This is a genomic window from Arthrobacter sp. zg-Y1171 (assembly GCF_025244845.1).
In the GTDB taxonomy this organism is placed as follows: Bacteria; Actinomycetota; Actinomycetes; order Actinomycetales; family Micrococcaceae; genus Arthrobacter_B.
Genome location: NZ_CP104264.1, coordinates 962498 through 1020168, shown reverse-complemented (window position 1 = coordinate 1020168; position 57671 = coordinate 962498). Strand labels below are relative to the sequence as shown.

The 57671-nt window shown below is 65.1% G+C and carries 52 protein-coding genes (2 of these 52 running past the window's edge); 28 read left to right on the top strand and 24 right to left on the bottom strand.

What is annotated here, in order from left to right; genetic code table 11:
• From N2L00_RS04785 to N2L00_RS04765, 5 genes are all read left to right on the top strand, one after another.
• On the top strand, positions 1–1289 hold the 3' portion of the coding sequence (locus N2L00_RS04785; RefSeq protein ID WP_255863569.1) for an acyl-CoA carboxylase subunit beta. 301 nt of this gene lie to the left of the window's left edge; the window shows 1289 of its 1590 coding nt (coding positions 302–1590); its start codon lies off the left edge, out of view; it ends in the stop codon at positions 1287–1289.
• Positions 1286–1519, top strand: coding sequence for an acyl-CoA carboxylase subunit epsilon (locus tag N2L00_RS04780; RefSeq protein WP_255863428.1), 234 nt, complete (start codon positions 1286–1288; stop codon positions 1517–1519). The genes N2L00_RS04785 and N2L00_RS04780 overlap by 4 nt, the downstream gene beginning before the upstream one ends.
• Before the next feature lie 44 nt (positions 1520–1563).
• A complete protein-coding gene (locus N2L00_RS04775) occupies positions 1564–3294 on the top strand; it encodes a DUF885 domain-containing protein (protein ID WP_374676617.1) in 1731 nt (576 codons plus the stop codon).
• Positions 3295–3466: 172 nt separating this feature from the next.
• Positions 3467–4861 carry a dicarboxylate/amino acid:cation symporter gene (locus N2L00_RS04770; RefSeq protein ID WP_255767073.1) on the top strand — a complete coding sequence of 465 codons (1395 nt, stop codon included), beginning with the start codon at positions 3467–3469 and terminating at the stop codon, positions 4859–4861.
• Positions 4862–4953: 92 nt separating this feature from the next.
• Positions 4954–5589, top strand: coding sequence for a nucleoside triphosphate pyrophosphatase (locus N2L00_RS04765; RefSeq protein WP_255863429.1), 636 nt, complete (start codon positions 4954–4956; stop codon positions 5587–5589).
• A gap of 256 nt (positions 5590–5845) precedes the next feature.
• Here N2L00_RS04765 and N2L00_RS04760 read toward each other — a convergent pair whose 3' ends face one another.
• Positions 5846–6448 carry a hypothetical protein gene (locus N2L00_RS04760; protein WP_255863430.1) on the bottom strand — a complete coding sequence of 201 codons (603 nt, stop codon included), beginning with the start codon at positions 6446–6448 and terminating at the stop codon, positions 5846–5848.
• Between the two features lie 592 nt (positions 6449–7040).
• Here N2L00_RS04760 and N2L00_RS04755 point away from each other — a divergent pair.
• Positions 7041–8846 (top strand): biotin carboxylase N-terminal domain-containing protein, encoded by a 1806-nt coding sequence (locus tag N2L00_RS04755; RefSeq protein WP_255863431.1) that lies wholly within the window; start codon positions 7041–7043, stop codon positions 8844–8846.
• A gap of 99 nt (positions 8847–8945) precedes the next feature.
• On the opposite strand, the gene N2L00_RS04750 is transcribed toward N2L00_RS04755, so the two are convergent.
• Both N2L00_RS04750 and N2L00_RS04745 read right to left on the bottom strand, forming a co-directional pair.
• Positions 8946–10373: an MFS transporter gene (locus tag N2L00_RS04750; protein ID WP_255863432.1), complete on the bottom strand. Its 1428-nt coding sequence runs from the start codon at positions 10371–10373 to the stop codon at positions 8946–8948.
• A gap of 178 nt (positions 10374–10551) precedes the next feature.
• On the bottom strand, positions 10552–11958 hold the full coding sequence (locus tag N2L00_RS04745; protein ID WP_255767068.1) for an NAD(P)H-quinone dehydrogenase: 1407 nt from the start codon (positions 11956–11958) through the stop codon (positions 10552–10554).
• Positions 11959–12048: 90 nt separating this feature from the next.
• Here N2L00_RS04745 and N2L00_RS04740 point away from each other — a divergent pair, with 90 nt between their 5' ends.
• From N2L00_RS04740 to N2L00_RS04730, 3 genes are read left to right on the top strand one after another with little or no spacing between them, the layout of a single operon-like run.
• Positions 12049–12849 (top strand): purine-nucleoside phosphorylase, encoded by an 801-nt coding sequence (locus N2L00_RS04740; RefSeq protein ID WP_230024962.1) that lies wholly within the window; start codon positions 12049–12051, stop codon positions 12847–12849.
• A 48-nt stretch (positions 12850–12897) separates the two neighbouring features.
• On the top strand, positions 12898–14670 hold the full coding sequence (locus N2L00_RS04735) for a phospho-sugar mutase (protein ID WP_255863433.1): 1773 nt from the start codon (positions 12898–12900) through the stop codon (positions 14668–14670).
• A gap of 18 nt (positions 14671–14688) precedes the next feature.
• The gene (locus N2L00_RS04730; protein WP_255863434.1) at positions 14689–15246 is read left to right on the top strand and encodes a dihydrofolate reductase family protein; all 558 of its coding nucleotides are present in this window, start codon (positions 14689–14691) and stop codon (positions 15244–15246) included.
• Positions 15247–15294: 48 nt separating this feature from the next.
• Here the strand turns inward: N2L00_RS04730 and N2L00_RS04725 are convergent, their stop codons facing one another.
• From N2L00_RS04725 to N2L00_RS04715, 3 genes are all read right to left on the bottom strand, one after another.
• Positions 15295–16878, bottom strand: a complete 1584-nt coding sequence (locus tag N2L00_RS04725; protein WP_255863435.1) for an EAL domain-containing protein — start codon at positions 16876–16878, stop codon at positions 15295–15297.
• On the bottom strand, positions 16875–17336 hold the full coding sequence (locus N2L00_RS04720) for an STAS/SEC14 domain-containing protein (protein ID WP_255863436.1): 462 nt from the start codon (positions 17334–17336) through the stop codon (positions 16875–16877). The genes N2L00_RS04725 and N2L00_RS04720 overlap by 4 nt, the downstream gene beginning before the upstream one ends.
• 137 nt (positions 17337–17473) lie before the next feature.
• Positions 17474–18538, bottom strand: a complete 1065-nt coding sequence (locus N2L00_RS04715) for a hypothetical protein (RefSeq protein WP_255863437.1) — start codon at positions 18536–18538, stop codon at positions 17474–17476.
• Positions 18539–18694: 156 nt separating this feature from the next.
• On the opposite strand from N2L00_RS04715, the gene N2L00_RS04710 reads away from it, so the two are divergent.
• From N2L00_RS04710 to N2L00_RS04695, 4 genes are all read left to right on the top strand, one after another.
• On the top strand, positions 18695–18838 hold the full coding sequence (locus tag N2L00_RS04710; protein ID WP_255863438.1) for a hypothetical protein: 144 nt from the start codon (positions 18695–18697) through the stop codon (positions 18836–18838).
• A gap of 139 nt (positions 18839–18977) precedes the next feature.
• Positions 18978–19652, top strand: coding sequence for a deoxyribose-phosphate aldolase (gene deoC / locus N2L00_RS04705; protein WP_255767061.1), 675 nt, complete (start codon positions 18978–18980; stop codon positions 19650–19652).
• A gap of 39 nt (positions 19653–19691) precedes the next feature.
• Positions 19692–19943 carry a hypothetical protein gene (locus N2L00_RS04700; protein WP_229952409.1) on the top strand — a complete coding sequence of 84 codons (252 nt, stop codon included), beginning with the start codon at positions 19692–19694 and terminating at the stop codon, positions 19941–19943.
• Positions 19944–20075: 132 nt separating this feature from the next.
• The gene (locus N2L00_RS04695) at positions 20076–20213 is read left to right on the top strand and encodes a hypothetical protein (RefSeq protein WP_255767060.1); all 138 of its coding nucleotides are present in this window, start codon (positions 20076–20078) and stop codon (positions 20211–20213) included.
• Positions 20214–20221: 8 nt separating this feature from the next.
• On the opposite strand, the gene mfd is transcribed toward N2L00_RS04695, so the two are convergent.
• The gene (gene mfd / locus N2L00_RS04690) at positions 20222–23821 is read right to left on the bottom strand and encodes a transcription-repair coupling factor (protein ID WP_255767059.1); all 3600 of its coding nucleotides are present in this window, start codon (positions 23819–23821) and stop codon (positions 20222–20224) included.
• Positions 23822–24106: 285 nt separating this feature from the next.
• Between mfd and N2L00_RS04685 the strand changes: the two genes are divergently transcribed.
• The 4 genes from N2L00_RS04685 (at position 24107) to nhaA (ending at position 27159) form a co-directional block, all read left to right on the top strand.
• The gene (locus N2L00_RS04685; RefSeq protein ID WP_255767058.1) at positions 24107–24769 is read left to right on the top strand and encodes a hypothetical protein; all 663 of its coding nucleotides are present in this window, start codon (positions 24107–24109) and stop codon (positions 24767–24769) included.
• 128 nt (positions 24770–24897) lie between these two features.
• Positions 24898–25401: a DUF2505 domain-containing protein gene (locus N2L00_RS04680; RefSeq protein ID WP_255767057.1), complete on the top strand. Its 504-nt coding sequence runs from the start codon at positions 24898–24900 to the stop codon at positions 25399–25401.
• Between the two features lie 3 nt (positions 25402–25404).
• Positions 25405–25626: an SCO4848 family membrane protein gene (locus tag N2L00_RS04675; protein WP_255767056.1), complete on the top strand. Its 222-nt coding sequence runs from the start codon at positions 25405–25407 to the stop codon at positions 25624–25626.
• Between the two features lie 168 nt (positions 25627–25794).
• Entirely contained in the window at positions 25795–27159 is a 1365-nt protein-coding gene (nhaA, locus tag N2L00_RS04670; protein ID WP_255767055.1) for a Na+/H+ antiporter NhaA, read from the top strand.
• Here the strand turns inward: nhaA and N2L00_RS04665 are convergent.
• From N2L00_RS04665 to N2L00_RS04645, 5 genes are all read right to left on the bottom strand, one after another.
• Positions 27156–27752: a hypothetical protein gene (locus tag N2L00_RS04665; RefSeq protein WP_255767054.1), complete on the bottom strand. Its 597-nt coding sequence runs from the start codon at positions 27750–27752 to the stop codon at positions 27156–27158. The two genes, nhaA and N2L00_RS04665, sit on opposite strands and share 4 nt — an antisense overlap.
• Positions 27749–28708 carry a hypothetical protein gene (locus N2L00_RS04660; protein WP_255767052.1) on the bottom strand — a complete coding sequence of 320 codons (960 nt, stop codon included), beginning with the start codon at positions 28706–28708 and terminating at the stop codon, positions 27749–27751. Before N2L00_RS04660 ends, N2L00_RS04665 begins: the two co-directional genes overlap by 4 nt.
• Positions 28708–29451, bottom strand: a complete 744-nt coding sequence (locus N2L00_RS04655; protein ID WP_255767051.1) for a signal peptidase I — start codon at positions 29449–29451, stop codon at positions 28708–28710. The genes N2L00_RS04660 and N2L00_RS04655 overlap by 1 nt, the downstream gene beginning before the upstream one ends.
• An 18-nt stretch (positions 29452–29469) precedes the next feature.
• Positions 29470–30021, bottom strand: coding sequence for a hypothetical protein (locus N2L00_RS04650; protein ID WP_255767050.1), 552 nt, complete (start codon positions 30019–30021; stop codon positions 29470–29472).
• An 84-nt stretch (positions 30022–30105) separates the two neighbouring features.
• Positions 30106–30618: an alternate-type signal peptide domain-containing protein gene (locus N2L00_RS04645; RefSeq protein ID WP_255767269.1), complete on the bottom strand. Its 513-nt coding sequence runs from the start codon at positions 30616–30618 to the stop codon at positions 30106–30108.
• Between the two features lie 221 nt (positions 30619–30839).
• Between N2L00_RS04645 and N2L00_RS04640 the strand changes: the two genes are divergently transcribed.
• From N2L00_RS04640 to N2L00_RS04625, 4 genes are all read left to right on the top strand, one after another.
• Positions 30840–31418, top strand: coding sequence for a low molecular weight phosphatase family protein (locus N2L00_RS04640; RefSeq protein ID WP_255767049.1), 579 nt, complete (start codon positions 30840–30842; stop codon positions 31416–31418).
• The gene (locus N2L00_RS04635) at positions 31415–31849 is read left to right on the top strand and encodes a VanZ family protein (protein WP_255767048.1); all 435 of its coding nucleotides are present in this window, start codon (positions 31415–31417) and stop codon (positions 31847–31849) included. The genes N2L00_RS04640 and N2L00_RS04635 overlap by 4 nt, the downstream gene beginning before the upstream one ends.
• Positions 31850–32116: 267 nt before the next feature.
• The gene (locus tag N2L00_RS04630) at positions 32117–32491 is read left to right on the top strand and encodes an Hpt domain-containing protein (RefSeq protein WP_255767047.1); all 375 of its coding nucleotides are present in this window, start codon (positions 32117–32119) and stop codon (positions 32489–32491) included.
• Between the two features lie 109 nt (positions 32492–32600).
• Positions 32601–34289, top strand: coding sequence for a cell wall metabolism sensor histidine kinase WalK (locus N2L00_RS04625; RefSeq protein WP_255767046.1), 1689 nt, complete (start codon positions 32601–32603; stop codon positions 34287–34289).
• Between the two features lie 79 nt (positions 34290–34368).
• On the opposite strand, the gene N2L00_RS04620 is transcribed toward N2L00_RS04625, so the two are convergent.
• Positions 34369–35184, bottom strand: a complete 816-nt coding sequence (locus N2L00_RS04620; protein ID WP_255767045.1) for a response regulator transcription factor — start codon at positions 35182–35184, stop codon at positions 34369–34371.
• Between the two features lie 181 nt (positions 35185–35365).
• Here N2L00_RS04620 and N2L00_RS04615 point away from each other — a divergent pair, with 181 nt between their 5' ends.
• The gene (locus N2L00_RS04615) at positions 35366–36979 is read left to right on the top strand and encodes a cell wall metabolism sensor histidine kinase WalK (protein WP_255767044.1); all 1614 of its coding nucleotides are present in this window, start codon (positions 35366–35368) and stop codon (positions 36977–36979) included.
• A 73-nt stretch (positions 36980–37052) separates the two neighbouring features.
• On the opposite strand, the gene N2L00_RS04610 is transcribed toward N2L00_RS04615, so the two are convergent.
• From N2L00_RS04610 to N2L00_RS04600, 3 genes are read right to left on the bottom strand one after another with little or no spacing between them, the layout of a single operon-like run.
• Positions 37053–38027 carry a GDP-L-fucose synthase gene (locus N2L00_RS04610; protein WP_255767268.1) on the bottom strand — a complete coding sequence of 325 codons (975 nt, stop codon included), beginning with the start codon at positions 38025–38027 and terminating at the stop codon, positions 37053–37055.
• Positions 38028–38043: 16 nt separating this feature from the next.
• On the bottom strand, positions 38044–39072 hold the full coding sequence (gene gmd / locus N2L00_RS04605; RefSeq protein ID WP_255767043.1) for a GDP-mannose 4,6-dehydratase: 1029 nt from the start codon (positions 39070–39072) through the stop codon (positions 38044–38046).
• Positions 39073–39085: 13 nt separating this feature from the next.
• A complete protein-coding gene (locus N2L00_RS04600) occupies positions 39086–40342 on the bottom strand; it encodes a glycosyltransferase family 4 protein (protein ID WP_255767042.1) in 1257 nt (418 codons plus the stop codon).
• 322 nt (positions 40343–40664) lie between these two features.
• On the opposite strand from N2L00_RS04600, the gene N2L00_RS04595 reads away from it, so the two are divergent.
• A complete protein-coding gene (locus N2L00_RS04595) occupies positions 40665–41978 on the top strand; it encodes a UDP-glucose/GDP-mannose dehydrogenase family protein (protein WP_255767041.1) in 1314 nt (437 codons plus the stop codon).
• Positions 41979–42042: 64 nt separating this feature from the next.
• Here the strand turns inward: N2L00_RS04595 and sufU are convergent, their stop codons facing one another.
• Both sufU and N2L00_RS04585 read right to left on the bottom strand, forming a co-directional pair.
• The gene (gene sufU / locus N2L00_RS04590; RefSeq protein WP_255767040.1) at positions 42043–42492 is read right to left on the bottom strand and encodes a Fe-S cluster assembly sulfur transfer protein SufU; all 450 of its coding nucleotides are present in this window, start codon (positions 42490–42492) and stop codon (positions 42043–42045) included.
• On the bottom strand, positions 42493–43809 hold the full coding sequence (locus N2L00_RS04585; RefSeq protein ID WP_308219744.1) for a cysteine desulfurase: 1317 nt from the start codon (positions 43807–43809) through the stop codon (positions 42493–42495). It lies immediately after the preceding gene.
• A 298-nt stretch (positions 43810–44107) separates the two neighbouring features.
• On the opposite strand from N2L00_RS04585, the gene N2L00_RS04580 reads away from it, so the two are divergent.
• Positions 44108–44581, top strand: coding sequence for a VanZ family protein (locus N2L00_RS04580; RefSeq protein ID WP_255767039.1), 474 nt, complete (start codon positions 44108–44110; stop codon positions 44579–44581).
• Here N2L00_RS04580 and N2L00_RS04575 read toward each other — a convergent pair.
• Together N2L00_RS04575 and N2L00_RS04570 are read right to left on the bottom strand one after the other, a co-directional pair.
• Positions 44574–46061 carry a glycerophosphodiester phosphodiesterase family protein gene (locus tag N2L00_RS04575; RefSeq protein WP_255767038.1) on the bottom strand — a complete coding sequence of 496 codons (1488 nt, stop codon included), beginning with the start codon at positions 46059–46061 and terminating at the stop codon, positions 44574–44576. The genes N2L00_RS04580 and N2L00_RS04575 overlap by 8 nt on opposite strands.
• Positions 46058–46507: an adenylyltransferase/cytidyltransferase family protein gene (locus tag N2L00_RS04570; protein ID WP_227924308.1), complete on the bottom strand. Its 450-nt coding sequence runs from the start codon at positions 46505–46507 to the stop codon at positions 46058–46060. The genes N2L00_RS04575 and N2L00_RS04570 overlap by 4 nt, the downstream gene beginning before the upstream one ends.
• A 268-nt stretch (positions 46508–46775) precedes the next feature.
• Here N2L00_RS04570 and N2L00_RS16145 point away from each other — a divergent pair, with 268 nt between their 5' ends.
• The 3 genes from N2L00_RS16145 to N2L00_RS04555 all read left to right on the top strand — a co-directional run bounded on the left by N2L00_RS16145 (position 46776) and on the right by N2L00_RS04555 (position 52127).
• Positions 46776–49820 (top strand): LamG-like jellyroll fold domain-containing protein, encoded by a 3045-nt coding sequence (locus N2L00_RS16145; RefSeq protein WP_304661232.1) that lies wholly within the window; start codon positions 46776–46778, stop codon positions 49818–49820.
• 49 nt (positions 49821–49869) lie between these two features.
• A complete protein-coding gene (locus N2L00_RS04560; RefSeq protein WP_255767037.1) occupies positions 49870–50592 on the top strand; it encodes a hypothetical protein in 723 nt (240 codons plus the stop codon).
• Between the two features lie 68 nt (positions 50593–50660).
• Positions 50661–52127, top strand: coding sequence for a polysaccharide biosynthesis tyrosine autokinase (locus tag N2L00_RS04555; protein ID WP_255767036.1), 1467 nt, complete (start codon positions 50661–50663; stop codon positions 52125–52127).
• A gap of 171 nt (positions 52128–52298) precedes the next feature.
• Here the strand turns inward: N2L00_RS04555 and N2L00_RS04550 are convergent, their stop codons facing one another.
• The 4 genes from N2L00_RS04550 to N2L00_RS04535 are packed head-to-tail and all read right to left on the bottom strand — an operon-like array spanning position 52299 to position 57059.
• On the bottom strand, positions 52299–53534 hold the full coding sequence (locus N2L00_RS04550) for a hypothetical protein (protein ID WP_255767035.1): 1236 nt from the start codon (positions 53532–53534) through the stop codon (positions 52299–52301).
• A complete protein-coding gene (locus N2L00_RS04545; RefSeq protein ID WP_255767034.1) occupies positions 53534–54334 on the bottom strand; it encodes a CDP-alcohol phosphatidyltransferase family protein in 801 nt (266 codons plus the stop codon). The genes N2L00_RS04550 and N2L00_RS04545 overlap by 1 nt, the downstream gene beginning before the upstream one ends.
• Positions 54331–55767: an O-antigen polymerase gene (locus N2L00_RS04540; protein WP_255767033.1), complete on the bottom strand. Its 1437-nt coding sequence runs from the start codon at positions 55765–55767 to the stop codon at positions 54331–54333. Before N2L00_RS04540 ends, N2L00_RS04545 begins: the two co-directional genes overlap by 4 nt.
• Positions 55764–57059 carry a glycosyltransferase gene (locus N2L00_RS04535; protein ID WP_255863440.1) on the bottom strand — a complete coding sequence of 432 codons (1296 nt, stop codon included), beginning with the start codon at positions 57057–57059 and terminating at the stop codon, positions 55764–55766. Before N2L00_RS04535 ends, N2L00_RS04540 begins: the two co-directional genes overlap by 4 nt.
• A 547-nt stretch (positions 57060–57606) precedes the next feature.
• Between N2L00_RS04535 and N2L00_RS04530 the strand changes: the two genes are divergently transcribed.
• Positions 57607–57671, top strand: the start of a protein-coding gene (locus N2L00_RS04530; protein WP_255767031.1) for an SGNH/GDSL hydrolase family protein. Its footprint extends 736 nt past the window's final position; only the first 65 of its 801 coding nucleotides appear in the window; it begins with the start codon at positions 57607–57609; its stop codon lies off the right edge, out of view.

The following is a 57671-nucleotide window of genomic DNA, read 5'->3' as shown; positions in this document are numbered from 1 at the left end:
ACTTCAGCGTCTACGGCGGCTCCCTGAGCCAGGTCAACGGCGAGAAGATCGTCAAGGTGCAGGAATTCGCCCTGCGCAACGGCTGCCCGGTGATCGGCATCCTGGACGGCGGCGGAGCCCGCATCCAGGAAGGCGTCGCCTCGCTGGCCATGTTCGCCGATATTTTCCGCAACAATGTCCACGCCTCCGGCGTCGTTCCCCAGATCTCACTGATCATGGGCCCCTCCGCCGGCGGAGCGGCCTACTCCCCCGCCCTCACCGACTACGTGGTGATGGTGGACAAGACCTCGCACATGTTCATCACGGGTCCCGACGTCATTAAGACGGTCACCGGTGAAGACGTGGATATGGAAACCCTCGGCGGCGCCCGGCAGCACAATGCGAACACCGGCACCTCCGCCTATCTGGCCTCCGACGAAGAGGACGCCGTCGAGTTCGTCCGCGAGCTGCTCGATTTCCTGCCGTCGAACAACCTGGCCGAAGCACCGCTGACCGCGTTTGACCAGGACCCGGAAACCACCGACGCGGACCTGGCCCTGGATGAGCTGATCCCGGACTCCTCAAACCAGCCCTATGACATCCGCACCGTCATCGAGACCGTCCTGGATGACGGGCACTTCCTGGAAATGCAGGCCCTGTACGCCCCGAACGTGATCATCGGCTACGGCCGCATGGAGGGCCACACGGTAGGCATCGTGGCCAACCAGCCAATGCAGTTTGCCGGCACCCTGGACATCGCCGCCTCCGAAAAAGCGGCCCGGTTTGTCCGCAACTGCGACGCCTTCAACATCCCGATCCTGACCTTCGTGGACGTGCCGGGCTTCCTGCCGGGCAAGGACCAGGAGTTCCAGGGCATCATCCGCCGCGGCGCCAAACTGCTCTACGCCTACGCCGAGGCCACGGTTCCCAAGCTGACGGTCATCACCCGCAAGGCCTACGGCGGCGCGTACATCGTGATGGGTTCCAAGAAGCTCGGCGCCGACATCAACCTCGCCTGGCCCACTGCGCAGATCGGCGTGATGGGTGCCCAGGGCGCGGTGAACATCCTCTACCGCGCGCCGCTCAAGGCAGCGGCCGACGCCGGCGGCGACGTCGAGGACGTCCGGCGCCAATACATTGAGCAATATGAAGATGAGCTGCTCAACCCCTACCAGGCGGCCGAGCTCGGGTACGTGGACGCCGTCATTGCCCCTTCGGACACCCGCCTGCAGCTGATCCGGGGCCTGCGGGCACTGCGGGACAAGCGTGCGTCCCTGCCCGCCAAGAAGCACGGGAACATGCCGCTGTGAGTATTGACGGCAGCACCCCGGAACCGGCTTCGGAGCCGCTGTTTTCCGTGGTTTCCGGCTCCCCGACGGACGAGGAACTCGCAGCCCTGACCGCCGTCGTCGCCGGGCTGGGAGCGCAGGCTGCACCCCTGTCTCCCGCCCGCCCGGCCCACCGCGCGTGGGCACGGCGGCGGAACCTGCGCCTGGACCCGAAGCCCGGGCCGGGGTCCTGGCGGCGGAGTTACCGCTAGCCCCGATAAGTGCCTCGGGGCCGGTGTGCGGTTAGGCTACCTTTGTGACTCAACAGACACCTTCCTCCGCGCCCGTGTCCGCCACTGCCGGCAGTACCCCGGTGCGCCGGCCCACAGCCATCGACGCCGTTGCCGATGCCTTCACCGCCACGTTCCTGCAGCTGGATCCGTCCCTCGCCACGTCCCTGGGCATCCCGGGCCGGGAAACCGAATACGGCGATTACTCGCCGGCCGGCCTGGAGTCCTATGCCGAAGCAGTCCGGGAGACGCTCAGCCGGCTGGACGGACTTGAGCCCGCAGACGACGTCGACCGCGTGACCCTTGACGCCATGCACGAACGCCTCGGCCTGGACCTGGAAATCCACGAGTCCGGCTGGGACCTGGCCGAGCTGAACAACATTGCTTCCCCCGCGCAAAGAATCCGTAGCATCTTCGACCTCATGCCTACGGATACCGAAGAGCAGTGGCACCACATTGCCGGGCGCCTGAACAACGTGGACGACGCCGTCGCCGGCTACATCACCAGCCTGCGCAGCGGCATCGGACACGACCGGGTGGCCGCCCGCCGGCAGGTAAAGATCGTGGTGGAGCAGGCTTCCGCGTATGCAGAGGACGGCGGGTTCTTTGACGCCCTCGCCGCCAATGCCGCCCTGCCCGGAGGCGGAGAGCTGCCCGACGCGCTCCGCGCGGACCTGAAGGCTGGAGCCGAATCCGCCCGCCGGGCCTATGCCAACCTTGCAACCTTCCTGGAGGAGGAACTTCTTCCGGCTGCACCCGCCGCAGATGCCGTAGGCCGGGAGCGTTACGCGCTGATGTCCCGCCAGTTCCTCGGATCCGCCGTGGATCTGGAGGAAACCTACCAGTGGGGCGTGGAGGAACTGGACCGCATCATCGCCGAGCAGGAAGCCGTGGCCGAGCAGATCCGGCCCGGCGCCACCGTGGCGGAAGCCATGCGGATCCTCGATGAGGACCCGGCTCGCCAGCTGCACGGAACGGATGAACTGCAGGCCTGGATGCAGGACCTCGCCGACCGCGCCGTCGAAGACCTCGCCGGATCCCACTTCGAGATCACCGAACCGATGCGCCGGATCGAGTGCATGATTGCACCCACCCAGGAGGGCGGGATCTACTACACCGGTCCCAGCGACGATTTCTCCCGTCCGGGCCGCATGTGGTGGTCCGTGCCGGCCGGCGAGGACACCTTCACCACCTGGCAGGAAACCACCACGGTCTACCACGAGGGCGTTCCTGGCCACCACCTGCAGATTGCGACGGCGACGGCATCGCGCGGACTGCTCAACGACTGGCGACGCAACATCTGCTGGGTTTCCGGCCACGGCGAGGGCTGGGCCCTCTACGCCGAAAGGCTGATGGAGCAGCTGGGCTACCTCAGCGACCCGGGCGACCGGATGGGAATGCTGGATGCGCAGCGGATGCGTGCCGCCCGCGTGGTCTTCGACATCGGCGTCCACCTGGAACTGGAAATCCCGGAACGGTGGGGTGAAGGCACCTGGACGGCCAACAAGGGCTACGCGTTCCTGAAAGAAAACATGTCGATCAGCGAAGGGCAGCTCAACTTCGAGTTCACCCGCTACCTGGGTTGGCCGGGACAGGCCCCGTCCTACAAGCTGGGCCAGCGGCTCTGGGAACAGATCCGCGACGAGGTCCGCAGCCGTGAGGCCGGTGCGTTCGACGAGAAGGCTTTCCACACCCGGGCACTGCAGCTCGGCTCCGTGGGGCTGGACACGCTGCGGCGTGCCCTGCTGGGCGAGTAAACGGAAGCGATCTTAGTCACAGCGGCCCGGGGAATATCCCGGGCCGCTGAGGCGAAGCCCCGTGACAGCGCGGAATTGGCGACCGTCAGGTGAGCACTCCGACTTTTTCCTGCCGTCATATTTCGCAACTTGGAGGCGGTTCTGGTAATGACGCACCGCTAGAGTCTTTCCCGTGACCTCACAGACCTCCTCCCCTGAATCCACCGCCCGGCGGCTGCCCAAGTGGGCAACGTCCTTCGGACCGCAGATCATCGCCGCCCTTATTGCGGGCCTGGCGCTGGGCCTGCTGGCCAAGTCAATGGGCACCGTTGACGATGAGCCGAACTGGCTCACCACCACGCTGGACACCATCGGCACCAGCTACGTATCGCTGCTGAAGGCCGCCGTTGTCCCCCTGATCTTCACCGCCGTGGTCAGCTCCATCGCCAACCTCCGGGCCGTTTCCAACGCCGCCCGGCTGGCCTGGCAGACGCTGCTTTGGTTCGCCATCACGGCACTCATCAGCGTGGTCATCGGCATCCTGCTGGGCTTCTTCCTGCAGCCCGGCAACAACGCCGACGTCAGCCAGGGCGAGGAGTTCAGCGGCAGCCAGGGCAGCTGGGTGGGCTTCCTGACCGGCCTGGTGCCGGCCAACTTCCTGGGACTCGGCGCCAGCTCCAAGGTGGCGGAGTCCGGGGACGTCACCACCAGCGTCAGCTTCAACGTGCTGCAGATCCTCGTGATCGCCATCGCCGTCGGCATTGCCGCCCTCAAGGTCGGCAAGCCCGCCGAAGCGTTCCTGGCCCTGAATGCCTCGGCCCTCGCCGTTATCCAGAAGGTCCTGTGGTGGATCATCCGCCTTGCACCGGTCGGCACGGTCGGCCTCATCGGCACCGCCGTCGCGACCTACGGCTGGGACACCATCGGTTCCCTGGGCATGTTCGCCCTCACCGTTTACCTTGGCCTGTTCCTGGTGCTGTTCGGTGTCTACCCGGCACTGATCAAGGCCCACGGCCTCTCCGTCCGCCAGTGGTTCTCCGGCGCCTGGCCCGCTATCCAGCTGGCCTTCGTTTCGCGCTCCTCGGTGGGTACGCTGCCGCTGACCCAGCGCGTGACCGAGCGTAACCTCGGCGTGCCCCGGGCCTACGCCTCCTTCGCCGTACCCCTGGGTGCAACCACCAAGATGGACGGCTGCGCCTCCATCTACCCGGCCGTCTCCGCGATCTTCGTGGCACAGTTCTTCAACGTGGACCTGGTCTTCACCGACTACCTGCTCATCGCACTGGTTTCGGTCCTGGGTTCCGCCGCAACCGCCGGCACCACCGGCGCCGTCGTGATGCTCACGCTGACCCTGTCCACCCTCGGCCTGCCGCTGGCCGGCGTCGGCCTGCTGCTGGCCATCGATCCGATCCTGGACATGGGCCGCACCGCCGTGAACGTGGCCGGCCAGACCGTGGTCCCCACCCTCGTGGCCCGGCGCAACGGACTGCTGGACAACGGACTGTACAACGCCCGCCGCCAGGGCGATCCCTTTGCGGACGATTCCGAGCAGATCGAGGTTCCCCTGCTCGTTGAGTCCAAGAGCTGATCCCTTCGGGCAGCAGCGCCGGGCCGTCCCTTCGGGGCGGCCCGGCGTTTTTGGTTTCCGGGCCGGTCCGCCGCGGCACTAGGCTTGAACCCGTGACCAACCCGAACCTGAGCCTCATCCTGGCCTCCGCGTCCCCCGCCCGCACCAAGCTGCTGACCGACGCCGGCATCAGCCATACCGTCCTCGTCTCCGACGTCGACGAAGACGCCGTCACCGCCCGCTACGGCCTGACCGACCCGCACGATACGGCCCTGCTGCTGGCCCGCGCCAAGGCCGAAGCCGTAGCGTCCCTGCCCGAGGCTGACGGCGCGCTGGTGATCGGCTGCGATTCAGTCTTCGAATTTGCCGGCGAGGCACACGGCAAGCCGTGGGAAGCCGACGTCGCCCGCGGACGGATCCGCCGCATGAGCGGTTCCTCCGGGGTACTGCATACCGGGCACTGGCTGGTGGACTGCCGCGACACCGACGAGGACGGCTCCGGAGCCACCCTCGGGGCGGTGTCCTCTGCAGAGGTGCACTTCGTGAAGCTTTCCGAGGACGAGATCGAGGCCTACATCGCCACGGGCGAGCCGCTGCAGGTGGCCGGTTCCTTCACTATCGACTCCCTGGGCGGGGCGTTCATCGAGCGGGTCGACGGCGACCCGCACGCCGTCGTCGGGCTTTCCGTTTCGACGCTGCGGGAGCTCCTGGCCAGCGCCGACGTGCGGATCATCGACCTCTGGAAGTAGCGTCTGCTGCGTTCCCGTCGCCGGGGCGGGCTGCTGTACAGCTAACGGGCGTATCCGGGCCTGGTCCGCGGCGGATGTACAGATAACGGGCTTATCCCGGCGCCAATACCCCGTTATCTGTACTAGCACCGCGCCACCGAGGCCGTTGTACAGCTAACGGGCCTATCCCGGTCCGGTCAACGGCCGTTGTACAGCTAACGGGCCTATCCGGGCGCCAATACCCCGTTATCTGTACTAGCACCACAGAACCTCAGCCTTACGAGCCGCTACCCGTGCGCCACCCGGCCAGGGCCAGGCCTCTGAGTACCTTTGCTCTGATACGGTGCTGGCCCTGCGCAAAGTCAGCTTTGCTTATCTTGACCTGAATCCACCCCAACTCCGCCGTCTTGAGATCCCTGTAGTGGTCACGGGCCTGCTGTTCGGGTGTTAGGTGATGCGCGCCGTCGTACTCAAGACAGGTCCGGAATTCCTGGCAGCCGAGATCAGCCCATACCTGCGGCTCTCCCGCGGCATCACAGATGGCAACATTTGGGAGGAATTCGGGCAGCTCCGGGTCAGCAAGCAGCATCAACCGCAGCCGCGTTTCCGGCGGTGAATCCACTCCCACCCGGAGGCGTTCCAGTGCACTCCGGCATTTGCGGACATGAGCGTTGCGCGCCTTCCCCTCGATGAAGCCGCGCAGATCCGCCAGTGGTACGAGTGCTACACGGGGCGTTCCAAAATTCCGATGATGCTCACTGACGATCTGGTCCCCCATAACCACCAGCTCTTCCGGAGACAGCATTCCGGCAAGGTCCAGCCATGTGCGGGCAATGCTGGTGACCGGCAGTCCCTGGACCGTCTCCGTCTCATCCGCCATTAGCTCCAAACGGTGCCCCACCACATTCCTTCTCCTCGGCGTCCCTAGCCCCGGGGGTCGGCTCAGATGGATCACCGGTTCCTCAGCCAGCCGCCAAGGAAGCACCAGTCCGTGCAGCCGCGCCGCCGTCGCATGGCTCAGGACGGCGTCCGGCAATAACTCCATATACGGCCGGCAGCTGTCGGCCAGGGAGAACCGGCCTCCCACGGGCACCCGCACGGACCGGCTGGGAGTCCTTAGGTCAGAAGCACGGAGCCGCTCCGCGCTAACGCCATGCGCTTCGGCTTCTGCCACAGTGAAAGGCCTGCCGTGGAGTGCAGCCGGCAATGGGTTAGGGGATCTCATGTCTCCATCCATCACCTGTCGCGAACCTCCCCGCCATCTCGTTCGGGCTCCAGATCGAACTGGCACCTTCGAGAATCCGGCGGTGGAGGGATACTTACCCGACTTCCACCAGCCGCCGGGAACCTCCGGCCTTTTGTAGAATCCCCACAACGAACGGGCGGTTCCCACGCAGAAACAGCACGCATTATGGCCCGAGACCACAAAACCGCGCTAGGCTCCGAACAGATCAAAAGGAGCCAGTGCACCAATGAGCCAGAACATCCCCGCGCCTGCTGCGACCCCCGCCAAGGCACTCACCAAGATCCTCATTGCCAACCGCGGCGAGATTGCGGTCCGCGTCATCCGCGCCGCCCGCGATGAGGGAATTGCCGCCGTTGCGGTCTATGCCGATCCCGACCGCGACGCCCTGCACGTCCGCCTCGCCGACGAGGCCTTTGCGCTCGGCGGCAGCACCGCGGCCGAGTCCTACCTGGACATGGACAAGATCCTCGACGCCGCCGCACGCGCAGGCGCCGACGCCATCCACCCCGGCTACGGCTTCCTCTCCGAGAACGCCGAATTCGCCCAGCGCGTCATCGACGCCGGCCTGACCTGGATCGGCCCCTCCCCCAGCGCCATCTCCTCGCTCGGGGACAAGGTCCAGGCCCGGCATATTGCCGCCAAGGTCGGCGCCCCGCTGGTTCCGGGCACGGCGGATCCGGTGGAGTCGGCCCAGGATGTCCTGGACTTCGCGGACCGGCACGGGCTGCCGCTGGCCATCAAGGCAGCCTTCGGCGGCGGAGGCCGCGGCATCAAGGTTGCCCGCACCCGCGAAGAGATTCCCGAAATGTTCGACTCGGCGGTCCGCGAGGCCACAGCTGCGTTCGGCCGGGGTGAGTGCTTCATCGAGCGTTTCCTGGACGCCCCGCGCCATGTGGAAACCCAGTGCCTTGCTGATGCCTACGGCAACGTGGTGGTCATTTCCACCCGCGACTGCTCCCTGCAGCGCCGCAACCAGAAGCTTGTCGAGGAAGCCCCGGCCCCGTTCCTCACCGAAGAACAGAACGCGAGCCTGTACTCGGCGTCGAAGGCCATCCTCAAGGAAGCCGGCTACCAGGGCGCCGGGACCTGCGAATTCCTGGTCGGCAAGGACGGCACCATTTCCTTCCTGGAGGTCAACACACGGCTGCAGGTGGAACACCCCGTCTCCGAGGAAGTCACCGGCCTGGACCTGGTCCGCGAGCAGTTCCGCATCGCCCGCGGCGAGGCGCTGGGATACGGCGACCCGGAAGTGCGCGGCCACTCCTTCGAGTTCCGCATCAACGGCGAAGACCCGGGGCGCAACTTCATGCCCGCCCCCGGTACCGTCTCCGAGTTCAAGCTGCCCACCGGCCCCGGCGTCCGCGTTGACTCGGGCATCGAAGCGGGCGAAACCGTGGGCGGGAACTTCGATTCCATGCTCGCCAAGCTGATTGTCACCGGAGCCACCCGCCGCGAAGCGCTGCAGCGTGCGCGGCGCGCCTTGGCGGAGATCGACGTCGCCGGCCTGCCCACCGTGCTGCCGTTCCACCGCGCCGTCGCTGCGGACCCCGCCTTCACCGGCGAGGAGACCTTCGGCGTCCACACGCGCTGGATCGAAACCGAGTTCACGAACACCATCCCGGCCTGGAGCGGCGAACCCGGAACGGGCGACGACGACGACGAGCGCCGGCGCGTCACCGTTGAAGTAGGCGGCAAGCGGCTCGAGGTCGTGCTCCCGGCCGGCCTGGGCGGCCCCGCAGCCGGCGCATCCAACGGCACCCGCGGCAACGGCAAGGCCCGCAAGCGTTCCCGGGGCGGTGCATCCACCGCGGCCGCAGGCGATGACCTGACCTCACCCATGCAGGGAACCATCGTCAAGGTGGCCGTCGAGGACGGCGCAGCGGTTCGCGAGGGTGACCTCGTGGTGGTGCTCGAAGCCATGAAGATGGAACAGCCGCTGACCGCGCACAAGTCCGGCACCATCTCCGGCCTGAGCGCCCTGCCCGGCGCGACGGTGTCCGCCGGCGCCGTCATCGCCTCGATTCTGGACTGATCCCGGAGCAACCCCGCGCAACACCAGCAGCAACGCAAAAACACAGCAGGCCCGGTTCCCCCAACGGGAACCGGGCCTGCTGCTGTGTGCTTGAAAGGCCTAGGGGACCTTCACGCCCTCACTGGAATTGTTTTCGTAGTCGACGTCGCGGGTTTCCTTGGTCACGAACAATGCGATCAGCGTCAGCACCGCCATGGATGACAGGTAGATGCCCACCAGCCACGGGCTTCCGTCCGCGGCCTGCCAGAGGGCGACGGCGATGAACGGTGCCACCGCTGCGCCCAGGATCGAGGAGACGTTGTAGGCGATGGCCGACCCGGTGTACCGCACGTTGGTCGGGAAGAGCTCCGGCAGCAGGGCTCCCATGGGTCCGAACGTCAGGCCCATCAGGGTGAAGCCGATGATCAGCAGCGCCATCACCCCCACGGTTCCGCCGCCCAGCAGCGGCGAGAACGTGAAGCCGAAGAGGAAGATGCCGGCGGTGACAACCAACAGTGTCTTGCGGCGTCCGAACTTCTCCGCCAGCGGACCGGCGACGAGCGTGAAGATCCCGAAGAACACCACGCCGATGATCAGCATGATCAGGAAGTCGTTGCGGGCGTAGCCCAGGCCGGCGGCGAAGGTCTCCGGGTCGAATGGCTTGCCGGCCTTTTCCGCGGCGGCCTTGGCCGCTTCCGCGCTCTTGGCCGCGGTCCCGTAGGACAGCGTGAACGTGGTCATCAGGTAGAACAGCACATACGTCGCCAGCATGATGAAGGTGCCGGCAATCATCTGGCGCCAGCTGTACTTGAAGGCGCGGCTCAGGGGCAGTTTGCTGACCTCTCCCGAATCCACAACCTTCTGGAAGGCCGGCGTCTCAACCAGCTTCAGCCGGACGTACAGGCCGATGATCACCATGACGGCGCTGGCCAGGAACGGCACGCGCCAGCCCCAGGAGTCGAACTGCTCGGCATCCAGCTGGAAGCTCAGCAACAGGAACAGGCCGTTGGCCAGGATGAACCCGATCGGCGCGCCCAGCTGCGGGAAGGTTCCCCAGACGGCACGCTTGTTGGCCGGCGCGTTCTCCGTCGCGAGCAGCGCCGCTCCGGACCATTCCCCACCCAGGGCCAGGCCCTGGGCAAACCGCAGGACCACCAGCATTGCGGGAGCGAGGACCGTCCAGCCGTTTTCCGCGGTCGGCAGGCAACCGATCAGGAACGTCGCAATCCCCATGGTCAACAGCGATGCCACCAGGGTTCCCTTGCGGCCCACCTTGTCACCGAAGTGCCCGAAGACGATGGAGCCCAGCGGCCGGGCAATGAAAGCCACCCCGAACACGGCGAACGAGCTCAGCAGGGCCGTGATGCCCTCGGCATTCGGAAAGAACAACCGGGGGAAGACGAGGACTGCTGCCGTTGCGTATACGTAGAAGTCATAGAACTCGATGGAGGTTCCGACGAGGCTGGCAACAATCACGCGGCCCTTGGAATTGGTTTTGGCCGGCGCCGGCGCCGGCGTAGATGCCGCGGAGGGATTCTTAGTAGACATTGGAACTCTTTCGCAAGAGGAAATGAAGTATCCATATCGTAGGAGCATGCGTCCGTTATTTGAGATTTGTGTCCATATACCGGACAAATATTTCATGCTGCCGGTTCACGGGCATAAAAAATCCCGCGCCCGCAAACGGATAATCCGATGCGGGCGCGGGAAGAAGAAGAGTAGTTCGTTACATGTGGACGTGCAGGCGGCGGGCGGCTTCGGAAATGGAGCCCGTGAGCGACGGGTAGACGGCGAAAGTATTGGCCAGGTCATCCACGTGGAGCTTATGGGTGACGGCGATGGCGATCGGGAAGATCAGCTCCGAGGCGCGCGGACCCACCACGACGCCGCCGATCACGGTGCCGGAGCCCTTGCGGGAAATGATCTTCACGAAGCCTTCCTTGACGTCCATCATCTTGGCCCGGGCGTTGGTGTGCAGGGACAGCTTGATGACGTCGCCCTGGTACCGGCCCTCGGCAATGTCGGCCTCGGAAACGCCCACGGACGCGATTTCCGGGGAGGTGAAGATGTTCGAGGCCACGGTCTTGAGCTTCAGCGGCTTCACGCCGTCGCCCATGAGGTGTGCCACGGCGATGCGGCCCTGCATGGCCGCCACGGAGGCCAGGTTGAAAACGCCGGTGCAGTCGCCCGCGGCGTAGACGTTGTTGGCCGTGGTGCGGGAGACGCCGTCAACCCGGATCTGGCCGCGCTCGTCCAGCTGCACCCCTGCTTCTTCCAAACCGATGCCCGCGGTGTTCGGGATGGCGCCCACGGCTACGAGGCAGTGGCTGCCTTCAACAGTCCGTCCGTCCGAAAGCGTGACCAGCACGCCGTCGCCCGTATTCTTCACGGAGTCGGCGCGGGACCGGCTGAGCACGGTCATGCCGCGGGCCTGGAAAACGTCTTCCAGCACGACGGCGGCATCTGCGTCCTCGCCGGGCAGCACGCGGTCGCGGCTGGAGATCAGCGTGACCTTGGTGCCGAGCCCGTTGTAGGCGGAGGCAAATTCCGCGCCGGTGACGCCGGAACCGATGACGATCAGGTGCTCGGGAACCTCGGTGAGGTTGTAGATCTGCTTCCAGGTGAAGATCCGTTCACCGTCGGGAACAGAGGTCTCCAGCTCGCGGGGGTTCGCGCCGGTGGCAATCAGCAAGGCTTCGGCCTTGACCGTTTCCACGGTGCCGTCGTCGGCGGTGACTTCAATGGTGGTGTTGTCCAGCAGGCGGCCTTCGCCGATCTTCACCTTCACGCCCACCCGTTCCAGGGTGCTGCGGATGTCATTGGACTGTTCCTTGGCCAGGGCCAGCAGGCGATGATTGACCACCTTCAGGTCTGCGTAGACCGGCGAGGCCACGTCCCCGAATTCCACGCCGAGATTCCGGGCCGCATTCAGCCGGGTCATCACATCGGCAGTGGCAATAAGTGTCTTGGACGGAACGACGTCGGTGAGCACGGCGGAGCCGCCCAGCCCCTGCCGCTCGACGACGGTTACGTCCGCTCCGAGGGATGCCGCCACGAGGGCAGCCTCATAGCCGCCGGGGCCGCCTCCGAGAATCGCAAGTTTTCGGGCAGTAAAATCTAGTTGGGTGGTCACAAGGGTCTATTCTGTCCCATCGAGTGACGGCGCTCAAACGGCGGTGCAGGCGCGGACTTCGGCAGGCCGGCAAGGCTGTAAGTTTGTTAAGTGACTAACGACCCATTTGAACTTGCCCAGCAGGCCGCCGACTACATTGCAGAGCACACCGGCGTGCCCTCCCACGACATTGCACTGGTCCTCGGAAGCGGCTGGGGTGAAGCCGCCGAGCTGATCGGCGAGACCACCGCTACGCTCTCCGCCTCCGATATCCCGGGCTTCTCGGCCCCCTCCGTGCAGGGGCACGTGGGCACCATCCGCTCCGTCCTCACCACCGACGGCAAGCGCGCCCTGGTCCTGGGTGCACGCACCCACTACTACGAGGGCAAGGGCGTACGCGCCGTCGTGCACGGTGTCCGCACCGCAGCCGCTGCCGGCGCCAAGGTCATGGTCCTCACCAACGGCTGCGGCGGGCTGAATCCCGAGTGGCAGCCGGGCACCCCGGTGCTGATCAGCGACCACCTCAACCTCACCGCCACGTCCCCGCTCGAAGGCGCGACGTTCGTTGACCTGACAGACCTGTACTCGTCGCGGCTGCGCGACGTGGCACGCAGCGTGGACCCGACCCTGGATGAAGGCGTTTACGCCCAGTTCACCGGCCCGCACTACGAAACGCCGGCCGAGGTCCGCTACGCCAAGACCATCGGCGCCGACCTGGTCGGCATGTCCACGGCACTCGAAGCCATTGCCGCACGCCACGCCGGCATGGAGGTCTTCGGGATCTCCCTGGTCACCAACCTGGCCGCCGGCATCAGCCCGGTGGCACTGAGCCACGGCGAGGTCCTGGAAGCGGGACAGGCCGCCGGACCGCGCATCTCCAAGCTGCTCGCCGAGATCATCAACAAGATCTAGCAGCTTTCCGCCGCACAGCTACCCGCACCAGCAACAGTAGGTATCCACATGACTCTGATCCCCGCCGACCTCGAAGAACTCACCGCCGCCGCGCACGCGTGGGCGGACAGTGACCCCGACCCGGACACCGCCCGTGAGCTCCGCACCCTCCTCCGCACCCTCGCGGACACGGATGGTGCGGACGCCGACGGTGCGGACGCCGCTGCGGCGGAACTGGCGGACCGGTTTGCCGGCACGCTCGAGTTCGGAACCGCTGGGCTGCGTGCGGAGCTGGGCGCCGGTTCAAACCGGATGAACCGCGTGGTGGTGCGGCGCACCGCTGCAGGCATCGCGTCCTTCCTGCAGGACACAGCCGGCGACAACTGGACTCCCAGCGCCGTGATCGGCTACGACGCCCGGTACAAGTCGAAGGACTTCGCGCTGGAAACGGCTGCCGTTTTCGGCGCCGCCGGCATCGAAACGTTCCTGCTGCCCTGCACGCTTCCGACGCCGCTGCTCGCCTACGCGGTCCGCGCCCTGGACGCAGACGCGGGCGTGATGGTCACTGCCAGCCACAACCCTGCCGCGGATAACGGCTACAAGGTCTACCTGGGCGGCCGCACGGTCAAGGGTCCCGGCCGCGGTGCGCAGATTGTCTCTCCGTACGACGCCGAGATCGCCGCACGGATCGACTACACCGTTCCGCTGGACTCCATTGAGCTGGCACCGGACGGCTACACCGAAGTTTCCGAGTCGCTGATCGCCGACTACATCGGCGCCGTCGACGACCTGGCGCACCGGGAAGGCTACCCGGCACGGGACCTGGACATCGTCCTCACGCCTATGCACGGCGTCGGCGGCGAAACCATGTCCGCCGTGCTTCGCGGTGCCGGGTTCACCTCGGTGACCCTGGTTCCGGAGCAGGCACTGCCGGACCCGGACTTCCCCACCGTTGCCTTCCCGAACCCGGAGGAACCCGGAGCGCTGGACCTGGCCCTGAAGCTTGCCGCCGAGCGGGACGCGGACCTTGTCCTGGCCAATGATCCGGACGCCGACCGCGCCGCCGTCGCGGCCAAGGACCCTGCCACGGGCGAATGGCGCATGCTGCGCGGTGACGAAGTCGGCGCCCTGCTGGGCCGCCACATTGCCCGGCGGATCGCTGCCGGCCGCTGGAAGGTACGGGGCGAGAAAGCCCGTTCCGGCGTTGTCTTCGCCAACTCGATTGTTTCCTCCCGCCTCCTGGCCCGCATTGCGGATGCTGCAGGTTTTGAGCACCAGGAAACCCTGACCGGGTTCAAGTGGATCTCCCGGGTGCCGAAGCTGACCTACGGATACGAAGAAGCACTGGGCTACTGCGTGGCACCGGGACTGGTCCGGGATAAGGACGGCATCTCCGCCGGACTGCTGCTGGCCGAGCTGGCCGCTGCCCTGAAGGCGAAGGGCCGGACCCTCTTTGACGAACTCGACGAGCTGGCCCTGGAGCACGGCCTGCACCAGAGCGACCAGCTCTCCGTCCGGGTGGAGAACCTGGGCCTGCTGACCGAAATGATGCAGCGGCTGCGCCAGCACCCGCCGGTCTCCTTCGCCGGCTCCCCGGTGGAAACCGCCGTCGACCTTGCCGAAGGCGCCAACGGACTGCCGCCCACGGACGGGCTGCGGTACGTTACCCGTGACAACACCCGGGTCATCATCCGTCCCAGCGGAACCGAGCCGAAGCTCAAGTGCTACCTCGAGGTGATTGAGCCCGTCGGTTCAGCGGCTGATCTGCCGGCTGCGCGTTCGAACGCACGCGCAACCCTGGATGCAGTGCTGGCCGATGTACGGACAGCCCTGGGACTCTAACCTAAGCGGGAGGCCGGCATGGGACGGCTGATCTACACCAGCATCACGTCGCTAGACGGGTACATAGCGGACGAGTCCGGGTCCTTTGACTGGAGCATGCCCGATGAAGAGGTCCATTCCTTCGTCAACGGGCTTGAGCGGGACGTCCACACGCATCTGTTGGGACGGCGGCTTTATGAGGTGATGGCTGCCTGGGACGCCGTCCCCGCAGAGGACGAGCCGCCCGCCATCCACGAGTACGCGCGGATCTGGCAGGGGGCGGACAAGGTGGTTTTCTCTCGAACCCTCGCCGGCCTCTCCGCCCCGCGCACGCGGCTGGAACGGGAGTTCGATCCCGCTGCCGTGCGGGCACTCGTGGAGGCGTCCGACGGCGACGTGTCCGTGGGCGGAGCGGACCTCGCCGGCCAGGCGCTGCAGGCGGGGCTGGTTGACGAGTTGCAGCAGCTGCTCTCCCCCGTGATTGTCGGTGGCGGGAAGCGGTTCCTGCCGGACGGTCTGCGGCTGGATCTGGAGCTGCTGGAGGAGAAACGATTCGCCAACGGCGTCGTGTTCCTGCGGTACCGGGTCCGGAACTGAGCTTCCTTCACCTGCGTCCGGGCGCCCGATTAGGCCAGCAGTGTCCGGTTACGCCAGCAGTTCCGTGGCCAGCGGCAGGCGGCTGCCGCTGGTCAGGAGCGTTCCCACCTGCCCGGCGGTGAGCGGCCGGCTGAAGTAGTAGCCCTGGCCGCTGCAGCAGCCCATGTCCTGCAGTAGTTCAGCCTGCTCCAGGGTCTCTATTCCTTCGAAGACTGCTTCCATTCCGGCGGCCTGGATGAGCCGGTGAACGGCGTCCACGAACTGCAGCTGCCCTTCGTCGCGGCTGATCTCGGCGATCAGGGCGCGGTCCACCTTGACGGTATCCACCGGCAGGCGCCGCAGGTAGCTGATGGATGAATACCCCGTGCCGAAATCGTCGATTTCCAAGCGGACGCCCAGGGCTTTGAGCGACCTCATGGAGTAAGTCTCAACGTCTCCGCTGCCCACGAAAGCGCTCTCGGTGATCTCGAGAACCAGATCCTGCGGAGCTGCGCCGGCTTCCCGCAGCTGCGCCCGGACAAAGTCGACCAGGTCCATGCTCTGCAGTTCAGACGGGGAGACGTTGACGCGGATATGGAAGCCGTCCTGGTCCTGATCGGCCTCACGCCACTGCGCTAGTTGCTCCAGGGCAGACCGCAGCACCCAGCGTCCGATCCCCAGGATGGCTCCGCTTTCCTCGGCCAGCGGAATGAAGATGTCCGGCATGACCAGTCCCTGCGTCGGATGCTCCCAGCGCAGCAGCACCTCCACACCCTGCATCTTTCCGGTGACCAGATCTACAACGGGCTGGTACGCCAGCCGAAACTCGTTGCGTTCAACGGCATTGCGCAGATCAGAGGACATTTTGCGCCGCAGTTGGCGGGCGTAGAGCATCACCGGTTCAAATAGCCGGACCAGGCCCGGACCGTCTTCCTTCGCTTCGTACATTGCCGTGTCGGCGCGGAGAAGCAGGTCTTCGGCGGACTGCCCAACCTCGGCCAGGTGCACGCCAATGCTGGCACGGGGCCAGACATCCAGTTCCTCCACCTTCATTTTGAACCCCAGTGCTTCCTGCACACGCTCGGCCGTCGCCCGGGCGGACATGCGGCTGACGTCAGGGAGCAGAACCGCGAATTCGTCGCCGCCGAGCCGTGAAACGGTGCTATCCCCCGGCACGCAGGCGAGCAATCTTGTCGCCACTTCTTGGAGTACCCGGTCACCCGCTTGGTGTCCGAAGCTGTCATTGATGTCTTTGAACCCGTCCAGGTCAACCATCAATACCGCCGGCGCGGTATCCCGAACTTGCTCGACGTTCCAAACCGTCAATGCGTCCTCAGCTGCCTGCATCAAGGCAGTTCTGTTTCCAGCCCCGGTGAGGGGGTCGCTAAGGGCCATGTGCTGCATCTGGGCGTGAGCTTCCCGGAGCTCCTGGGTACGGTCCTGCACACGCTGCTCAAGGTCCCGGTAAATGTCGTCCAGTTCTTCGGCCAGCAGATTAATGCCCGTGCTGACGGCATCAATCTGGTCGCGTGCGGGCGAAACGGGAATTCGCGATGTGAGGTTTCCCGCCGCGATGCTGACAATGCCCTCGACTATCCTGTTCAGCCGGACGGCTTCGCCGGACAGATTGGCGGCTTCAGAGTCAGGTGTCATACCGCAAATCGTTTCAGCCAGCCAAGCGCGTCAGGTTCGCTTGAGAAGTAGCGGGTGGGACACGGCTGCACTTCGCCGCCCAGCAGAAAATTGGCAATAACGCGGTCCACCGGCGAGACACCCATGACGGCCACCGCCGAGAGCGACCGCGCCGCACTGAAAACGTCGCGGGCGCTTCGGGATACTGAATCCACTCCAGTCAGGACCAGGAGCAGAGGCAGGGTGCTGGCTCCGGCGAGGGCCTGGATCTTCTCTGCCGCCTGCAGGGCCATCGTCCCGGTGATCACTTCACCTGGCGGCAACGCCAGTACCAAATGTCCCTCCTCGGCGAATTCGACCGAGATGTGCCCGGGGGAAATCCTTTTATCCCCGGTTAGCACGCCCTTGCCGTCCGGCGGGTTCTGCGGGTCGGCATAAGGGCGTGTCCCTGCGTACTGCAATCTATCGCGTCTAGCCATGCTTCCCCCAAGTCGCTGCGCAGGATCAAATGCAGCGGATTCCCTCGCCGATTTGGAACGGCTCGTCCGTGATTGCCGCCGATAATTCGAAAGACGGTGTTTGTATTGTGCGCCTTCGATACATAAATATCGAGTTTCTAGGCCTGACTTTTCGTTTCGTGTTCAACTGTTTGGGTGATGGAGTCATTTCGGAGGATGGTCCTGATAATCTCCCGTGCTCTTTCGGCTTGGACCGGTGCCCCTAGACCGTCGAATAGTCGTTCACCTTCCCGCGCCGCGTCCAATGCCTCGCCAGCTCGCCCAAGGTCGAACAGGCATCTCGCCAAAACCATCAGTGCCTGTGCACGGGTATACGGGAATAATTCTTCGGCCTTGGTGGCCACGTCCCGGAGCTTTTGTTCGGCTACCCCATTATTCCCGGCCAAGTGTTCCCAGTGGGCGCGTGATAAGAGGATCTCCAGCCGGTCGGCCAGGTTTCCCTCGGAAACCGAAATGGCTACTTCCGCCCGTTCAATGCATTCGAGGGTCTCCGGCTGCACTACCCCTGCATCCATGCGCAGGTTTGCCGAGGCCTTATTAAACAGTGCCCATAGGTTGACGTCCCCCAACGGGGTCAGGGCCGTTGCTGCCTGCTCGTGGAACCGGAGTCCTTCCTCGATCCGTCCGGACATAAATGCCGAATTTCCGATCGTCCAGTAGGCCATGCCGCTAGCCCTTGCGCCTGCTTCAGGACCAACGAGGGAGTCCAGCACCATCGCTTCCTGCCACGCCGCTTCCACCTCCCCCTCCTCAGCCAGGGTTGCCACCATGGAATGTTGAAGAGCGGTACGCAATTCCTTGGAACGATCCGGAACGATACTTATCGCCTCTTCTGTCGCAACCAGCGCACGGTCGCTTGCCCCCTTGTTCCTCAAGGCCTCGGAGAGGATCACCCGGGCGCGGGCAGCGGTTTCCGGGAAGTCGACAATGACGGGATGAGCTGTCAACGCGTTTATTGTATGGATGCACTCATCCATCAGCCCCAGGTCGTATTGGTACCGGGCAATGCTGAGCGTCAACCGGCAGTATCCCCAGGTATCACCGGCCTCAAGTGCAGCTTCACGCGCGAGCACCGAATATTCGACCGCCTTGCCGTAGTCACGACGCTGGCTCGCTTGTTGCGCCTTGTACTCGTTGGCTAAATACACCTGTTCATCTTCCAAGGATTCTGGTCCTTCCAGCGACAGAGGCCCGGTGCCATTCTGCAATAATTACTCAGAATTCACCAAAGATGGCCAATCGCATATCAATAAGAGCTTCAGCATAGCTATACTTCAGGTGTTTCACCCCACCACATCGTTTCTCTCAAGGAGCACGACATGAAAAAATTCGGTGCAGCTGCACTCCTGGCCGCCCTTATCTTCGGAGCGGGCGCCGTGGCCCAGAATTCCGACGCAGCTCCTGTAGCTGGAGCCGGCAAGAATGCAGTCCAGCTGTTTGGCAACTGGCCGGCCGTAGGATAATTGTTCGGAAATAAGTGAATCGGCCGGGCTCCGCATTGCGGACCCGGCCGATTTTTTCATCCTTGCGCACGCCCCGGCAGCCCGCCGCCACCGTGATCTCGACCACGCGGCACCACTGCCCTATGGCAAGATAGATCCCATGTCTACACCCATTGCCTCGTATATTGATCACACGCTCCTCAAACCCGAGGCCAGCCGCGACGACATCCTCCGGGTCTGCTCCGAAGCCGCTGAGTACCAGTTCAAGTCCGTCTGCGTTAACCCGATCTGGGTCGGCACCGTCCGCAACGCGCTGAAGGGCAGCGGAGTGCTCACCTGCTCGGTCATCGGCTTCCCGCTGGGAGCCACCACCACCGAGGTGAAGGTCTTTGAAGCCCAGGGCGCGCTTCAGGACGGCGCAGATGAGATCGACATGGTCATCGACATCGCCGCAGCCCGGCGCGGAGACCGCGCCGCCCTGGTCCGCGACATTGCAGCCGTCGCCGACGCCGTGCATGCTGCCGGCGGCATCCTCAAGGTCATCATCGAAACCTCCCTGCTCACTGATGAGCAGAAGGTCCTGGCCTGCGAAGCTTCGGTCGAAGCCGGAGCCGACTTCGTGAAGACCTCCACCGGTTTCAACGGCGGCGGAGCCACTGCCGAAGACGTTGCCCTGATGCGCCGGACGGTCGGTCCGGACCTCGGAGTCAAGGCCTCCGGCGGTGTCCGTTCGCTCGAAGATGCGCAGGCAATGATCGATGCCGGGGCCACGCGTATCGGAGCGAGCTCGGGAATCGCTATTGTTAATGGAAGCAAAGCCACGTCGGACTACTGACCGGCATAGCTACTGACACTTTTTGAAACGGAGAACTTCATGGTTGGAACACGGTCAAAGCAGCCTTCACACTCGGGCGAGGGCCATCTGGTCAGCAACATCCTCATCTTTGCCGTGATGTTCGCCATCTTCCTGGGCGCCATCTACGCGGTGAACTGGCTGACCCTGGACAACGTGTGGCCGATGGCCGTTCTGCTGGTCGCCGCGACCGGCATGTACCTCGTTGCATTCAGCATCGGCCGTTCCGACACCACCACGGAGTTGGCCAAGGGATACTCGCACAACGAGTAGTTTTCCTGCGTAAACAGCGATGCACCCCAGCCCTCGGGCTGGGGTGCATCGCGTTTAACTGAGTAGTCGCCGGGGTTAAGCAGGTGTGTCCTACTCTTAGCGGCCGCGCCCAGCCGTCCCTAGATTCGGTTTATGACTACCACCATGACCCGCAGGGAGTGGCGCCGGAACCGGGCCCTGCAGCAGCGCATCGTCCTCGTCGGTTACTCGGTACTGGCCTCCTGCGTAGTGGCCGCCGCCGGTGTTTTCGTCATTGCGGTGACTGGCTAGCCTCCGGCTTACTCCTTGAACACGGCGTCGAGCACCTGCTTGGCCCAGGCCAGGATTTCGGCGTCCACCAGATCCCTCCCGCCTATCCTGGCGGTCTTCGGCTTGGGTACCAGCACCGCGTTCAGCGCCGGCTTCACGAGCGCCCCGGGATACATACGCTGCAGTCGCATGGTCCTCGACTCGGGCAGGTCCGCCGGTGCGAACTTGATGAAGTTGCCCTGCAGCGCGACGTCGGTGAGCCCGGCGGCGCGTGCATCCACCCGGAAGCGGGCTACATCGATCAGGTTCTTCACTTCCTGCGGGGGCTCGCCGTAACGGTCCACCAGTTCGGCCAGCACTTCGTCGATCGCCTCATTGGTGAGTGCTGACGCCAGCTTGCGGTAGGCCTCCAGCCGCAGCCTCTCCCCCGGAACGTAGTCGTGCGGGAGATGGGCGTTGACCGGCAGCTCGATCTTCATTTCGGCCGCCTTCTCCTCGGCCTCGCCCCGGTAGTCGGCCACGGCTTCGCCTACCAGCCGGATGTACAGGTCAAAGCCGACGCCGGCAATATGGCCGGACTGTTCCCCGCCCAGCAGGTTGCCGGCACCGCGGATCTCCAGGTCCTTCATGGCCAGCTGCATGCCCGCACCCAGCTCGTTGTGCGTGGCCACGGCCTTCAGCCGTTCAAGTGCCACCTCGCCCAGCGGCTTTTCGGACGGGTACAGGAAGTACGCATAGGCCCGCTCCCGGCCGCGCCCCACCCGGCCGCGCAGCTGGTGCAGCTGCGAAAGCCCGAAGTGGTCCGCACGGTCCACGATCAGGGTGTTGGCATTGGAGATGTCCAGGCCCGTTTCGATGATGGTGGTGCACACCAGCACGTCGAAGCGCTTCTCCCAGAAATCCACAATGATCTGCTCGAGCTTGGACTCGCTCATCTGGCCGTGCGCGACGGCGATCCGCGCCTCCGGCACCAGTTCCCGCAGATGGGCGGCCGTCCGGTCAATCGAGGACACCCGGTTGTGGACAAAGAAGACCTGGCCCTCGCGCATGAGCTCCCGGCGGATGGCGGCGGAGGCCTGTTTGTCCGTGTAGGGGCCCACATAGGTGAGCACCGGGTGCCGTTCCTCCGGCGGGGTGGCCAAGGTGGATGTCTCGCGGATACCGGTCAGGGACATCTCCAGGGTGCGGGGAATCGGGGTGGCGCTCATGGCCAGCACGTCCACGTTGGTGCGCATCTTCTTCAGCGCTTCCTTGTGTTCGACGCCGAAGCGCTGCTCCTCGTCCACGATCACGAGGCCCAGGTCCTTGAACCGGACCTCTTGGGACAGCAGACGGTGGGTGCCGATGACCACGTCCACGGCGCCGGTCTTGACGTCCTCGATAGTTGCCTTGGCCTGCTTGGCGGTCTGGAAGCGCGAGAGCGAATCCACCCGGACCGGGAAGCCGGAGAAGCGTTCGGCGAAGGTTTCCATATGCTGCTGGGCCAGCAGCGTGGTGGGCACCAGCACGGCCACCTGTTTGCCGTCCTGCACGGCCTTGAACGCTGCACGCACCGCGATCTCGGTTTTGCCGTAGCCCACGTCGCCGGAGACCAGCCGGTCCATGGGGATTTCACGCTCCATGTCCGCCTTGACCTCGTTGATAGTGGTCAGCTGATCCGGGGTCTCGACATAAGGGAACGCTTCCTCGAGTTCACGCTGCCACGGGGTGTCCGGGCCGAAGGCGTGGCCCTTGGACGCCATCCGGGCGGAGTAGAGCCGGATCAGCTCCCCCGCAATCTCCTTGACCGCCTTGCGCGCCCGGCTCTTGGTCTTGGCCCAGTCGGAACCGCCCATCTTGGACAGGACAGGGGTTTCACCGCCCACGTACCGGGTGATCTGGTCCAGCTGGTCGGTGGGGACGAACAGCCGGTCCCCCGGCGCCCCGCGCTTGGAGGACGCGTATTCAAGCACCATGTACTCGCGCACTGTCTTGTTGGTGCCGGCGCCGGTGGCACGCTGGATGAGCTCAATGAACTTGCCCACGCCATGCTGCTCATGCACCACGAAGTCGCCCTCCTGCAGCTGCAGCGGATCGACGGCGTTGCGCCGTTTGGAAGGCATCTTGCGCATGTCGCGGGTGGAGTAGGTGCTGGCGCGGCCGAGCAGGTCCGCCTCGGTCAGCAGACCGGTCTTGAGGGTGTCAAAGACATACCCGCGGCCGGCGCTGGCCGTGGTGATGGCGATGACGCCGGGGCGCGGTTCCTCGTCCACGGATTCCACCAGCGCTGCGGGAATGTCGTTCTCCCGGAACAGTTCGGCCAGGCGGGAGGCCGGGCCCGGCCCCTCCGTCACCACCACCACACGCCAGGCGTCCCGGACGCGGCCGCCGATGAACTCCATCATTTCCGCTACGTCGCCCCGGTAGCCGCGCGGTTCCCGGGCGTTGATGGTCAGGGTGTCGATGTCCAGGACGGTTTCGTCGTCGGGGTTGAAGGATGTAATGGACCACCAGGCCACGTCATTGGCGTGCGCGGCAGTGCGCGTATCGGCCAGGGAACGGAAGCTTGCAGCGTCCAGGTCCGAGGCCAGCCCGGCGGAAAGATCCAGGGGCGCCGCACCGCCGTCGGACGCCGTTGCCCAGGCTGCGGCCAGGAACTCCTCGTTGGTGGCGGCCAGGTCGTGGGCGCGGGCCCGGACCTTTTCCGGCTCGATGACCACGGCAATGGATCCGCGGGGCAGCTCCCCCATCAGCGGGACCATGGAGTCCACCAGCACCGGAGCGAGGGATTCCATGCCTTCCACGGCAATTCCGCCGGCGATCTTTTCCAGCATGTCCGAGGCGGCCGGCATCTGGTCCTTGAGCTTGGCGGCGCGGCTCATGACCGACGGCGTGATCAGGATTTCCCGGCACGGCGGGGCGTAGAGCTCCGAGGGGTGGGTGATGTGCTCCCCGGTCAGGGTCCGCTGGTCAGCGACCGCGAACCAGCGCATGGAATCGACTTCGTCGCCGAAGAAGTCGATGCGGATGGGGTGGTCCTCGGTGGGCGGGAAAACATCCAGGATGCCGCCTCGCACGGCAAACTCGCCGCGGTGGGAGACCATATCCACCCGCGCATAGGCGGCCTCCGCCAGTGCCTGCACCACGGAGTCAAAGGGCTGCTCCTGGCCGACCTTCAGCGCCACCGGCTTGAGTTCGCCCAGTCCGGCCACCAGCGGCTGGAGCACGGCGCGCACCGGGGCAACCACAATCTGCACCGGGGCGGTTTCCGGGTGCGCCAGCCGGCGGAGCACCGACAGGCGCCGTCCGACGGTATCCGAGCGCGGGGACAGCCGCTCGTGCGGCAGGGTCTCCCAGCTGGGGAACTCTTCGATACCGGCCAAGGGAAGATAACTGCGCAGCGCGGCTGCCAGGTCCTCGGCCTCGCGTCCCGTCGCCGTCACGGCCAGCACCACCGGCGGAACGCCGGCACCGGTTCCGGCCGATGCCAGGCCGTCCACGACTTCGGCCAGCAGGGCGGCGCGCATGCCCTGCGGAGCCCCGATCTGCAGGTCTTCGCTGCGGCCTGCGGGCGGCCGGGAGGAAAGAGTCCGCACCCTTGCGTACGAGGGGTCCTCAGCGAGGGCGGCACGCAGTCCGTTCAGGCTCATGGGGTGTTTTCTCCTTCATGACGGCAACGCAAATACCCGAAGTCCACAAACGGAACCCCGGGGTTTTCTTCCACATTACCTGCTGCCGGGGCACCGGTCCGGCGCTCGCGCTGAGAGCGGAAAACGTGCGAAAGCGCGAGGTGCGCGGAGATCCGGACCCGGGCTGCAGCGCCGCTGGATCTGGATTTTCGCCGGGCCGCCTGCCACGCTGGAAAAGCACGGGTCACCCGAAGACGGCAGTTATCCATTCGCCGGCCTCGCCTTTCGACAACGTAAGGATTGCCCATGGCACGCAAAGCGACCCTCCTGGCCACGGGATGTGCGGTATTCGCACTGGCCTTCACCGGCTGCGCGGGCACTTCCGACGGCGACGGCGACAACGATCCCGAAGGTTCCCCTTCCTCTTCCTCATCCAGCCCTTCGCCCTGCGGCACCGATTCCCCGGACGCCAGCGGAGAAAACTGCCAGGCGGCCGGCGTTCCCGGCCGCACTGCCAACCCCGATCGCTGCGGAAAGTTCACTGCGTCCCCGACTCCGGGCGGGATCATCGAGGGAACCTTCGGCCCGTACTGCGACGACGCCGTAGCGACCACCTACAGCACCGCCTTGATCCCGGATGAGTCCGTTGCGATTGTCACCGTGGAGGAAAGCGCGGAGAACACCACCGTTCAGCTCCAGGCACAGAGCTTCGCCGCCGACACGACCTACAGTGCCCGGCTGCACGAGGATGACTGCGGAGCAGATCCATCGGACGCCGGCGCGGAGTACCAGGGCAGCCAGGGCGGCCTCGTCCTGGACTTCACTACCGACACCGCCGGCAATGCCACCGCGAGCACCACGGTTCCGTGGACGCTGCCAGACGACGACGCCGAGTCGCTCCTCATCCTCGATGCGGGGCAGGGCGGTGCGGCGGGAAGCCCCGTGGGCTGCATCAATCTGGTGCCCTGACCCGGTCCGGGACTCCCCGGCCCCGGTTTCGGGGCAGCTGTGCGTGCGGTTTAGGATGAGGGTTGGCCGGCCGGCGGGCTGTACAAGCCCGCGGAATCCGGCATTACCGCTCACCTTACGGAGGACCTATGGCCCTGAACGCATCAACTATCCTGCCCTACGACGTACGGACCGTGACGGACACGTTCGCTGACGAGGGTTTCCTGCGCAGCATGAGCGAGCACGTAGGCGGTTCCCTGGTTTCCGCTTCCGTGGACGGTGACACCGCCGGGGCATTTGTCCTCACTGCTGTGCGGACGATGCCCACGGACCGGTTGCCGGACATTGCGAAGAAGTTTGTTGGTGCCACCCTGACCGTGACCCAGAAAGAGCAGTGGGCCGCACCTGCTGCCGACGGATCCCGTGAAGCGGCAGTGGAGCTCTCCGTGGGCGGGGTCCCGCTGAAGGTCAACGCCGTGCAGCGACTGGTCAGCACCCCCGAGGGCACCCGCGTGGATGTTGACGGCAAGGTGGCCTCCAGCATTCCGTTCCTTGGCGACAAGATCGCCAAGGCCGCCGAACCGATGATCGGCAAGGCCCTTACGATCCAGGCAGGCCAGGCCGGCAAGTGGATTGAAAGCCGGAAGAGCTAACCCATGGTCCTCTCCACTCCCCTCGCGCTGGTCCTGGTGATCGCCGGTCTCTGGTCCCTCATCGTCTGGCCGCCCTATCTGCGGGACGTCCTGAAGTCCCCGCAGGCGCGGGACGCCAAAGGTTCGCCGACCCGGTACATGACCACGAACCTCATGAAGATCAGCACGGCCATGGTCTTCGGACTGGCAACCCTCGTGATCGGCGTCCGTGGCCTGATCGGCTGACTTTCCCTGATGACGCACGCCCCGGCAGCTTTCCTGCCGGGGCGTTTTGCTGCCCGGTTCGTCCCTCATCACACGCTGCCTGGCTGATGCAGTTAGACTGGTACACGGTGCGCCGGGAAGTCTGGTCGGCAATAACTTTGCCGTACCCGAATCTGATTGGAACCTTTCATGGCCTCTGAGCCCTCCTCCCCCAAGCCCACTGGCGCGCACACAGTCCTGGGCAGGCGCAGCTACGGAGAGACACTTCGCATCGGCGAGATCCTCCGTCAGGAAACAGTGGGCGGCGTCCTGCTGCTGATCGCCACCATCGCAGCCCTGATCTGGGCCAACTCTCCGGCCGCGGATACCTACTTTGCGGTGCGTGACTTCGAAATCGGCTACGAGCCGTGGCACCTCAAGCTGAGCATCGGCACCTGGGCGGCCGACGGGCTGCTGGCCATCTTCTTCTTCCTGGTCGGCCTCGAGCTGAAGAAAGAATTCATTGCCGGGGACCTGAGGGACCTCAGACAGGCGATCGTCCCGATAGCGGCAGCGGTGGGCGGCGTTATCGTGCCCGCACTGGTGTACGTTGCCGTCAACCTGATTTCCGGTTCGGACGGCCTGCGGGGCTGGGCCATCCCCACCGCCACCGATATTGCCTTCGCCCTGGCAGTCCTGGCGGTCATCAGTTCGCACCTGCCCAGCGCGCTGCGCATCTTCCTGCTGACCCTCGCCGTGGTGGATGACCTCATCGCCATCGCCATCATTGCCTTCTTCTACTCCGAAGACGTGCACCTTAGCTACCTGCTGTGGATGCTGCTGCCGCTGGCCGCGTTCACGCTGCTGGTCCAGCGCGTCCCGCGCTTCTTCGGCACCCGGCGCTGGCCCGCCTGGGTGATCCTGCTGCCCCTGGGTGTCGCCACCTGGGCGCTGATGCACGCTTCCGGCGTGCACGCCACCGTGGCCGGGGTGCTGCTGGGCTTTGCCGTTCCGGTGCTGCGCCGCGGACCGGACCGGCAGAAACTGCCCGCTGACCCTGAGGCCCCCGGCCTCTCGGAAATCTTCGAGCACCGCTTCCGGCCCGTCTCCACCGGCTTTGCCGTTCCGGTCTTTGCCTTCTTTTCCGCCGGCGTGGCTCTGGGCGGCTGGAGCGGCGTGGCCTCGGTGGTCACTGATCCCGTTGCCATCGGAATTATCCTGGGCCTCGTTGCAGGCAAGCCCGTCGGCATCCTGCTCACCACGTGGGCGGTGACCGCAGGCACACGGGCAAAGCTCGACCCGGATGTGCGCTGGATTGATCTGGCAGGCATCGGCATCCTGGGCGGGATCGGCTTCACCGTCTCCCTGCTGGTCAATGACCTGAGCTTCGAGGTCGGCTCGCTGCACAACGACGACGCCAAGGTCGGCATCCTCGTGGCCTCCGTGCTGGCAGCCCTGCTGGCTTCAGCCCTGCTGACCGCCCGGAACCGGCGCTACCGGCTCATCGAAGCTGAAGACCGGCGCGACGATGACCAGGACGGCATCCCGGACGTGTACGAGGACCGGGAGAACTAGCGCGAGCAGGGGTAGGCCAGCAGTCCCGGCGGCGAGTAATAGAACATCGGGAGCGTGGACGCCTGGGAAGCGGACAGGACATCGCCCTCGCTGATGGGCGTCACTGACGGGACATCCTTTTTGACCGTGGCTGTCCGCAGCGTGACTGTCAGGGACACCTTGTCATAGGGGGTCCTGCCCAGCGCGTCGCTCAGACCGCTGAGGTATACGGGCTTGACCATAGTAGTGCTGCGCGGAACCGCGTAGGTCTTGGTGCGCCCATTGACGGCGAAGGACAGCACATAGACCACGTCGGAGTCCACGTCCGTTACGGCGGTCCAGCTGATCTCGTTGGCCAAAACCCGAGTGGTGCAAACGGGAGCGGCGGGCGTTTGAACCTTTGCGGTCGGGAGCCCTGAGATGGTCACTGCAGTCGACTGGCTCCAGTACGCATACGCGGCGGGACCGCCCAGGCCCAGAACCACCGTGAGCACAAAGACCACCGCAGCGGTCCGGAAACCCGGCTGGGCACGAAGCCGCCTCAACGGGCCCGGACGGGTCTCCGTCACGGCGTCGGTGCCCGCCGCAGCCCCCTGCTGCGTTTTCCTGCTCATCGGCTCCTGCTTCGTAGTCGGATTCCGGCGGCGGCGAAGAACGCCACCGACAGCACTATCAGGAGCGTACCGGAGAGCGAACGGATGATGGGTTCGACGGTGCTTTCGAACGACGCGGGCGAAGCCGCTTCCAATCGTCCGGTTTCCGCCGGCGGGACCTGGGTGTTGAAGCGCGCGTCCGGGTCCTGTGCCTGCGCGGGGGCAGCCGGGAAAGCGGCCAGCACCGCTGTGCCGTCGGTTGGCGCAGTGCCCTGGACCGTGGCTGCCGCCGGCCGCTCCTGGCCAGCCTGCTGGCCCGCGGTCCCGGTGTTCCGGGTGTCATCCGAGGAGTTTCCGTTTCCGGGGACTTCGGCATTGGGTGTCCCCGGATCCGCCGGCGGCGTGTCGCCGGTGTGGCCGTTGTTCCCCAGCGCCTCGCAGGCGCTGGGTCCGGTGCCTGCACCGTCCGTGGACTGCAGGTAAAACACGACGTCGAACCGGGCACTGCGTTTCATGGCCGCGTTGGGAGCTTCCGCGGCAAGGCCTGCCGTGAGCTGCACGAGGACGGCGTCACCCGCGCCCAGTTCCCAGCCCCGGTAAAGGTCACTGCATGCTCCGGGAGCGCCGAGGTATGCCGGCACGCCGCCTGCGGCACCGGCCGATCCGCTCACGCTGACCAGGCCCGACAGCTCCGGGTCCATGGCGGCGCTGACGGCGCCGGCGGAGAGATAGGCTGCCTCGGTGCCGTCGTTCCGCACCCACACGCTGCCCCCCGTGGATGCTCCCGGGACCAGTTGAACCGCCTGGTTGAAGACGGGCCGGGTCAGTGTTGGGCTGAAGCCGACGCCGTCGGGGCTGAAGCTGAGGTAGCTTCCGGATGCGGAAGCGGCAGGGATACCGGCGAGGGTGATGGTCGCCGCGGCTCCGCACACGGCACCAACCGTCAGCCAGTGCCTCACCGGTTTGGGAATCCGCATTAGACGGCTACGGGCTTCCGGTGGCTGCGGACATGCGGGTGGGCGCTGTCGTGGTTGCAGTGCTCGCACTCTTCCAGGACGGGATCGTCATGATCCAGCGGGTCCTGGGTGCGGAAGGCGAAGAACGGGTCCGCGCCGTCGTCGGTGGAACCATTATCCGGATCGTCGTTGTCTGCCTGCGGGGTTTCCCCGTCACCGCGTTTCTTGGCCAGCGCGCCGCGGACCATGGAGATGATCCCGTAGCCCATGAGTGCGACAGCACCCCATTGGAGTGCCGCTCCGCGGTCCGAGTTACCCAGGGCATTGGCGGCAAAACCTACAAACGGTACGGCGTAGAAAAGCTTGCCGCGGACCTGGACTTCGCGCACAGGCTCTGCGTCGGCAACGTCATTGTTGTCGCCCTTGGTGATCAGGGTGCGTTCGCCGTCCTGCGCGGTGCCCACGGACGTGATCCGGTGGGTGATGACGGCAGAGCTGCCGGACTCGATCTGGTAGGTGATCACGTCACCTACGCGCAGTTCCTCGAACGGGGTGGGCTTGACGACCAGGAAGGTGCCGGGGGCGTAGTGCGGAGCCATGGAGCTGGTCAGGACGCTGAAGGTCTGCGAGCCGGTCACGAGGGGAATGACTACAAGGACCAGGGCAACGAGGGCCGTGGCGCACAGGGCGATGTAGCTCAGACCGGTTCCGATGAAACGCAGCGGGCTGGCGGGCTTCTCTGCTGTCCTGCGGCCACTCGACATGGTTTTCCTATCCATCAACTAAGCTGCCGGCGCAAGCTGCGCCACACTGAGGTTTACCGGGATGCTGATCGGCGTTCCGAGCTGGTTTGCCGGGGTGTTTTGCTTGACTTCTACCTTGAAGCAAATGGTCTGGGTGGTTCCGGTGGCCAGGACCGGAAGAACCGGGGTTCCGGCCTGGTAGGCCAGGTTGGCGGTGCAGATCGCCGATCCCCGGACAACCGCGGTGTGCACAGTCAGGTTGCCGTTGAGCAGGCTGCCGGGTACCGGGAGCGAAACGGCGGGCTGCAGGACCAGCGGGGACTGCGCGGTGACGTTGGTGTTGTTGGTCACCTTCACTGCGGTGAATTTTGGTACTCCGCGGTGCAATCCAGCAACGTCCAACGACAGGGTCGGTGTCTGGGCCATGTTGGCTTCATTCACCAGGATGTTGAAATCGGCGGCCTGGACGGTGCCGGCGTTCTGCTGTGCGGCGGCGTTCCACAGGGCATAGCTTCCCTGGACCGTCATCAGTCCGAGTACCACAGCGGCCAGAATCAGGCCGGCTGCCTTCAGTACTCGGGAGCTCTTCACGGATTTTTTCCTCCAGGGGAACGGTTGTGCGCGGGACAGGTGTTCCGCGCACAACCGGGGTGAGAACAAGGGGCTTAGGGAATGCTACTTGGCGACCTGGGTCAGGACGTAGTTCACGCGGGAGAGGTCCAGGCTGACGTTGGTGTCCGTGCGGGCGCCGGTGTCCTTGTTGAAGACGAAGACGGCCTTGGCGGTGACCACTCCCGCCCTGTCGACGTCGTTCGCGGCGGTCAGGTTCGCCGCGTTCAGGGGCTTGCCGCCCTGGGTCAGGGTGGGAACCGGCTTGGCGCTGCCCGTGAAGCCGTTGCTGACGTCCTCGTTGATAACCAGCGTCGCCTTCATCTGGTCACCGTCGAGCTGCAGGCTGACATCCTGGGTGAAGGTCAGTTCATCGCCCGGTACAACCATGTACTTGGTGATGTCGATTTCGGTACCGGCCTTGTTGGTCCACTTACCCGGCGCGGCGGTCACGTCAAGGTCACCGGAGACGATGGTGCCGGCGTTCGCAGTCTGGGAATCGTTCCAGACGGCGAGCGTTCCGCCGCCGCCGAGCAGCATTGCCGAGCCGATACCGATTGCCAGTGCACCCTTAGCCATCTTGTTCACGCTGTTCCCCTTGTTCGAAAGTCTTTTGGCTCGGAAGGCTTTCCTCGCCGCTGGGTATTACTTTGCCGCCCTCCCCTCAAGAAACAACGCCGCCCAAACACAGGGTTCATGCAACATTCCGGCAAAGCTCAAGCGCCACACAAGGTAACCTCAACACCAGCACAACCGGCCGCATCCGGCCCGGGAACCAGCCCTATCCGAAGCCTGAGGACATGAGACCCACCGCTGCTCCGTTCCGAATCCTGACTGTCTGCACCGGCAACATCTGCCGCTCCCCGATGGCCGAGCGCCTGCTCCAGGCCGGACTGGACAGCGTTGCCCCCGGTGAATTCGAAGTCACCAGCGCAGGCACCGGCGCCCTGGTCGGATCCGGCATCGAACCGCACGTGGCCGGTTTCGTGAACATTTTCGGCGGCGACTCCGCCGGCTTCGCCGCACGGCAGCTCTCTGCGGAGATTCTCGAGGGGCAGGACCTCGTGCTGGGCATGACCCGGGCCCACCGGAGCAGGATCGTGGACCTCGCCCCGGCGTTGCTGCGGCGCACCTTTACGCTGCGCGAACTGGCCCGCCTGCTCCCGCTGGTCGACGCGGACCCCGATGCCCCGGCCGCCGAACGGTGGCAGACGGCAATGGCCCGGGCGCTGCGGCTCCGCAGCGCCCATCCGGCGGGACCGGAGGAAGACGACGTAGTGGACCCCTACCGCCGCAGCGACGACGTCTACCAGCAGATGGTCCGCGAGCTGACTCCGGCGGTGGGTGAGCTGCTCGCCTGGGAGCGCCGCTACCGGTGAACCTGGTCATCCGGGATAGACGACGACGGCGGCTGCTGGCCGGGCTCTTCCTCCTCTACATAGGGGTCGTGGCGCTCATCGCGTTCTGGCCCTCCCCGGTCGACGCCGGATCGGCCGGCACCCTCCGCGCCGTCCTTACTGCCCTGCACAGCCGAGGCGTGCCCGAATGGGTCGACTACACCCTCGTGGAGTCCGCCGCGAACGTGGTCTTGTTCATTCCCTTCGGTGTCTTGGCCGCCGCTTACCTCACCGACCGTTTCGCCTGGCTGGCCGCCGTCGTCGGCATGGCCGCCTCCTGCGCCATTGAAGCCGGGCAGCACGTGTTCCTGCCGGCCCGCTACGCCACTGTCCACGACGTCATCGCCAACTCGCTGGGTGCGGCGCTCGGCACGCTGGCGGTCTATGCCTTCCGCAGCCGGAAGGGTGATTAGCCGGCGGCCTGCAATATTGCCTCGATCTTGAGCGTTGCAGGCAACTTTTCCTGAGGTTGGGGTGAGACCGTAGGACATCAGCCGGGAGTATTCGGCTGGCTTCCATCAGGCACCGAACCGCCCGACGGCGACCCCACACCGAAGGATATTTTGTTTGTCTCTCACGCCCCCGCAGCCCCCACCGGTCCGGCCACCGCGCCGGTCCGCCGCTGCACGAGTATTACCGCGGAATCGGAATGCCGCCCTGCCACTCAGGAGCGCCGGCTGATGACGCCCCAGGAAGAACTCGAGGCGCGGCTGATCTCCTTGGACCGGCTGCGGGAACTTAGCGACCAGGTTGGCGTGGAATCCTGCCGCCGGTTCGTCGCCAACTTCACATCGATGTGGGAGGGCCGGTTCACGCGCCTCCACCAGGCGGTGCAGGGCCGGGACTTCGACGCCGCCATGGATGTGGTCCTCAGCATCAAGATTTCCAGCCATATGGCCGGAGCTGAACGGCTCTCGGCCCTTGGCGCTGCTGCGCAGGACCTCGTAGCACGCCGCGATTTGCGGGGCCTCGAGGAGATGGTGACCGCTGTCCGCACCTGCGGCGCCGAAACCATGGCCTATCTGAACGAGTCAGACCTGTTTTCCGCCGCCTAAGTCCCGCTCCCACCATCCCGACCGCCGTGCCATGGGAGTGAGCGCGGTCACGCCTGCCACATACCACCGGTATCGTTAGACCCTGTTGTGTTTTACGAGGGGGTCACGCGTGTCGCGGTTGTCGCAGTCGACGCTGAAGTTTTTCGGCATTTCGTCCCAATTCCACGAGCTTCCGCTGCGGTACCGGACCGCAGTGAGCCAGGCCCCGCTGGTCGTCGTGGTGGCGCTGATCTGCGCGGTTGCCGCCTGGCAGTTGCCGGAGGTCTTCCACCGCCGGGAATTCGTGGCCGGCCTGGTCACGCTGGCCGTTGCCACCGCCGTATGCATCGCCCTTCCCTGGAACCGGCTCTGGTATCCGTCCTACTGGATCATCCCGCTGCTTGACTTCGTGGCCATCGCCCAACTCCAGCACGGCAGCACCGGCATCCTTAACGGGCTGAGCCTCCTCCACGTGTTTCCCGTGTTCTGGATGTCCTGGTCCCGCGTCTCCCCGCCGGCCGCCCGGTACCTGAGCTTTTTCTGCCCCCTGCTGTCCGTATGGCACCCCTTCATCCTGGGCACGTCCGGTCCGGTCAGCGGTGCGGACCTCTCCGCCCCCCTGCTCGTTCCCCTGGTCAGCCTTGGCGTCGCGATCACCGTGTCCGTGCTGCGCGAAGACATCCGTTCCCAGCGCGAAACGCTGGAGAACAAGGACCGGCTGCTCGAGGCCGCGCTGGCGGAGAGCAAACGGCAATCCCAACAGCTCGACGGGGTGCTGAACGCCATCAACGTCGGTGTCCTCCTGGTGGACGAGGACGGCGTGCCGCGGCATATGAACCGCCGCCAGCGGATGCTGCAGGAACGTGCACTGCCCCCGGGCACGGTCCACCCGCATGAACGCGACCTGTTCCTCTACACAGTTGACCGCACTACTCCCGTACCCTTCGACCAGCGTCCCGTTGCCCGCGCCCTGCGCGGCTCGGACTTCAGCGACCTGCAGCTGTGGCTGGGTCCGCCCGGCAGCCAGATGGCAATGAACGTCTCGGGGGCCGTGCTGCGCAATGACGACGGCGGTTTCAACGGTGCGGTGATCGTTTTCTCCGATGTCACGGCCATGGTTGGTGCGCTGGCCGCCAAGGACGACTTCGTGGCCAGTGTCTCGCACGAGCTGCGAACTCCGCTGACGTCGATCATGGGCTACCTGGACCTGGCCCTGGACGAGGCAGAAGAGACCGGGCTGCAGGGCACCATTCCCGGATCAATGCGGGTGGCCCTGCGCAACAGCGAGCGGCTGCTCCGGCTGGTGTCGGATCTGCTCACAGCGGCCTCCGGCACCGTTCAGCTGGAATCCCGGCCCATGTGCCTGGCGGAGATCATCCGCAACAGCCTCCGCACGGCGGAAACCCGTGCACGGGAGGCCGGCGTCGATCTGGTCAACGATGCCCCGGCGGAGCTCCCGATGTTCGCGGACCCGCACCGTATCGCGCAGGTACTGGACAACCTGCTTTCCAACGCAGTCAAATACTCCCCCGACGGCGGCACGGTCACGGTCAGTGCGTGGCGCGAAGGGGACCGTGCGGTGTTCCGTGTGTCGGATACGGGCATGGGTATGACCGCGGACGATGTGGATGATGTCTTCGAGAAGTTCTTCCGGACCGGCACGGTTCGGCAGGCGGGCATCCCCGGAGTCGGGCTCGGCATGGCCATCAGCAAGGACATCGCCGAGGCCCACGGCGGCAGCATCCGGGTCGAGAGCACGCTGGGCCGCGGCACCAGCTTTACCGTCGAGCTCCCTGCCGGCGTGCCGGCGCTCGCTTAGCAACGCCGCCGGTACTCACGCCGGCCCAGGGCCCGTGGGCTCGGAGGGCCCGTGGGCTCGAGGGCCGGGACCCTGCCGGTCAGGCCTGCGGAGCCAGGCGGTAGCCGACGCCGCGTACGGTTTCGAGCCAGCGCGGTGCCTTCGAATCGTCCCCGAGTTTGCGGCGCAAATTGCCCACGTGCACTTCCACGGTCCGCTCATCGGCGTCACTGATGAAGGATCCGGTGTCATACTCCTCGCCCCGCAGCCGCCGGACCAGGTCGGTTTTAGTCCGTACCAGGCGGCCGCCCTCAAGGAGCGCCTGCAACAGGTCGAACTCGGTGCGGGTCAGCTCTACGCCCTTGCCGTTGATTTCGGTGGTGCGCGTCCCCGGGTTCAGGGTCAAACCGTTGTGGGCAAGCGTGCCCGGGGCCGCTGCGGGAGCCGGAGGCTGCACCGCTGCTGCGGAGGGGGTTCCCTGGCTTCCGCCGAGGGAGGAAGGAGCATCAGCGGACACGGGCGTCTCGCCTTCGCCTGCAGACTCTCCACGGGGACGGCGGAGCATGGCTGAAATCCGGGCCCGCAGTTCCCGGGGCCGGAAGGGCTTGGTGATGTAGTCGTCGGCGCCGGCTTCCAGCCCCATAAGGGTGTCGAGCTCCTCAGCCCGGGCGGTGAGCATCACGATGTAGGCATCGCTGAACTGCCGCAGCTGCCGGATTACCTCAAACCCGTCAATGTCCGGAAGACCCAGGTCCAACGTGACGACAGTGGGATTATGCAGCCGCACTGCCTCAACACCTTCGGAGCCGTTCGGAGCAGTAAAGACGTTGAAACCTGATTGCTGCAGAACTGCGTTAAGAAGATCGCGGATATCTGCATCATCCTCGATGATGACGGCTACACGTTGAATTTCCATGTTTTTGTTTTTTCCTGTCCTGCGAGACCTTCTGAATCCCCGCTCCCCTTGCTCGGTATCCTACAGGAGCACCCCTATACTCTGAGCTACCACTACAGGAATCCGGGGGTTCCCTTTTTTCATGTCCAGTCTCAAAGACCGAGTGGCCACGCTTCCTGGTATCAAATCGCAGTTTAATGAATTGAGTCTTCGGCGCCGGCTGCTGGTAAGCCAGCAGCCGTTGCTGATATCGGTTGGCATAGCGATCGTGATTACCGCCGTGGTGGCCCCGGATGTATTACGCAGCCACAGTTTTCAATTCGCACTGGTGCTCCTTGCCGCTCTGACTTTGGCATGCGTGGTTGTCCCGTGGGAACGGTATCCCCCGTTGGCCTATTGGTGCATCCCCGTCCTGGACTTCGCTGTTGTGGGCGGCCTCTATTACGAGGGTCGCAACTCAGTGATCGGACTTAGTTTCCTGGCAGTCTTCCCCGTTTTCTGGATGGCCTGGTCCGGTGCTGCTCCGCGCAGGGCATGGCTACTCAGCTATGTCTGCACCACGATGCTGCTGTGGGCACCACTGTTCACGCAGGCGGGCGGTTTCCCCGCCCGGGAGGATCTGGTGGCCCCCCTCCTCATCCCGTTCGTCATGTTTGCCATGGGCGTGGTGATCTCGACGATGGAATCGGATACCACGTCCCAGCAGAAGCGGCTTGTGGCGATTGAAACCGAGCTGCAGGCCAGCCTGCGGGAGACCCGCCGACGCTCGCAGTTGCTGGACGCCGTGCTGGAAACGGTCGATGTGGGCGTGATGGCGGTGGATGCTGCGGGCCGGACCATCCTGATGAACAGCCGCCAGCGGATCAACCATGCGTTGGCCGGTCTCCACGACGGAGCAGACACGGGCAGCGATGCCCGGATTTACGGCCTGGACCAGCTCACGCCGGTGCCCCTGGCGCAAAGGCCTTCGCAGCGGGCCATGCGCGAAGAATCTTTTTCGGACGTCATTGTCTGGGTTGGAACCGGGGAGCGGCAGCGTGCCCTCGCCGTCTGTGCCCGTGCCATGCACGAACAGGGAGAATTCGCCGGCTCCGTGCTGGCCTACAGCGATGTCACGGAAATGGTCAATGCACTCAATGCCCGGGAGGATTTTGTTTCCAGTGTCTCCCACGAGCTGCGGACCCCGCTGACCTCGATCATCGGCTACCTCGACCTCGTCGTTGATGACGAAGAGACCGCCGGCCTTCCGGGGCACCTCGTGAACGCCCTGCAGGTGGCCCAGCGCAACGCCGAGCGGCTGCTGCTGCTGGTGGCCGACCTGCTGACCACCGCCTCCGGAACCATGCACCTGCAACGCTCCGAAACCGATGTCGCCGAATTGGTGAGTGTGGCCTTGGACTCCGCCCGGCCCAGAGCCACCGCCATCGGCGTGGACCTCGGCTGTGACTGCGAAGCGGAACTGCGTGCGTCGGTGGACCCGGCCCGGATCTCCCAGGTGCTGGACAACCTGCTCTCCAACGCCATCAAATACTCCCCCGACGGCGGCAAGGTCACCGTTCGCTCCCGGAGGGAGGAAGGGAACCTGGTGCTGGAGGTGGAGGACACCGGTATCGGCATGAGCGAGGCCGACCAGCGGGACGTGTTCACCAAGTTCTTCCGCACCGGCCAGGTGAAGAAGGCGGCCATCCCGGGCGTGGGCCTGGGACTCGTCATCACCAAGTCGATCGTGGAAGCCCACGGCGGGCGGATCTCGTTCAGCTCGGAGCTCGGTGCGGGGAGCACGTTCCGGGTGGAGCTGCCCGGATCCGGAAACTAACCTTCGCCGGACATAAGTCACCCGTCCTGGCCGTCCCGGGGACCGCGCCGGTTTTGGCAGGTTCGTGCCGAGCCTAGCCGCGCAGTGAGGTGAGATGGCTCCGATACCAGGACACTGTGTCCCGAATGCCGTCCTCGAAGGGGATCTGTGCGGTCCAGCCGGTGGCAGCCAGCTTGGAGACGTCGAGTAGCTTTTGCGGGGTGCCGTCGGGTTTCGAGGCATCCCACTCCACGGACCCGTTGTAGCCCACGGCGTCGGCGACAAGTTCGGCGAGTTCCTTGATCGTGAGGTCTGATCCCGTTCCCACGTTCACCTGCTGCGGTCCGTCATAATGCTCCAAGAGGTGGAGGCAGGCAGCTGCCATGTCGTCGACATGCAGGAATTCACGCCGGGGCGAACCTGTACCCCAGTTGGTCACGGTGCTCAATCCCTGTTGCGCTGCCTCGTCATAGCGGCGGATGAGAGCCGGAAGGACATGGGATCCTTCCGGCGAAAAGTTATCCCCCGGGCCGTAAAGGCTGGTGGGCATCGCTGAAATCCAGGGCAGCCCGTCCTGGCGGCGGACGGCCTGGATGTGCATGATTCCGGCGATCTTCGCGATCGCATATGCGTCGTTGGTGGGTTCGAGATGCCCCGTCAGAAGCGAATCCTCCGAAATGGGCTGCTCGGCAAACTTGGGGTATATGCAGGAAGATCCCAGGAAAAGAAGACGTTCCACGCCCTGTTCGCGTGCGGCATCCAGCACATTGATCTGGATCTGCAGGTTCTCGGTCAGGAAGTCCACCGGGTACGTATTGTTGGCGAGGATGCCTCCCACCTTCGCTGCCGCCAGGACCACATAGCGGGGCGTGGTCTCCGCAAAGTATTCGAAGACGGCCGGGCGATCCTTCAGATCCAGTTCACTGGAGGTCCGGCCCAGGAGATTCGAGAAACCTGCGGATTCGAGGTTGCGCCAAATGGCCGACCCTACGAGTCCACGGTGTCCAGCGACGTAGAAGGGAGCGTTGCGGTCGAGTTTGCCGGGCTCGAAGCCCGTGTTGTCTGCCATTGAGTGCTGCGCCACGTCAGTCATTCCAAGACTCGAGGTTCACGGTATCGACCCAATTACGGCCCGAGTGCTTGAGCATTTCGGTGTCAGCATCCACCATGATGCGGGCGAGATCGGGAGTATGTACCGTGGCTTTCCACCCAAGCTTCTCCTGTGCCTTGGAGGCATCACCAACGAGTGCGTCAACCTCCGTGGGCCGAAGATACCGTTCATCGAACTTCACGTGTTCTTCCCATTCGAGCCCTGCGTGTTCGAAGGCGATGGTGAGGAAGTCCCTCACGGTGTAGTTTCCACCGGTGGCCAGCACAAAATCCTCGGGCTCGTCCGCCTGCAGCATGCGCCACATGCCCTCCACGTATTCCGCGGCGTAGCCCCAGTCACGGATGGCGTCCAGGTTACCCATGTACAGATACCGCTGCTGCCCGGCCTTGATGGCGGCTACGGCGCGGGAAATCTTACGGGTGACGAATGTTTCGCCGCGGCGGGGGGATTCGTGGTTGAAAAGAACTCCGTTCACCGCGTACATGCCATAGGCCTCGCGGTAGTTCTTCGTGATCCAGTAGCTGTATACCTTCGCGGCGCCGTACGGCGACCGTGGATAAAACGGAGTGTCCTCGTTCTGCGGCGGCGGAGTAGCGCCGAACATTTCCGACGAGGATGCCTGGTAATACCTGGTGTCTATTCCAGTGAGGCGCACTGCCTCGAGGAGCCGAACCGAACCCATGCCCGTGGTGTCCGCCGTATGTTCGGGTTCGTCAAAGGACACACGGACATGGGACTGGGCGGCGAGGTTGTAGACCTCATCCGGCCGCAGGCCGGCGAGCAGCGTCGCCAGGCGCGACCCGTCGCTGAGGTCTCCGTAGTGCAGGAACAGTTTTGCCTCCGGGTCGTGCGGATCCACGTAAAGGTGGTCCACCCGGGAGGTATTGAATGTCGAGGCGCGGCGGATAAGCCCGTGCACCTCATATCCCTTCCTCAGCAGAAGCTCCGCAAGGTAGGAGCCGTCCTGCCCGGTGATTCCTGTAATGAGTGCGCGCTTAACCAAAACAATCCCCCGATTACTTAATGCGTTCCTTTTGATGGTGGGCAGTGAGATGCATGAGATACGAACCATACTTAGCGACGGCGTGCTCCTCAGACAATGTCGTCTCCATAAAACGGCGGCCGTTTTCAGCAAAACGGAGCCCTTGTTCCTTGTCCGCCGCCATTGCCTCTGCGCCGCGGACAAGATCAACCGGGCTCCCTGCAGCCACTCGCATACCCGCCTGCGCGGTAGCGATTTCCTCGGCCGTGACGCTGTCCTTGTCGGTAGCGGCCAGTATGGGAACACCGGAGCTGAAATATGACGTCAATTTGCTGGGCACGGACATCTCCCGGACGCCCGGCAGTTCATTGACCAGGAGGACGTCCGCCGCGGCGAGGGCTTCCTGGAATCGATTACCGGGAAGTGAATCCACAAATTCGATCTGACCAACGCCCTGCGCGAGTTGTTCAAGCCGGCTCCGCTGGTTGCCGTCGCCGACCAATACGAAACGGACGGCACTACCCTCGCGAGAGGCAACGCGGGCTGCCTCCACCACGTTCTCCAGCCCCTGTTTGGCGCCCATATTCCCTGCATGAAGGACAACCACGTCGTCCGGCGACCATCCGAACGAGGCACGGGAAGCAGCGCGGTCCTCAAGGTTAAACGGCTTGAGGTGTGTCCAGTTACGGACGACTTCCACTCGGTCGGGGTCCACTCCGAGTTGCCCGGTCACGTAATGGCGAAAGCGCTCATGAACGACCACAACACGGTCGGCTGATCGCAGTATTTTCGATTCAACCCATTCCATGACCTTGCTGACTGCGGAACCGGAGGTTCCGGTCTCCGTAATGCCCAGGCTGTAGAGATCGTGCACCCAGATGAGGACGGGGGGCTTGGCCGGGGCCATGCGTGCTCGGAGCAGAGCGATCCCCGTGGCGAAAAGGGCTGGGCTAACGAGGATGACCGCGCTCTGCGGGCCCCAGCGTGCAAAGGCCAGTCGAAGGCCAAAAGAAAGCTCCATACCGAGCCTTGCGAAGCTCCGAGGCCTGGCAGGGACGAGATGGTTTAACCGTCGAACGGATACGCCCCCGATTGCTTCAGAGATACTCCATCCCTTGTATCCCGGGCGCCGCCGCCACTCCGGGTAATGCGGATAGCCCGTAAGTACGCTTACTCGGTAACCCTTATCGGAAAGTCCGGTAGCCAACCCAGAGATATATGGCGCGTTGCCGGATGGCTCAGGGCTGTAATTCAAGCCCGCAATGAGTATTTTTGGGTTAGTTGGAATCACATGGGGAGACTAGCAGTCGGATGAGACCTAAACGATGGATTGAATTTCATTTAGTACTCGAAGCCGCAATGCGTGGTTGGGTGCCCTTTTATGAAAAACAAGTGTTTATGTGAGTACCGGAAATGCATGCAGTAGGTGATTTCTTCCGTAACCATCGCTCGCCGCACCCCCCAACCAACCGTTCAGCTGCCGCTCTCGGCGGCCCACCCGGAGAAAGCAAGGGCTACCGGCCCCGTGCAGCCAACAGTCCCGGGTTCCGTGCGCACACGGCTCAAGGGATAGGCTGGTAGCCGTCTTCCGCTATCGAACCTTTGGGGTAACAGTGCGTCTCTCGGTTATTGGCTGCGGCTATCTGGGCGCCGTCCACGCGGTTTCCATGGCCCGGCTTGGACATAACGTTGTGGGGATCGACGTCGACACCGCAAGGATCGCGGACCTCGCCGCGGGCCGGGCGCCGTTCTTCGAGCCCCGCCTGCCTGAGCTCCTTGCGGAAGGGCTGGAGAGTGGCCGCCTGAGGTTCAGCAGCGACCTGGCGGACGCCGCCGGCGCTGACGTCCATTTCGTCTGCGTGGGCACGCCCCAGCGCAAAGGCGAGTACGCCGCGGACATGCGGTACGTGGACGCGGCAGTCGCCGGCCTGGCGCCGTACCTGGCCCCCGGCAACATAGTGGCCGGCAAGTCCACCGTCCCGGTGGGCACCGCCGCACGGCTGGCCGATCAGCTGGCTGAAGCCGCGCCGGAAGCGATCCTGGCCTGGAATCCGGAATTCCTGCGCGAGGGTCACGCCGTCCAGGACACGTTAACCCCTGACCGCTTTGTCTACGGTGTTCCCGACGACGCGGCGGGAGCCGCCGCCGTCGCGGCGCTGGACGAGGTTTATTCCACCCCATTGTCCGCCGGCACCCCGCGCATGGTGGTGGACTATGCCACGGCCGAACTGGTCAAGACCGCCGCCAATTCCTTCCTGGCCACCAAGATCAGCTTCATCAACGCCATGGCGGAGGTCTGCGAGGCGTCGGGTGCGGATGTCACGGCCCTGGCCGACGCCATCGGCATGGACGAACGCATCGGACGGAGCTTCCTGAATGCCGGCGTCGGGTTCGGCGGCGGCTGCCTGCCCAAGGATATCCGTGCGTTCATGGCACGGGCCGGGGAACTGGGTGCCGACCAGGCACTGACCTTCCTGCGCGAGGTGGACGCCATCAATATGCGCCGCCGCTCCAAGGTTGTCGAAATGACACGCGAAATCTGCGGCGGCTCCCTGCTGGGCAAGCGGGTGACCATCCTGGGCGCCGCATTCAAGCCGGAGAGCGACGACGTCCGCGACTCCCCTGCCCTGAGCGCTGCGGCCCAGATGCAGCTCCAGGGTGCCACCGTGACCGTGGCCGACCCCCAGGCCCTGCAGAACGCGAAGGGCCGCTTCCCCGAACTGAACTACGAGCCCGTCACCGGGAATGCGCTGCTGGGGGCCCATGCCGTGGTGCTGCTGACCGAGTGGAAGGAATACCGGTCCCTCGACCCGGAAGCCACCGGGACCCTCGTTGCGGATCGGAACATCATTGACGGCCGCAACGTCCTCGACCCGGCCGCCTGGCGGGGCGCCGGTTGGAACTACCGCGGCATGGGCCGGCCCTAACCGCCCGGGAGCCCGTTAGCCGTCCGGTCCGGCAGCCGCACGAGGTCGCACGAGGCCGGACGCCTCAGTTTGCCGCCAGCAGCGCTTCTTCCAAGGCAACCCAGGCGAGCATGGCGCACTTGACCCGCGCCGGGTAGCGGGCCACGCCTGCAAAGGCCGCGGCGTCGCCGAGCACTTCCTCATCCGGTTCAATGCTGCCCCGCGAACGCATCAGCGTACGGAACTCGTCCACCAGCGAGAGGACTTCGTCCCGCTCCAGGCCGGCCGCGAGTTCCGTCAGCACAGAAGCGGACGCCATGGAGATGGAGCAACCCTGTCCTTCCCAGCTGATGCCGTGCACGGTGGAACCGTCGACGGCGGCCCGCAGGGTGATCTCATCGCCGCAGGTGGGGTTCAACTGGTGGGACTCCCCCGAAGCCAGCCCGTCCGGGGCCGCTGCCAAGCCGTCGCCGCGCCGCCGCTTGGCGTGTTCCAGGATGATCTGCTGGTAGAGCTGCTGCAGGTCCGAACTCATTTACTTCACTCCAAAGAACGGACGGACGCCGGCCACTGCGGCTAGGAACGCGTCAACGTCGTCCGTGGTGTTGTAGAGGTACGTACTGGCACGGGTGGTGGAAACCAGCCCCAGCCGGCGGTGCAGCGGCTGGGCGCAGTGGTGGCCCACCCGCACGGCAATCCCCTGGTCATCCAGGAACTGGCCTACGTCGTGGGAGTGGACGCCGTCGACGTCGAACGCCGCCAGGCCGATCCGTTCCACACCGGCTTTCGGCCCCAGCACGCGGATCCCGTCGATGGCCGCCAGCCCCTGCACCAGGCGCTGGCCGAGCGTGGTTTCCCAGGCGTGGATGCGGTCCATCCCGGTCTCGGTGAGGTAGTTCGCTGCCGTACCCAGGGCCATAGCCTGCGAGATCCGCTGCGTTCCGGCCTCGAAACGCTGGGGTGCGGGCAGGTACGCGGCCTTTTCCATCGTCACCGTGGTGATCATGGACCCGCCGGTGAGGAACACCGGCATGGCATCCAGCAGCTCGGCCTTGCCGTAGAGGGCGCCGATGCCCGTGGGCCCGAGCATCTTGTGCCCGGAGAAGACCAGGAAGTCGACGTCGAGCGCCTTCACGTCCACCGGCAGGTGCGGCACGGACTGGCATGCATCCAGCACCACCAGGGCGCCATGGCGGTGTGCCATGGCCACCAGGGTCTCCACCGGGTTGATGGTGCCGAGCACGTTGGAGGCATGGCTGAACGCCAGGATCCTGGTGCGCGGCCCGATGATGAGCTCGGCCTCCTCGAGCCGCAGCGCGCCGTCGTCGTCCACCGGAATGTAGCGCAGAGTTGCGCCGGTGCGGGCCGCAAGCTCCTGCCACGGGATCAGGTTGGCGTGGTGCTCCATTTCGGTGACGACTATTTCGTCCCCGGGTTTCAACGCGAACCGGGCTGCAGCTTCTCCCCCTCGGCCCAGGGAAGCGTTGGAGAAGGAGTAGGCCAGCAGGTTCAGGCCTTCGGTGGCGTTGGAGGTCCACACCAGCTCATTGGGACGGGCGTTAATGAAGGCCGCCACCGTTTCGCGGGCCTGCTCGTAGACGTCGGTGGCGGCGACGGCAAGGGTGTGGGCGCCGCGGTGGACCGCGGAATTGCGCTGCTCGTAGAACTCCTGCTCGGCTTCGATGACACTCAGCGGGTTCTGGGAGGTGGCACCCGAGTCAAGGTAGACCAGCCGGTGCCCGTTGACCTCCTGGTCGAGGATCGGGAAGTCGTTGCGGATGCGCAGCACTTCGGCGTTGTCCATGGGCCCGGTTGCCGGGCGCAACGTTGCGGGGGTAGTCACCACAGGCACGTTCGTTACTCCTCTGCTGGCGGCGTCCTGCATTACGCAAGACAAATCTTCCCTAATCGTCCCACGCAGCAGGGGGCAATGCATCTGAGTCTGGCCTAAGTTCCGTTCGTCCCTGGGCGAAATACTACAAACCCAGCGGCAGCCCTTGGGCACCGGGCCGTACGACGGCGATGCGCCGGACGGTGCCGCCGCAGGAGTAGGTAAGGCCAGCACAAAACCGGGTATGGGCCCGCGTTAAGGTTCCGCCTCCCAACCGGTAGCTTTCCAGCCAAAGACGTTTGGACAGCCGGGAAGGAACATGCGCAGGAAATCCACCGAGCGCCCTCCGAGCTACCGGATCCGCCGGGCAGCCAAAGCTGCTGCCGCCGTGGTGCTTGCAGCCGGCATTCTTGCGGTGGTCCTGTGGCCTACACCGGTCGACCGCCCGTTGTACGGGAGGCTGCTGAGGGCCCTGCAGCGGCTCGAGGAGCTGGGCCTGCCCGGGTTGAGCTACGCCGTCCTCGAGGCCTCCGCAAACGTGGCGCTCTTCGTGCCGCTTGGTTTCATGGCGGCCCGCCTTATGGCACCGCAGCGGTGGTGGATCGCTTTGTTGATCTGCACCGTGCTGTCCGGAACCGGCGAACTGGCCCAGGAGCTGTTCCTGCCCGAGCGGGTGGGCAACGCGAGGGACGTCCTGTTCAACTGCGCCGGCGCGCTGGCCGGGATCGGGATGGCCGCGTTGCTGCGGCGGGGTGCGCGGCGGGGTGTGCGGCCGGAACTGCCGATCAGGTGATTGCCACATTGCGGAACTCCACCGGGAAATCCCCGGCATAGTTGCGGGTGAGGCTGAAGTAACCGCCGCGGTAGCTGCGTTCGACAGCCATGCCTGCCCATCCGGAGCTGTCCCGGCGGGAGAAGCGCAGGCTGTCGGGGGCTATCTCGACTCTAAACGAGAGCCATTCGCCGGATTTGGCCGGCTCGGTCTCCAGGACGGCGAGCCGCAGGCCGTTTGGTTCGCCTGAATGGCGCAGCAGCAGTGCCATTTCCCCGTTCGGCCGGAACACGAGGTGGTAGCCGCCCACCTCGCTCGGTATCAGCACCCGGTAGGGCAGGTCGTTATCCTGCCCGAACGCCAGGCCGGCGTGCCCTTCGACGCCGGGAAGCTGTCCCGGCCAGCGCATCTCGAACTCAATGCTGTACACGTCCTGCTCCACCGGCCCCATGGACCCCATCCGGTAGCTGCTGTTCACCGGGGCGTGGAGCCGAAGCACCCCTTCGTCCGCGTCCAATTGCGGCTGCACGTCCCACCCTTGTTTCACTGTCCAGGGGAGGTCCCCGGCTGCCCGGAGACCATCCCCGAAGCGATCGGCGGTCTCCGGCGAGGTCCGGACCGACAGATAGGGAACGTTGGCACTCATGAGCCCCGCGACTCCAAGCCCGATCAGCCGGTCCCGCTCCGCCCGGGAGTGGACCTCCCAGCAGATCACCGGCTTCCCCGTTGCCACCGCGGCGGTGATCTCCGCGTCCGTGGCGAGGGTGTTGATTCCCAGGAACGTGAACCGCTCAGAGTTATCCGGCAGCAAGGACATCTGTTCCTCGGTGAAGTAGCCCCAGCTGTCGTATCCCCGCTCGGTCACCGCACGAATCTGCTTTGCAACTGCGGACTGCTTCCAGATGATGTGCCGGCGCGAATCCGGATAGGTGTCCATCAAGTCCAGGAGGGCTTTGGTGTTGGTGCCCTGCTTGTCCTCGAGGAAGATCACATGCGTGCCGGCGAACGCGTCCAGGACCTCCTGCAGCCGGGGAATCGGTTCCACCGGCATGTGCGGGCCCAGCCACGGCCGGGCGTCGACGCGCAGCCGCGACAGGTCTTTCCAGGTCGTATCGCCAATGACCAGGTTCTGCCCGGTGGTTCTTCCGGTATCGATGTCGTGATGACAGACCAGGGTGCCGTCCGCCGTCGAGCACACCGAAACTTCCAGGGCCGGAGCCCCGGCACGGGCCGCTTCCCGGTAGGCAGTCATTGTGTGTTCGGGCCAGTTGTCCCAGGATCCGCGGTGGGCCACTTGGAAGGGATGCGAATCGAAGAGTGAGCGCACCGTGTGCACCTGGGCTGCCGCGGGGGTCTCTTCGGAGGCACCGGCGTCCGGATCCACGTCCTTGGGCATGCATCCGGCCAAGGCCAGGCCGATGGTTCCCAAGGCCAATACGCTGCGGCGGCTCGGCCCGGAGGGCGCCGGGGCGCCCAGGCCGGGAGTGCCGCGGTGTTTCATGCGTTCAGGGCAGAGTCGCCGGGTAAACCGGTGATTGCGCTCAGCGCGCGGCGCAGCATCGTAGAAGAGGTGGTTGCCGTATACGGCAGGTAGACGACTTCGACACCGATCAGCTTCATATCCCGTTCCAGACGTACGCCCTTCGGTGTGCCCCGCCAGTCGTCGCCTTTGAAGAAAACGTTGAATCCGACTTCGCGCCACGTCTCGGCCTTATTCACGTGTTCATCCACCACCACGGCGTCCACGAACCGGATACTGCGCACGATCTCCAGCCGCTCGGCCAGCGGAACCACCGGGGTGGTGCCTTTAAGCCGCTGGGACATTTCCGCCGAAGCGACGCCGGCGATAAGGAAATCACACCGGTCCCGGGCCTCACGCAGCAGGTTCAAATGGCCGATATGGAAGAGATCGTAGACGCCCGAGGCGTAACCGACTTTTACAGGCATGACCTATGGACCCCCAGCTGCGACAGTGACTTTCCGGCTTATCTTCCAGTCCCGGGAACCGGCGGTAAAGGGCATTTTTCGGCTTCGAGTAACCTCACTGCAAACACGGGTACCGGTGCGCGGATGCCGCGTAACGTCGGGCACAAGTCGGGTAATGGACACCGTGCAAACGGCCTCTTCCGCATGGCTACGATGCTCACAGTCTCGGGCAAATCGTCCCGACCCCATGTAAACGAGGCGTGGCGTGCGTAAATCATTAGCAGCTCTATTGGCGGTTGCGGCCCTGGCAGCAACCACGTTGGCAGGGACAGCAACGCCGGCGTCTGCCATTAGCCCCGGCGTCGCTTTTTCTGCCACCGACCTGCCCACCTGGCAGACCAACGGCATCGTCTGGGCATTGGCACAGTCCAACGGCATCGTCTACGCCGGCGGCACCTTCACCGCCATCCGCCCGCCCGGCACCACCGCCGGCGGCACCGGAACACGCAGCGCCGTGAACTTCGCCGCTTTCGACGCCTACACAGGGAACCCGACCAACTGCAACCTCTCGGTCACCGGCGGCAGCGGCACCGTCCGCGCCATGGATGTTTCCCCTGACGGGCGAACCCTCTACATCGGCGGCAGCTTCAGCTCCGTCAACGGCGTCAATGCCTCAAGCATCGCCGCGATCAACCTGCCCGGCTGCACCGTCAAAACCAGCTTCAATCCCGGCGGCGTTTCCGCCACCGTCCGCGCCATCGACGCCACCAGCGACACCGTGTATTTCGGCGGGGACTTCCGCACCGTCCGCAACACCCCCCGTGAGCGCCTCGCCGCCGTCACTCCGACCGGAGCACTGCTGCCCTGGGCCCCGTCGGCGGACCTGCCCATCCGGGCCCTGCACGTCCCGCCCGCCAAGAACGTGGTCATCGCCGGCGGAGACTTCACGACCATGAACGGCACCGACTCCAAGTCCCTGGCAGTCCTGGACCCGGTCTCGGGCAGCAACATCAGGACATATCCGAACTTCTTCATTCCGAGAACGTCAGTAGTGAAATCCATCACCTCCGATGCCACCAGCTTCTACATCGGCAACGAAGGAACCGGTGGTGGTGTCTTCGACGGACGGGCCCGCCTCGATCTGGGCACGTATGACCAGGTCTGGAGGGACACCTGCCTCGGTGCCACGCAGGCCGTGTCCATCTACCAGCACAGCCTCTACGCCGCGCATCACTCCCACGACTGCGGCAGCATGGGTTCATTCACCGATGGAAGCCGGATCCACCTCAGTGCCCAGGACGTGGACAACCCCTCCCCCATGATGCAGTGGAACCCCCTGACCAATGACGGGCAGGGTGAAGGCATCGGTCCGCGGACCCTTGCACACACCACCACCGGATCAAACGACGTGCTGTGGGTCGGCGGGGAGTTCACCACCACCAACGGCAAGGCCCAGCAAAGCCTGACCCGGTTCGGCCCCGGTCCTGGCACCGCCGGCCCCGGCACACCCCGGTTCGTCAGCGTCGAGTCCCGCGCCGTCGGGCAGAACACCATCCGCTGGCAGACGGCAACAGACCCCGACGACTCGGAGCTGACCTACAGCATCTACCGCAACGGATCCTCCACCCCGTTGCGCACCGTAGCGGCGTCCTCTCTCTGGTGGAACCTGCCGCAGGCCTCATTCACGGACACCACCGCGACACCCGGGGTCAGCTACTCCTACCGGGTCCGCGCCAACGATCCCGACGGACACGCGGGACCGCTCTCGGCCCAGGTACAGATCACCACGGCCACCACGGCGCAGGCCTACTCCTCCAGGGTCCGCGCGGACGGCGCGGAAACCTACTGGCGCCTCGGCGACTCCTTTGCCGCCGCGCCGGATTCCGCAGGCGACCGGATGGGTCTGCCCTACGGCTCTCCCGTCATGGGCTCAGCCGCCGGCGCACTTGCCGGCGACGCCAACCGGGCCACCAGCTTCGACGGTGTGGACGATTTCGTCTACGGCCCGCAGCGGGTCACCCCGCCCAAGGTGTTCAGTGCAGAGGCCTGGTTCCGGACCGACACCACCACGGGCGGAAAAATCTTCGGCTTCGGCAACGGACAGCCGCGCCGAAACAATACTTCCCCCGGCCTCAGCAGCAGCTACGACCGGCACGTCTACATGAACAACGCCGGCAACCTGATCTTCGGGGTCTGGAACGGCAGTGCACAGACGCTCGTCTCGCCCGCTACCTACAACGACGACGCCTGGCATCATGTGGTCGCCACCCAGGGGCCCAACGGCATGGTTCTCTATGTCGACGGCGTGCAGGTGGGCGCGAACGAGGTGACCACCAACGAATCGGTCGCCGGATCCTGGCGGATCGGCGGAGACCAGCTGGGCTCGACGTGGCCGCAGATGCCCCGCAGCCGGTATTTCAAGGGCAGCGTTGATGAATTCGCCGTCTACCCCACGGCCCTGAGCCAGGCCACGGTGCAGGCGCACTACACAGCCGCCGGCGGAGGCGCCCCGGCTCCGGACAGCACGCCGCCGTCGGCGGTGGGAGGTGCAACTGCCTCCCTCTCGGGAACCACCGTGAATCTGGGCTGGACCGCTGCCACCGACAATGTTGGAGTCACCGGGTACCGGGTCCATCGGTCCACCGTGGAGGATTTCACTCCGTCCGCAGGAACCCTGCGGGCCACGGTGCCCGGAACGGCACTGTCCTACGAGGACAGGGAACTGGCACCAGGGACCTACCATTACCGGATCGTGGCAGTTGACGCCGCGGAGAACAGCGGACCGGCTTCGGCGCCGGCCTCCGCAACAGTTCCCACCGCCGAAGTCCCCGTGCAGCCGGTCACGCTGACGTTGACGCCGTCGGAGGACACCTACGTTAATCAAGCAGCACCGAACTCGGCGTTCGGCTCCCCCGTCACCATGGCCTCCCGCGGCAACCTTGGCTACACCTCGTATCTGCGGTTCCTGCCCGGCACCGAAGTGCCGGACGGGATGCGCCTGCAATCGGCCACCCTCCGGCTCTACACCACGACCGAGTCCATCGCGGGATCGGTGGACCAGCACACAATCCACTCCGTTACCGGCAGCTGGTCGGAGGCGGCTACCAGTTGGAACACCAGGCCGGCTCTGGCTTCGACCCTGCTGGGCAGCATCGCACCTACCGCAGTGAACAGTGCCTACACCATCAACCTTGATCCGGAGGCCGTCTCCGCGCTGTTGGCCGGACCGGTGAACCTGGGCATCACCAGTACCGGCACGGACAACGCGTGGTTCTACACCAGAGAAGCATCATCCACCCGCCGTCCGGTCCTGACCCTCGTCTTCGCCCCCTGACATCCGGCCGGCGGGGCACACGTTCCGCCTTGAAGAGAAAGCGCATCGCATGAAAACAGGTCTCAGTAAACAACCCGTGGCGGCACGTCTGCTCGCCGCCGGGCTGTTGGTTCCGTTGCTGGGGACGGCCACAGCCTGCAGTTCCTCCGATCCCGGGCAGGGAAACCCGAAGGCTACGGCCAGCTCCATCCCCTCCGCACCCCCTTCCCCGTCCGGCGGCGGCAGCACCGCCGCCGAATCCCCGTCCGGCGCTCCTGACGCGGAGGAACAGCCCACCGGCGACCAGTCCCCGCAGCCGGCACCGGAGCCCACCTTCAACGACGCCGAGAAGGTCTTCCTCGAGGGCAAGGTGCCCGAGGGCGTTGATCCTAACGCCGTACTGCAGGTCGGCCAGGAACGATGCGACGTTCTGTTGAGCGCAAAGGCATCCGATCCCGAGGCCGTGGTCAGCGAGCTGATTACGAATCCCTCGACCGAGATGGCCGACGCGATCAATGCTCTGTGCGCGGACCTGCTGCCGGAGCTCGAGGCATCCGCACTCGGATTCCCGGACGGGGTTTTCATTGTGGGCGAGCCCGCACCCCACGCAGAAGAACCCTCCATCGCTCCCGGCACCTACCGTGCCTACACAGGCATCGACGGATGCAGCATCTCGATCTATACCGGGTCCGGCGCGCTGATCGGAAACTACGACGGCTCCGCACCGGTCACTATCGGGGCAGATGCCGCACGGGTGGATTCCAGCCAGTGCCACTCCTGGTTCCGCTCATGAGGCGCCGGATCCACCAAGCACCGCAACCAACCAGCCATCTTATCCAAGGGAAGGGGTAACCAATGGATATGCGCGAACAGATTCTCGTCCTGCGACGAAATTGGATGCTTATTGTTTCATTCGCTCTTATTGGCCTGATCACGGCCGGCGTGGTGTCTGTCATCATGCCGAAGGATTACACCGCAAACAGCAGTATTTTTGTCTCGACCCAAAACGTGGAGTCATCGGCCGAACTACAGCAGGGCAGTGTTTTCGCGCTGGCCCGGGTGCAGTCCTACGTCGACCTGGTCAGGAAGCCGCAGGTCCTGGACCCGGTGATTGAAAAGCTCGGCCTCGACACCACCGCGCCGGAGCTGGCGAAGAACGTCAAAGCCTCGACCTCCCGCAACACGGTGATCATTGAGATCGAAGCCGTCGACTCCTCTCCTGAGCGTGCCGCGGAAATTGCCAACGGCGTTGTCTCAAGCCTGATTGTGTCCGTGGCAGACCTGGAGCGTCCCACCAACGGACTGCCCTCGCCGGTCCGGCTGTCCTCAGTGGACACTGCGCAGGCACCGGCCAGCCCGTCCAGCCCCAAGACTTCCCTGAATCTGCTGCTCGGCCTGCTTTACGGCCTGGCCGCCGGGCTGGTGGTAGCCATCCTGAGGAACGTCCTGGACCGGCATGTCCGGACGGAAGCAGATCTGCGCAGGTCCACCTCGCTGGCGCTGCTGGGCGGTATCACTGAATCGGCGACCCCCGGGGTCTCCTCCGCACCGTTCGTGCTCGGCGGCTCGGGCAGCGATGCGTTCCGCCAGCTGCGGACCAACTTGGAGTTCGCCGCCGTCGGACATGAGATGCAATCCGTAGTAGTCACGTCGTCCCAGGCCGGAGAAGGCAAAAGCACAGTAGCCCTGAACCTGGCGCTGAGCATCGCGCAAAGCGGCCGCAGCGTCCTGCTGGTCGACGCTGACCTGCGCCTCCCTTCGGTGGCCGCTGCCACCGGTTTGGAGCAAACCGTGGGACTGACCACGGTATTGATCGGGCGTACCAACCTCTCCGATGCGGCGCAGCACTGGGGCAACGGCGGCTTGTCCGTCCTGACCTCGGGTCCGTTGCCGCCAAACCCCACGGAACTGCTGGGTTCATCCACCATGCAGAAGCTGATCGGGGAAATGGAGGAGGCATACGACGTCGTGATCTTTGATGCCCCGCCGGTGTTGCCGGTCGCCGACGCCACTATTCTGACCCGGTACACGGACAGCCTGCTGCTGGTGGTCGGTGCGACAAAGGTCAGCCAGCACAATCTGTCCAAGGCAGTTGAACAGCTGAACCTGGTGAAAGCCAATGTCATCGGGGTCGTCCTGAACCGCATACCGCGGAAGGGCCCGGATGCGAACTCGGCGTACCTCGCCGGCTACGGAGCCGTTCCGGCGTCCCCGCTGGACGGGGAGCAGAGCGGCCAGCCGTCGTCGCCGATCGCCGAAGCTGAGGCTGCCATCGTGCACGGCGGTGAGGGCCGCAGCGCCCGCCGGAAGCACCCTGTAAAGAGCTGATTCCCAGTCCCCCTGCGGACCCGACGGACCGCACTGTGTCATGCGGCAGGCAAAGGCCCGGCACCTGATCACCCTGGTCAGGTGCCGGGCCTTTGCCTGCATTCCTCCCCTGATGGGGCACCGGTACCTTCTGCCCGTGCAGCCCGGCTGTTCGGACAGCGGCTCCCGCGTCTACCGGCTGGAGACCTCCTGCGTCATCGCTGCCTCAGCTCCGCTGCGGCGCCTGACGGCCAGACTGAGCAAGCCGCAGGCCGAGGCCAGGGCGACGGCACCTGCAAAGCCCCACGCTGCGGCCACCACGGATCCCGTCAGGGCGAAACAGAGCGGCAGTACCAGGGTTAGGCCGGCAAGGACTGCACGCATAAGGGTGGAAAGCCGGTTGGCCTCGGAGGCCCGGAAATAGGCCAGCATGACCGTGTAAGGGACCATGGCCAGGTAGTGCATGGCATACGGCCAGCGCAGCTCCGTGGCGTTGGACCAGGTATCGCCCAATACGAATTCCCCGGCAGCATCGGGCAGAAGCAGTACGGCAGCACCCCAGGCCACAGCGAGTCCACACACCACCGCCGAGGCTTCCAGCAGCCGCCGCCGGAACACTGCCGTCCCCCGCGAGCGCACCAGTTCCGGAATGATCGCCGTCTTCACTGCACCGAAAACCGTGTTCAGCGGCGAAAACAGCAACTGCGCCGCACGCAGTGCCCCGACACCGGCGGCCCCCAATGGAAAGACCAGCAGATACAGCACCGCGAAGCTCGAGGCGTTGAGGGCAGCGAACTCTGCGAGATAACGGAATGCACAGTCCCGGTTCAGCCGCAGCCAGCGTGCTCCGGCCATCACAGCCGGCACACTTCGGACAAGTATCAGGCCAACGACCAACGCTGCGAACGCCCCCGCGATCCACCATAAGAGCACCGGAGCCAGGGACCAGCCAGCGTTCGCCGCCAGCAGCATGGCAGGAATGGACAGGCCTGCCCAGAGCCCGTCTATGGCCAGCGCCCGTGCCGGCAGTCCCTGACAGATGAAGAGGTACCGAAGGCTGTCCTGCAGCAGGATAAACGGTGCTGCCAGCGCCATGACCATCCACAGGAGTGCGTCCTGCCCTTCTGCGAGGGCAGCAACTCCCAGCAGGAACAGCGCCGCCGGTACGGCCACGAGTACCGATCCGCCCAGGCTGGCGGCGATGACCTGTGCGTTGAGGGCACCGGTGCGCGAGTAGCGCACCAGCAGAGTTTCACCCACGAATGCGCGCTGCGCTCCGAGGAACAGCAGCAACCCGGCATACGCGAGCGAAAACTGGCCGAACTCGCCGGTGCCTGCCACGTTCGCCGCCACGGCAACGGCCACGAAATTGGACACACTCGAGACACCCTGGTCGGCGAAGGTGGCAAAGCGGCGCATTGCTCCCATCAGCGCAGCCGGAGGAGCTTGGACCGCCAGTGCCGTACGAACGCGGCACCGAGCACAACGTGTGCGGCGGCCAGGATGAGGTAAACGGTGAGGAAGACCGAAGGCGCGGGCAGCGCCAGGAAAGCCAGGCAGGTAATTCCATAATCCGCGGGGAGCATCACCACGGAACGGACGAACAGGCGCCGGTCGGCATTCGGATTCGCGCCGGCGACCTGTCCGGAACACCCATCGGGCCCGTGACCCGGGCCGCGATCCGTCCGGGCGTTCCTGGCCAGCTGGTCGAAGAGCATTCCCCCGAAGAAAATCACAGAGCTGGCCAGCAGGAAAACACCGCAGGCGAGAGCCAGCAGCACGACGTCGTAATCCGTTGTCCGCGCGAGAAAGCAGAAAGCAGCCACATGCATTACCGTTATCCGGCCGTTGTCCAGCAGGTGGTCCAGCCACTCCCCGTAGGCCGTGCTGCTGCCCTGCAGCCGGGCCAGCTGCCCGTCCGCGGAATCAAGGACATACCCGGCAGCGAGCAGCACGCCCGCCAGTGCTGCCGCCGGCTCGGGCTGCGCCCAGAGCGCCAGCCAGACCAACGACCCGTAGGTCAGGACCGCTCCGGCCCAGGTCACATGATTGGGGGCGATCCGGGTTCCCCGAAGGGCCGCTGCGACGGCGCGGCCGGCCGGCCGGTTCACGTAGAGCAGATACAACGGGGCGCCCTTGCGGGTTTTCTGCGCCTGTCTCAGCTGGTCAAAGGAGGCACGGAATCCCGGGCGGTCCGGTGCCTGGGGCAGGGGCAGGGGCCCGCTCATGGTGTGCTCCTTTCGCGGCCGTTGGCCACGGTGGTCAGGATGAGGATGGAAACCGCCAGGATCATCAGCCGGCCCATGGACTGAAGCAGCGATCCGCGCATCAGGATGAAGAGGTAGCCCGCAAAGATCGAGATACCCAGATACCCGACGGATCCCATTCCCAAAACGTCTGCCCGGTACGCCGTGTCCAGGCGGCGGGCCAAGACGCCGAGGCCGGCGAAGGCCAGCACCACGCCGAGCAGTCCGAAGTTGATCCAGGCCTCCGCCCATAGCGGCGCCGACAGGTTGAGATTTGAGTTGTTCATCCAGATGCCAACCTCAACACCGGTGTCGTACGGCTTATCCGGCCAGCCCACCCGCGGCACCCAGAAAAGCAGCGGCCCCAGCGCCTGCATACCCCAGGACAGTCCGTGGTCAGCGGTATAGCCGAGGGTGTTGGCCAGCATGGTGAACTGGTCGTAATCCTTCGTGGCGATCATGGTCCACACCGAATCGACCTGCAGCGGAGCCTGCGTACCGGCGGCCCGGCGGGTGATGTCCGACAGCGGGAAAACGAAGATCGAGGCAAGTGTTCCGCCCAGGATGGCAAGGTTGAACAGCGCCTTGCGTCCCCGGATCAGCGGGAGGACCAGCCCGAACAGTACAGCCAGGACCCAGTAGCGTGAATTGGAGATCGGGTTGTTCACGACGACGTTCATCAGCACCAGCGCCACCATGAGGATGACGTCCAGGATTACCAGCGCATGCTCCCGGGTACGGACCACGTGAATGTAGAAGATAAGCGCGCAGAGGTTGGCCACCGACCCTGCGCCGGAGATGATCGCCCGCAAGGCCTGGCCGCTGTCCGGGTTGATCGCATCAAGTGCCGCGCCGGCCTCCTGCCTGCTGAGGAAAAAGACGGCCATACCTCCCACCTGGACGATATAAATCAGTCCCGCAGCCAGCGCACCAATGGAAAACATGCGCAGGACCCTTATGCCGCGCAGCCTGTGCACACGCATCCGGGGCTTATCTGCCTGCGGCCGGCGCAGCCGTGAGTGGTATGCGATGTCGAAACAGACGCATCCCAGAAGGGTAAGCAGGCTGGCCCCCGTCAGCATCTGGTCGTCCACTTGGATCGCGAGGGCTGTGGACCGCCCAGTGGTCAACTGCGCGAGCGGTGCCACCCCCATACAGGTATAGACGAAGATCCAGAACACACCGGAGACGGGGCGGATGGCCCGTTGGCTAAGCACGAGGGAAAGTTTCACAGCGGCGTAGAGCACGACAGCGTAGCGGATCAGGAAATCCGTGTCGGTGTAAAAAACGGCGCTGGCGCCGCGGACCAGCAGTGGGAGCACCACGCCAAAGGCGAGGAACGCCACCATGGCGGCGGCGGACCGGGCGCTCGAGCGCTTCTCGATCTCGGTACCGGCGGGCAACAGGGTTGTCATAGCTGCCTTCCATCCGACCCGGCTACGCCGCGATAGGTTGTGAGCAGGTCTTCGGCCAGTGCGCGGGTGGACCAGTTATCCCGGTGAATTCGCCGCGCGTTGCCACCTATCCGCACACGGGCAGCGGGGTTTCGGGCCAGCTCAAGCATCGCGTCCCGAACGGTGGAAACATCAGGTTCCACCACGACGGCGGCGTCCTTCCGGGCCATTAAGGGAGCCAGCCCGCACTGCACAGTGAGGATCAGCGGTGTGCCCAGCGCAGCCGCCTCAAGCACCGTCATGGGGTATGGCTCGGACAGCGCGGGCAGGACGTAGGCCGTGCACGCCGCCATCCGCGCCTGGACGCCGGCCGCCGGCAGCTCTCCGACGAACTCGAAACGGTCCGCGTGCCGGGAAGCAGCAATCAAGGCGCGCACCTTCGCTGCTTCGCCCTGATCAGGTCCGACAATGACGAACCGGGCGTCCAGTCCCGCGTCCAGGGCCTGTATGGCAGCCTGCACGAAGACCCCGGGCTGTTTGCGCGGTGCCAGCCTGGCCGCGAACAGGAACACGGCCTTGTCCGGGTCCGACCACCTTTGCCGCGGTTCCGCCGTCGCATTCACGACACGGTGGAAACGGGCGGGATCCACTCCCAATTGAGCCAGCCCCCGTTCCTCGTCCTCGGTGAGGGTCAGCCAGAGAGTCGGGATCCGCAGGATGCGGCGGGTGATCAGCAGGTCGAAAGCCCGCAACAGGGGGCGCCGCGACGGCTGGAGCATCCCGTGCGCCTGGGCCACCACCGGCACCTTGGCCCGGCCAAGCAGGAACACCGAAGCGCAGGTCACGAAATCCCGGCAGAGGTGCACGTGCGCGACACCGGCCCCTGCTGCGGCTCTGAGTACGTAGCGCGGCAGTGCCAGACTGACCGGAGCCCGCAGTCCGGCTCCCGGTGCGGGCCGACGCATCCGGAAGAGGCGGGGTACCACCGCTGGCTGCCCCTGCTCCGCCGGGAGGGACGGAGCCTGCGGCGCAGCTGCGCCGACGTGCGTAGCCGGCGGAACGCCCAACCAGCCACCGACCAGGTCGACTTTCACTCCCAGTCCGGCCAGGGCATCACTTTGCATCTGGGCCACTACCCATACGCCACCGGCTGCCGTGCCCGCGAGCCCGCCGATCTGCAGGACGGCCGGGGCCGGACCCGAACGGTCCCGCCGCCGGTTCTCTTGAGCAGCAGAGCCCACGGTTGGTACGGCAGCGGTCTTTGGGACGGAGGTGAGCAGTCCACCGGAAGCACCCTGCTCCCTCGCCTTCACTTGCCGCTCCCCTGGTCAGCGGGAGAGGCGGACCCCGCGTTTCGCTGCTGCCCGTCCCGGCAGTATCCGTCCGTTTCGGGAATTCCGCGAATAGCGCTAAAACCGAATGACAGGAATGCATTCTGCACCATCCGGCGTCCAGATTTCAGCCCCGGCCCCGCACAATGCCAATAAACGGGTGAATCAAGGACTGCAGGCCGCATAAACCGCTCCGGAGCATATCCCCCGGCTGCCCGCTCGCACCAAATCCCGAAGTTTTGATGCCCGCCTCCTTTTTCGCGCTGAACTCCATCATTAAGGAAGGAGGTACCGGAAAATACGCGGCAAGACGGGGCAATCGCAGCCGCTCGGCCCGATCCCGCGATGCCCTGAAGGAATGTTCGACAGGACGCACCGAGCGCTCCGGACGACATTACTGAGACATTTTTGGCATAGCTTGTTTCACTCAAAAGAAAAACAGGTATTTTACCCACGTACTCCCCCTGGATTAAGTATTTATGGACCGAGTCAGCATCTTTTTACGGGATTATTCGATTACGATTCAGGAATGCCTACTCGACATGGACGCCACACATCCAAGCGCCGTTCCCGGAGGAGACGGCAGGGCCGGAA

Coding starts and splice junctions, on each gene's coding strand:
- N2L00_RS04550 (WP_255767035.1), bottom strand. CDS start 53,534: ATGGGAGCAATGCGCCGCTTTGCCACCTTCGCCGACCAGGGTGTCTCG.
- N2L00_RS04610 (WP_255767268.1), bottom strand. CDS start 38,027: ATGGCAGACAACACGGGCTTCGAGCCCGGCAAACTCGACCGCAACGCT.
- N2L00_RS04665 (WP_255767054.1), bottom strand. CDS start 27,752: ATGAGCAGGAAAACGCAGCAGGGGGCTGCGGCGGGCACCGACGCCGTG.
- N2L00_RS04580 (WP_255767039.1), top strand. CDS start 44,108: ATGCGCAGGAAATCCACCGAGCGCCCTCCGAGCTACCGGATCCGCCGG.
- N2L00_RS04725 (WP_255863435.1), bottom strand. CDS start 16,878: ATGACACCTGACTCTGAAGCCGCCAATCTGTCCGGCGAAGCCGTCCGG.
- mfd (WP_255767059.1), bottom strand. CDS start 23,821: ATGAGCCTGAACGGACTGCGTGCCGCCCTCGCTGAGGACCCCTCGTAC.
- N2L00_RS04540 (WP_255767033.1), bottom strand. CDS start 55,767: ATGACAACCCTGTTGCCCGCCGGTACCGAGATCGAGAAGCGCTCGAGC.
- N2L00_RS04680 (WP_255767057.1), top strand. CDS start 24,898: ATGGCCCTGAACGCATCAACTATCCTGCCCTACGACGTACGGACCGTG.
- N2L00_RS04575 (WP_255767038.1), bottom strand. CDS start 46,061: ATGAAACACCGCGGCACTCCCGGCCTGGGCGCCCCGGCGCCCTCCGGG.
- N2L00_RS04545 (WP_255767034.1), bottom strand. CDS start 54,334: ATGAGCGGGCCCCTGCCCCTGCCCCAGGCACCGGACCGCCCGGGATTC.
- N2L00_RS04645 (WP_255767269.1), bottom strand. CDS start 30,618: ATGGCTAAGGGTGCACTGGCAATCGGTATCGGCTCGGCAATGCTGCTC.
- N2L00_RS04730 (WP_255863434.1), top strand. CDS start 14,689: ATGGGACGGCTGATCTACACCAGCATCACGTCGCTAGACGGGTACATA.
- N2L00_RS04710 (WP_255863438.1), top strand. CDS start 18,695: ATGAAAAAATTCGGTGCAGCTGCACTCCTGGCCGCCCTTATCTTCGGA.
- N2L00_RS04640 (WP_255767049.1), top strand. CDS start 30,840: ATGAGACCCACCGCTGCTCCGTTCCGAATCCTGACTGTCTGCACCGGC.
- N2L00_RS04700 (WP_229952409.1), top strand. CDS start 19,692: ATGGTTGGAACACGGTCAAAGCAGCCTTCACACTCGGGCGAGGGCCAT.
- N2L00_RS04760 (WP_255863430.1), bottom strand. CDS start 6,448: ATGGCGGATGAGACGGAGACGGTCCAGGGACTGCCGGTCACCAGCATT.
- N2L00_RS04560 (WP_255767037.1), top strand. CDS start 49,870: ATGAAAACAGGTCTCAGTAAACAACCCGTGGCGGCACGTCTGCTCGCC.
- sufU (WP_255767040.1), bottom strand. CDS start 42,492: ATGAGTTCGGACCTGCAGCAGCTCTACCAGCAGATCATCCTGGAACAC.
- N2L00_RS04695 (WP_255767060.1), top strand. CDS start 20,076: ATGACTACCACCATGACCCGCAGGGAGTGGCGCCGGAACCGGGCCCTG.
- N2L00_RS04685 (WP_255767058.1), top strand. CDS start 24,107: ATGGCACGCAAAGCGACCCTCCTGGCCACGGGATGTGCGGTATTCGCA.
- nhaA (WP_255767055.1), top strand. CDS start 25,795: ATGGCCTCTGAGCCCTCCTCCCCCAAGCCCACTGGCGCGCACACAGTC.
- N2L00_RS04735 (WP_255863433.1), top strand. CDS start 12,898: ATGACTCTGATCCCCGCCGACCTCGAAGAACTCACCGCCGCCGCGCAC.
- N2L00_RS04755 (WP_255863431.1), top strand. CDS start 7,041: ATGAGCCAGAACATCCCCGCGCCTGCTGCGACCCCCGCCAAGGCACTC.
- N2L00_RS04655 (WP_255767051.1), bottom strand. CDS start 29,451: ATGTCGAGTGGCCGCAGGACAGCAGAGAAGCCCGCCAGCCCGCTGCGT.
- N2L00_RS04555 (WP_255767036.1), top strand. CDS start 50,661: ATGCGCGAACAGATTCTCGTCCTGCGACGAAATTGGATGCTTATTGTT.
- N2L00_RS04675 (WP_255767056.1), top strand. CDS start 25,405: ATGGTCCTCTCCACTCCCCTCGCGCTGGTCCTGGTGATCGCCGGTCTC.
- N2L00_RS04630 (WP_255767047.1), top strand. CDS start 32,117: ATGACGCCCCAGGAAGAACTCGAGGCGCGGCTGATCTCCTTGGACCGG.
- N2L00_RS04570 (WP_227924308.1), bottom strand. CDS start 46,507: ATGCCTGTAAAAGTCGGTTACGCCTCGGGCGTCTACGATCTCTTCCAT.
- deoC (WP_255767061.1), top strand. CDS start 18,978: ATGTCTACACCCATTGCCTCGTATATTGATCACACGCTCCTCAAACCC.
- N2L00_RS04750 (WP_255863432.1), bottom strand. CDS start 10,373: ATGTCTACTAAGAATCCCTCCGCGGCATCTACGCCGGCGCCGGCGCCG.
- N2L00_RS04620 (WP_255767045.1), bottom strand. CDS start 35,184: ATGGAAATTCAACGTGTAGCCGTCATCATCGAGGATGATGCAGATATC.
- N2L00_RS04660 (WP_255767052.1), bottom strand. CDS start 28,708: ATGCGGATTCCCAAACCGGTGAGGCACTGGCTGACGGTTGGTGCCGTG.
- N2L00_RS04720 (WP_255863436.1), bottom strand. CDS start 17,336: ATGGCTAGACGCGATAGATTGCAGTACGCAGGGACACGCCCTTATGCC.